The sequence below is a fragment of the Roseicyclus amphidinii genome (genome assembly GCF_030163755.1).
Classification (GTDB): Bacteria; Pseudomonadota; Alphaproteobacteria; order Rhodobacterales; family Rhodobacteraceae; genus Roseicyclus; species Roseicyclus amphidinii.
Map to the genome: position 1 here is coordinate 1 of NZ_JASJOE010000021.1, position 55,199 is coordinate 55,199.

General features: G+C 68.4%; 41 protein-coding genes and 2 pseudogenes. 23 read left to right on the forward strand and 20 right to left on the reverse strand.

Annotated features, from left to right (window positions below; translation table 11 throughout):
- Window positions 1-1,943, reverse strand: a pseudogene (locus tag QQK83_RS09050) (hypothetical protein); the annotation flags it as partial.
- A gap of 293 nt (window positions 1,944-2,236) precedes the next feature.
- Here QQK83_RS09050 and QQK83_RS09055 point away from each other — a divergent pair.
- Entirely contained in the window at window positions 2,237-3,241 is a 1,005-nt protein-coding gene (locus tag QQK83_RS09055) for a hypothetical protein (RefSeq protein WP_284263603.1), read from the forward strand.
- 136 nt (window positions 3,242-3,377) lie between these two features.
- Here the strand turns inward: QQK83_RS09055 and clpX are convergent, their stop codons facing one another.
- Together clpX and QQK83_RS09065 are read right to left on the reverse strand one after the other, a co-directional pair.
- The gene (gene clpX / locus QQK83_RS09060; protein ID WP_284263549.1) at window positions 3,378-4,643 is read right to left on the reverse strand and encodes an ATP-dependent Clp protease ATP-binding subunit ClpX; all 1,266 of its coding nucleotides are present in this window, start codon (window positions 4,641-4,643) and stop codon (window positions 3,378-3,380) included.
- A 151-nt stretch (window positions 4,644-4,794) separates the two neighbouring features.
- Window positions 4,795-5,427 (reverse strand): ATP-dependent Clp protease proteolytic subunit, encoded by a 633-nt coding sequence (locus tag QQK83_RS09065; protein WP_284263551.1) that lies wholly within the window; start codon window positions 5,425-5,427, stop codon window positions 4,795-4,797.
- A gap of 121 nt (window positions 5,428-5,548) precedes the next feature.
- Here QQK83_RS09065 and QQK83_RS09070 point away from each other — a divergent pair, with 121 nt between their 5' ends.
- Window positions 5,549-6,775 carry an FAD-binding domain-containing protein gene (locus tag QQK83_RS09070; protein ID WP_284263552.1) on the forward strand — a complete coding sequence of 409 codons (1,227 nt, stop codon included), beginning with the start codon at window positions 5,549-5,551 and terminating at the stop codon, window positions 6,773-6,775.
- Between the two features lie 87 nt (window positions 6,776-6,862).
- Here QQK83_RS09070 and QQK83_RS09075 read toward each other — a convergent pair whose 3' ends face one another.
- Window positions 6,863-7,651 carry a creatininase family protein gene (locus QQK83_RS09075; RefSeq protein WP_284263555.1) on the reverse strand — a complete coding sequence of 263 codons (789 nt, stop codon included), beginning with the start codon at window positions 7,649-7,651 and terminating at the stop codon, window positions 6,863-6,865.
- A 166-nt stretch (window positions 7,652-7,817) separates the two neighbouring features.
- Between QQK83_RS09075 and QQK83_RS09080 the strand changes: the two genes are divergently transcribed.
- Window positions 7,818-9,032: an acyl-CoA dehydrogenase gene (locus QQK83_RS09080; RefSeq protein WP_284263557.1), complete on the forward strand. Its 1,215-nt coding sequence runs from the start codon at window positions 7,818-7,820 to the stop codon at window positions 9,030-9,032.
- Between the two features lie 4 nt (window positions 9,033-9,036).
- Here QQK83_RS09080 and pcaF read toward each other — a convergent pair whose 3' ends face one another.
- The gene (gene pcaF / locus QQK83_RS09085; RefSeq protein ID WP_284263559.1) at window positions 9,037-10,239 is read right to left on the reverse strand and encodes a 3-oxoadipyl-CoA thiolase; all 1,203 of its coding nucleotides are present in this window, start codon (window positions 10,237-10,239) and stop codon (window positions 9,037-9,039) included.
- A gap of 117 nt (window positions 10,240-10,356) precedes the next feature.
- On the opposite strand from pcaF, the gene QQK83_RS09090 reads away from it, so the two are divergent.
- Entirely contained in the window at window positions 10,357-12,432 is a 2,076-nt protein-coding gene (locus QQK83_RS09090) for a 3-hydroxyacyl-CoA dehydrogenase NAD-binding domain-containing protein (RefSeq protein WP_284263560.1), read from the forward strand.
- Window positions 12,433-12,439: 7 nt separating this feature from the next.
- Here the strand turns inward: QQK83_RS09090 and choV are convergent, their stop codons facing one another.
- The 3 genes from choV to choX all read right to left on the reverse strand — a co-directional run bounded on the left by choV (window position 12,440) and on the right by choX (window position 15,428).
- On the reverse strand, window positions 12,440-13,453 hold the full coding sequence (gene choV, locus QQK83_RS09095) for a choline ABC transporter ATP-binding protein (protein WP_284263562.1): 1,014 nt from the start codon (window positions 13,451-13,453) through the stop codon (window positions 12,440-12,442).
- The gene (gene choW, locus QQK83_RS09100; protein WP_284263564.1) at window positions 13,450-14,403 is read right to left on the reverse strand and encodes a choline ABC transporter permease subunit; all 954 of its coding nucleotides are present in this window, start codon (window positions 14,401-14,403) and stop codon (window positions 13,450-13,452) included. Before choW ends, choV begins: the two co-directional genes overlap by 4 nt.
- 74 nt (window positions 14,404-14,477) lie before the next feature.
- Window positions 14,478-15,428, reverse strand: coding sequence for a choline ABC transporter substrate-binding protein (gene choX, locus QQK83_RS09105; protein ID WP_284263565.1), 951 nt, complete (start codon window positions 15,426-15,428; stop codon window positions 14,478-14,480).
- Window positions 15,429-15,519: 91 nt separating this feature from the next.
- Here choX and betI point away from each other — a divergent pair, with 91 nt between their 5' ends.
- From betI to betA, 4 genes are read left to right on the forward strand one after another with little or no spacing between them, the layout of a single operon-like run.
- Window positions 15,520-16,101 (forward strand): choline-binding transcriptional repressor BetI, encoded by a 582-nt coding sequence (gene betI, locus QQK83_RS09110; protein ID WP_284263567.1) that lies wholly within the window; start codon window positions 15,520-15,522, stop codon window positions 16,099-16,101.
- Window positions 16,098-17,606: a choline-sulfatase gene (betC, locus tag QQK83_RS09115; protein WP_284263568.1), complete on the forward strand. Its 1,509-nt coding sequence runs from the start codon at window positions 16,098-16,100 to the stop codon at window positions 17,604-17,606. Before betI ends, betC begins: the two co-directional genes overlap by 4 nt.
- Entirely contained in the window at window positions 17,603-19,057 is a 1,455-nt protein-coding gene (gene betB / locus QQK83_RS09120) for a betaine-aldehyde dehydrogenase (protein WP_284263569.1), read from the forward strand. Before betC ends, betB begins: the two co-directional genes overlap by 4 nt.
- The gene (gene betA, locus QQK83_RS09125) at window positions 19,057-20,736 is read left to right on the forward strand and encodes a choline dehydrogenase (protein WP_284263570.1); all 1,680 of its coding nucleotides are present in this window, start codon (window positions 19,057-19,059) and stop codon (window positions 20,734-20,736) included. The genes betB and betA overlap by 1 nt, the downstream gene beginning before the upstream one ends.
- A gap of 65 nt (window positions 20,737-20,801) precedes the next feature.
- On the opposite strand, the gene QQK83_RS09130 is transcribed toward betA, so the two are convergent.
- Genes QQK83_RS09130 through QQK83_RS09140 form a run of 3 tightly spaced genes read right to left on the reverse strand, consistent with a single transcriptional unit; the run spans window position 20,802 to window position 23,808 of the window.
- Window positions 20,802-22,022, reverse strand: coding sequence for a vWA domain-containing protein (locus tag QQK83_RS09130; RefSeq protein WP_284263571.1), 1,221 nt, complete (start codon window positions 22,020-22,022; stop codon window positions 20,802-20,804).
- Complete coding sequence (locus QQK83_RS09135) at window positions 22,019-23,122, reverse strand: AAA family ATPase (RefSeq protein ID WP_284263572.1); 1,104 nt, start codon at window positions 23,120-23,122, stop codon at window positions 22,019-22,021. The genes QQK83_RS09130 and QQK83_RS09135 overlap by 4 nt, the downstream gene beginning before the upstream one ends.
- Window positions 23,119-23,808 (reverse strand): hypothetical protein, encoded by a 690-nt coding sequence (locus QQK83_RS09140; RefSeq protein ID WP_284263573.1) that lies wholly within the window; start codon window positions 23,806-23,808, stop codon window positions 23,119-23,121. Before QQK83_RS09140 ends, QQK83_RS09135 begins: the two co-directional genes overlap by 4 nt.
- Before the next feature lie 120 nt (window positions 23,809-23,928).
- On the opposite strand from QQK83_RS09140, the gene QQK83_RS09145 reads away from it, so the two are divergent.
- The 5 genes from QQK83_RS09145 (at window position 23,929) to QQK83_RS09165 (ending at window position 28,781) form a co-directional block, all read left to right on the forward strand.
- Window positions 23,929-25,305 carry a phosphohexomutase domain-containing protein gene (locus QQK83_RS09145; protein ID WP_284263574.1) on the forward strand — a complete coding sequence of 459 codons (1,377 nt, stop codon included), beginning with the start codon at window positions 23,929-23,931 and terminating at the stop codon, window positions 25,303-25,305.
- A gap of 72 nt (window positions 25,306-25,377) precedes the next feature.
- Window positions 25,378-26,793 (forward strand): dihydropyrimidinase, encoded by a 1,416-nt coding sequence (gene hydA / locus QQK83_RS09150; RefSeq protein WP_284263575.1) that lies wholly within the window; start codon window positions 25,378-25,380, stop codon window positions 26,791-26,793.
- On the forward strand, window positions 26,790-27,176 hold the full coding sequence (locus QQK83_RS09155; RefSeq protein WP_284263577.1) for a VOC family protein: 387 nt from the start codon (window positions 26,790-26,792) through the stop codon (window positions 27,174-27,176). Before hydA ends, QQK83_RS09155 begins: the two co-directional genes overlap by 4 nt.
- Window positions 27,173-27,850 carry an aspartate/glutamate racemase family protein gene (locus QQK83_RS09160; RefSeq protein ID WP_284263578.1) on the forward strand — a complete coding sequence of 226 codons (678 nt, stop codon included), beginning with the start codon at window positions 27,173-27,175 and terminating at the stop codon, window positions 27,848-27,850. Before QQK83_RS09155 ends, QQK83_RS09160 begins: the two co-directional genes overlap by 4 nt.
- Before the next feature lies 1 nt (window position 27,851).
- Window positions 27,852-28,781, forward strand: a complete 930-nt coding sequence (locus QQK83_RS09165; RefSeq protein WP_284263579.1) for a dihydrodipicolinate synthase family protein — start codon at window positions 27,852-27,854, stop codon at window positions 28,779-28,781.
- A gap of 312 nt (window positions 28,782-29,093) precedes the next feature.
- On the opposite strand, the gene QQK83_RS09170 is transcribed toward QQK83_RS09165, so the two are convergent.
- From QQK83_RS09170 to QQK83_RS09185, 4 genes are all read right to left on the reverse strand, one after another.
- On the reverse strand, window positions 29,094-30,167 hold the full coding sequence (locus QQK83_RS09170) for a cellulase family glycosylhydrolase (RefSeq protein WP_284263580.1): 1,074 nt from the start codon (window positions 30,165-30,167) through the stop codon (window positions 29,094-29,096).
- Between the two features lie 75 nt (window positions 30,168-30,242).
- The gene (locus tag QQK83_RS09175) at window positions 30,243-31,529 is read right to left on the reverse strand and encodes an extracellular solute-binding protein (protein ID WP_284263581.1); all 1,287 of its coding nucleotides are present in this window, start codon (window positions 31,527-31,529) and stop codon (window positions 30,243-30,245) included.
- A gap of 39 nt (window positions 31,530-31,568) precedes the next feature.
- Window positions 31,569-32,402, reverse strand: a complete 834-nt coding sequence (locus QQK83_RS09180; RefSeq protein WP_284263582.1) for a carbohydrate ABC transporter permease — start codon at window positions 32,400-32,402, stop codon at window positions 31,569-31,571.
- Window positions 32,399-33,469 carry a carbohydrate ABC transporter permease gene (locus QQK83_RS09185; RefSeq protein WP_284263583.1) on the reverse strand — a complete coding sequence of 357 codons (1,071 nt, stop codon included), beginning with the start codon at window positions 33,467-33,469 and terminating at the stop codon, window positions 32,399-32,401. Before QQK83_RS09185 ends, QQK83_RS09180 begins: the two co-directional genes overlap by 4 nt.
- A 147-nt stretch (window positions 33,470-33,616) precedes the next feature.
- On the opposite strand from QQK83_RS09185, the gene QQK83_RS09190 reads away from it, so the two are divergent.
- On the forward strand, window positions 33,617-34,648 hold the full coding sequence (locus QQK83_RS09190) for a LacI family DNA-binding transcriptional regulator (protein WP_284263584.1): 1,032 nt from the start codon (window positions 33,617-33,619) through the stop codon (window positions 34,646-34,648).
- A gap of 95 nt (window positions 34,649-34,743) precedes the next feature.
- Here the strand turns inward: QQK83_RS09190 and katG are convergent, their stop codons facing one another.
- Entirely contained in the window at window positions 34,744-36,906 is a 2,163-nt protein-coding gene (gene katG / locus QQK83_RS09195) for a catalase/peroxidase HPI (protein ID WP_284263604.1), read from the reverse strand.
- 166 nt (window positions 36,907-37,072) lie between these two features.
- On the opposite strand from katG, the gene QQK83_RS09200 reads away from it, so the two are divergent.
- Window positions 37,073-37,993: a hydrogen peroxide-inducible genes activator gene (locus QQK83_RS09200; protein ID WP_284263585.1), complete on the forward strand. Its 921-nt coding sequence runs from the start codon at window positions 37,073-37,075 to the stop codon at window positions 37,991-37,993.
- 4 nt (window positions 37,994-37,997) lie between these two features.
- Here the strand turns inward: QQK83_RS09200 and cuyB are convergent, their stop codons facing one another.
- Together cuyB and cuyA are read right to left on the reverse strand one after the other, a co-directional pair.
- Complete coding sequence (cuyB, locus tag QQK83_RS09205; protein ID WP_284263586.1) at window positions 37,998-38,690, reverse strand: cysteate racemase; 693 nt, start codon at window positions 38,688-38,690, stop codon at window positions 37,998-38,000.
- Entirely contained in the window at window positions 38,687-39,688 is a 1,002-nt protein-coding gene (cuyA, locus tag QQK83_RS09210; protein ID WP_284263587.1) for a D-cysteate sulfo-lyase, read from the reverse strand. The genes cuyB and cuyA overlap by 4 nt, the downstream gene beginning before the upstream one ends.
- A gap of 172 nt (window positions 39,689-39,860) precedes the next feature.
- On the opposite strand from cuyA, the gene QQK83_RS09215 reads away from it, so the two are divergent.
- On the forward strand, window positions 39,861-41,396 hold the full coding sequence (locus QQK83_RS09215) for an acyl--CoA ligase (protein ID WP_284263588.1): 1,536 nt from the start codon (window positions 39,861-39,863) through the stop codon (window positions 41,394-41,396).
- A gap of 136 nt (window positions 41,397-41,532) precedes the next feature.
- On the forward strand, window positions 41,533-42,510 hold the full coding sequence (locus QQK83_RS09220) for a 2-dehydropantoate 2-reductase (RefSeq protein WP_284263590.1): 978 nt from the start codon (window positions 41,533-41,535) through the stop codon (window positions 42,508-42,510).
- A gap of 66 nt (window positions 42,511-42,576) precedes the next feature.
- Here the strand turns inward: QQK83_RS09220 and QQK83_RS09225 are convergent, their stop codons facing one another.
- Both QQK83_RS09225 and QQK83_RS09230 read right to left on the reverse strand, forming a co-directional pair.
- Window positions 42,577-43,383: a phytanoyl-CoA dioxygenase family protein gene (locus tag QQK83_RS09225; protein WP_284263592.1), complete on the reverse strand. Its 807-nt coding sequence runs from the start codon at window positions 43,381-43,383 to the stop codon at window positions 42,577-42,579.
- Between the two features lie 43 nt (window positions 43,384-43,426).
- Entirely contained in the window at window positions 43,427-45,352 is a 1,926-nt protein-coding gene (locus QQK83_RS09230) for an amylosucrase (RefSeq protein ID WP_284263593.1), read from the reverse strand.
- A gap of 188 nt (window positions 45,353-45,540) precedes the next feature.
- Between QQK83_RS09230 and QQK83_RS09235 the strand changes: the two genes are divergently transcribed.
- The 6 genes and pseudogenes from QQK83_RS09235 to QQK83_RS09260 all read left to right on the forward strand — a co-directional run.
- Window positions 45,541-47,943, forward strand: a complete 2,403-nt coding sequence (locus QQK83_RS09235; protein ID WP_284263594.1) for a glycogen/starch/alpha-glucan phosphorylase — start codon at window positions 45,541-45,543, stop codon at window positions 47,941-47,943.
- A 31-nt stretch (window positions 47,944-47,974) separates the two neighbouring features.
- Entirely contained in the window at window positions 47,975-50,179 is a 2,205-nt protein-coding gene (gene glgB / locus QQK83_RS09240; protein ID WP_284263595.1) for a 1,4-alpha-glucan branching protein GlgB, read from the forward strand.
- A gap of 49 nt (window positions 50,180-50,228) precedes the next feature.
- Window positions 50,229-51,494 carry a glucose-1-phosphate adenylyltransferase gene (gene glgC / locus QQK83_RS09245; protein ID WP_284263596.1) on the forward strand — a complete coding sequence of 422 codons (1,266 nt, stop codon included), beginning with the start codon at window positions 50,229-50,231 and terminating at the stop codon, window positions 51,492-51,494.
- Entirely contained in the window at window positions 51,491-52,894 is a 1,404-nt protein-coding gene (gene glgA / locus QQK83_RS09250; protein WP_284263598.1) for a glycogen synthase GlgA, read from the forward strand. Before glgC ends, glgA begins: the two co-directional genes overlap by 4 nt.
- On the forward strand, window positions 52,894-54,978 hold the full coding sequence (gene glgX, locus QQK83_RS09255; RefSeq protein ID WP_284263601.1) for a glycogen debranching protein GlgX: 2,085 nt from the start codon (window positions 52,894-52,896) through the stop codon (window positions 54,976-54,978). Before glgA ends, glgX begins: the two co-directional genes overlap by 1 nt.
- A pseudogene (locus QQK83_RS09260) lies at window positions 54,975-55,199 on the forward strand (hypothetical protein); the annotation flags it as partial. The gene glgX and the pseudogene QQK83_RS09260, both read left to right, overlap by 4 nt.

Genomic DNA, 55,199 nt, shown 5'->3' on the forward strand with positions numbered 1-55,199 from the left:
TCATTGGCGAGGCCCGTGCTGACCGCATCGACAAGGGTCGAGGCCGCCGCGGCATTGTCGGCGAGCGCGGTCGCCACTTCCTGGGCCACCGCATCGGCATCCAGCGCATCCGCGCCCACGGCGCCCGTGGCGATCTTGTCGGCGGTCACGGCATCATCTGCCAGGTCCTCGGTCACGACCGAACCATCCTGGATCTGAAGGGTCATGGTAGACCCGGCAACATTGGCGTCACCGACACCACCGGACACGCTGAAGGCCGTCAGAGCGACGTCATCGCCGGTGATGGTGCCGTCCGCGATGTCGGCAGAGGTCACCGTACCGTCATCAATCTGGGCCGAGGTCACCGCGTCGTTCTGGATCGCAGCCGTGTCAACCGAGCCATCCGCAAGCTCGGAGTCCGTGATCGCATTCTCGTCAATCTGCGTCGCCGTGATCGTGTCGGTCGCGATATCGGCGGCCACAATCGTACCGTCATCAATCTGGGCCGAGGTCACCGCGTCGTTCTGGATCGCAGCCGTATCGACCGAGCCATCCGCAAGCTCGGAGTCCGTGATCGCATTCTCGTCAATCTGCGTCGCCGTGATCGTGTCGGTCGCGATATCGGCCGCGACAATCGTGTTGTCCGCGATGTCGGCAGAGGTCACCGTACCGTCCTCGATCAATGCCGAGTTGATCGCATCCGCCTGAATAGCCGCCCGGTCAACCGCGTTGTCCGCAAGTTCGTCCGCGCCAACCGCGTTCGTGCCGATGTCAGCGGCGGTGATCGTGTTGTCCTGAATATCCAGCACCAACGCCCCATCCGCGTCGGTTGTGCCATCACCCGAGACGGTCAGGGTCGTGGACTGCAGGAGCCCGTCCCCGTTGACCGTCACGAAACGCGTGTCAATCGCACCCGCCGACACGTTGTTGTTGTTCACACCATTCGTCACGATCGACGTGTTCGTGGAGCCACCCAGCATGATCTGGTTGTCTGCCGTGGTGTTCGCGCCTGTGCCAATGGCGACCGAGTTGGTCTGGTCCGCGACCGCGCCTGCACCGATGGCGATGGCGTTGTCAGCCGACGCGTTCGCGCCGCCGTCGGCTGCAGTCGCACCACCCAGCGCAACCGAGTTCAAGCCCGACGCATTGGTTTCGGAGCCGAGAGCCGTCGAAGCCTCGCCGGAGGCGTTGGAATCCGAGCCGATGGCGGTCGAGTTTTGACCGGTGGCGCTGGATTCCTCGCCGAATGCAGAAGCAGCGGTCACCGACGGGTCTCCCGGGATACCGGCATCGGCCGAGTCACCTACAGCAAGGGAACCCGCCCCGCTTGCCACTGCCTCGAAACCCACTGCAGTCGAACGTTCGCCGGTGGCCTGCGCCGTCGGACCGATCGCCGTGGCGTTCGTGTTGGTCGCGTCGGTACCGAAACCAAGGGCAACGGATTGCGTTCCGGATGCCGTGGCAGCGGTCCATGCCGGATCGGTCAAACCGCCGCCAGACGGGTCGCCGCCCCCGATGGCGGTGGAATAGTTGCCCGTCGCGGCACTGTTGGTGCCAACAGCGGTCCCCACGATACTTGTGCCGTCGACACCAGCGACAGAGCCTTGACCGATCGAGATACCGAAGTCTGCAGCATCCGCCTGATCGCCGATTGCAATACCAGCCTCTTGCGCTTCCGCGTTCTGCCCGACGGCAATGGCTTGATTTTCGTTTGCCGCCGCAGTGTCGCCAATTGCGATGGAGGAGACGCCGGTAGACGTTGCACCGGGACCAATCGCAAGAGAGTTGTTTCCAGTCGCGGTTCCGCCCGCTAGAGAGTCTTGCGCCAGAGCCGGGCTGCCCATGCCCATGACGATGAAGACGCCCACCCAGGGGGCCATGCTGGCCACGCGGCCCTTGAATTTCACCAGGCGACCACCGCGCAGCACGCGGGACTCGGTAACATGACCGGGGATCTTCGACATGACGCTTCCTACTCGTTACTCAATATGCAACCGCCTCATGTTTTTCCGGGCGGTTTGAAAACGCAGATATACGGACTTGGATAAACTGTCAAAAACTTTAGTTAACCAATTGCGCAACTTTTGAGCATACTGCACCCACCCATGGATGCCGTTGCACATCTGCATCACGGATGGGCAGGCTCGGCCCGCCACTCCGCCACCCGCCACAGGGGGGTGGTCGGCCCGCGGCGGTGCCGCTAGGCTGCGCCCAGTGCGCGCGATCCGATGACGGTGGACCAGTGACATCACAGCCGATGCAGGCCCCGGCGGCCAACGCCCCTTTCGACGTCATGATCGTGGCGCAGCAGGGGCGGCTTGAATACGAGGCCCTCGTCTTTGCCGCCTCGTTTCGCCATTTCAACCGCGATTTCCCCGGCCGCCTGCTCATCGCCGAGCCGCAGCCCGGCCCGCGCTGGTCGCGCGATCCGCGGATCGGGAACGACGCGCTCCGCGCGCTTCTGACCGAGGCGTTCGGGGCCGAGATCCTGCCCTTCGAAAGCCGCCATTTCGGCGAGAGCTATCCCTATGGCAACAAGATCGAGGCCCTTGCCGCCCTGCCGCCGGACCGGCCCTTCGTCTTCTTCGACACCGACACGCTGATCACCGGCGACCTGTCGCAGGTGCCCTTCGACTTCGACCGCCCCTCGGCCAGCCGCCGGGTGGAGGGGACATGGCCGCAGATCGAGCTCTACGGGCCCGGCTACACCGCGACCTGGAAGGCGCTGTATGACCGGTTCGGGCTGGATTTCGACAGCTCGCTGGACCTGTCGTGGCCGGATGAATACTGGCGGCGCTACCTCTATTTCAACGCGGGCTTCTTCTACTACCGCGACGCGGCCGAGTTCGGACGGCGCTTCACCGACTACGCCCTGTCGATCCGCGACGACCGGCCCGCCGAACTGGTGTGCCAGTCGCTCGACCCATGGCTCGACCAGGTGGCCCTGCCGCTGGTGATCCACGGGCTTGGCGGCGGGCGCGACGCGCTGCCCGAGGGCTGGCTGGACGGAACGCACAGCTGCCATTACCGGGTGCTGCCGCTGGCCTATGCGCGCGAAGGCCAGCGCGCCATCGACGTGCTGGAAGAGGTGACGGCGCCCAACCGGATCAAGAAGGTGCTGAAGGCCTACGAGCCGATCAAGCGGATGATCTACCAGGGCAAGGGCCAGAAGGCGCGCGCGCTGTTCGACCGCGAGAACCTGCCGCGCCGGGAACAGGCGATCCGCAACACGCTCAAGCGCGAAAAGCTCTGGCTTCGGTAGGGGTGACGCTCCTTGCAAGGATCGTGTCAGCCTTTTGCAAAAGGCTGATCACGCCCTTGCAAGGGCGTGAGTCAGAGCCTTGCAAGGCTCTGGCCAGTCTCTTGCAAGAGACTGGCGCGCACCGCGACCGGGCGGATCAGCCGGCGCTGGCCGGCTCTTCCTTCTTGCGCTCGGCGTAGATCATCAGGGGCTGCGCGTCCGAGGACACGGCCTCTTCGTTGACGACCACCTCTTCGACGCCTTCGGCGCTCGGCAGGTCGAACATCGTGTCGAGCAGGATGTCCTCCATGATCGAGCGCAGGCCGCGCGCGCCGGTCTTGCGCGCGATGGCGCGCTTGGCGATGGCCTTGAGCGCGTCATCGGTGAACTTGAGCTTGACGTCCTCCAGCTCGAACAGGCGCTGATACTGCTTGACCAGCGCGTTCTTCGGCTCGGTCAGGATGGTGACAAGCGCCTCCTCGTCCAGATCCTCGAGCGTGGCCAGCACCGGAAGGCGGCCGACGAATTCGGGGATCAGGCCGAATTTCAACAGGTCCTCGGGCTCGAGATCCTTGAAGTATTCCCCGACCGATTTCGACTCGGGGTCGCGGACATCCGCCCCGAAGCCCATCGCGCTGCCCTTGCCGCGCTGCGCGATGATCTTGTCGAGACCCGCGAAGGCCCCGCCGCAGATGAACAGGATGTTCGTCGTGTCGACCTGCAGGAATTCCTGTTGCGGATGCTTGCGCCCGCCCTGGGGCGGCACCGAGGCGACGGTGCCCTCCATGATCTTCAGAAGCGCCTGCTGCACCCCCTCGCCCGACACGTCGCGGGTGATCGAGGGGTTGTCGGACTTGCGCGTGATCTTGTCGACCTCGTCGATGTAGACGATGCCGCGCTGCGCGCGCTCGACGTTGTATTCGCTGGCCTGCAGCAGCTTGAGAATGATGTTCTCGACGTCCTCGCCGACATAACCGGCTTCGGTCAGCGTGGTCGCGTCGGCCATGGTGAAGGGCACGTCGAGGATGCGCGCCAGCGTCTGCGCCAGAAGCGTCTTGCCGCAGCCCGTCGGGCCGATCAGCAGGATGTTCGACTTCGCAAGTTCGATGTCCGACTTGCCCGCGTGGTTCAGGCGTTTGTAGTGGTTGTGGACCGCGACCGAGAGCACGCGCTTGGCGTGCATCTGGCCGATCACGTAATCATCCAGCACCTGGCAGATTTCCAGCGGGCTGGGCACGCCATCGGTGGATTTGAGACCGGCGGTCTTGGTCTCTTCGCGGATGATGTCCATGCACAGTTCGACGCATTCGTCACAGATGAACACGGTCGGTCCGGCGATGAGTTTGCGCACCTCGTGCTGGCTCTTGCCGCAGAACGAGCAGTAGAGCGTGTTCTTCGAGTCGCTGCCGGATGCGTTCGCCATATCGTCTACCTCAACGGGTCTTTCGGGCCGGGGGCCCCGGCCCGGAGCGCCTCCGGGCCGTGAATTTCGGCAAGCCTAGAACAGGCCACCGGTCACCACAATGTCAAATTCCTCACGGTTCCGGCACTGGTCCGGCACCGTGAGGCGCGGCTCACTTGTCGTCGCCGCCGGCCGCTGCGCGGCTTTCGACGATCTCGTCGATCAGGCCCCAGTCCTTGGCCTGTTCGGGGTCCATGAAATTGTCGCGCTCCAGCGCGTCCACAACCGTCTCGAAATCCTGGCCGGTGTGTTTCACGTAGATCTGGTTCAGCCGATCCTTGAGCTTCTGGGTCTCCTTGGCGTGGATCATGATATCCGTCGCCTGGCCCTGGTAGCCGCCGGAGGGCTGGTGGACCATGATCCGGCTGTTGGGAAGGCTGAAGCGCATCCCCTTCTCCCCCGCCGTCAGCAGCAGCGAGCCCATCGAGGCCGCCTGACCGATCACCAGCGTCGAGACCTTGGGCTTGATGTATTGCATCGTGTCGTAGATCGACAGGCCGCTGGTCACCACCCCGCCGGGGCTGTTGATGTACATGCTGATCTCCTTCGACGGGTTCTCCGCCTCCAGATGCAACAGCTGTGCCACGATCAGGCTCGACATGCCGTCATGCACCGGGCCCGAAACGAAGATGATCCGCTCCTTCAGCAGGCGCGAGAAGATGTCATAGGCCCGTTCGCCCCGGCTGGTCTGTTCGACCACCATCGGCACGAGGGTGTTCATGTAGTGATCGATCGGGTCTTGCATATCACCTGCCTCAACTGGGTCCGCCGTGTTGTCGGGTGAGTCTTAGTGGTGGGCATGGGGGGCTGCAAGGGCAGGCGGCAATTCCGTGGACGTCGAAGGCCGGCCCGCTATCTGGCGCGGCATGACCGACCAGAGCCCGATTTCCCCGCCTCCCGCCTCGCCTCCCGCCACCCGCACCGAGGCGCTTGCCCGCCTTGCGCGCTTCCTGCCCCATGCCGGGCGCGACTATGCATCGCGGCGCAACCATGACCTGCCCGCGGCCGGGCACCCGCATGTCTCGCGGCTGTCGCCCTACCTGCGGCATCGCCTGATCACCGAGGAGGAGGTGCTGGCCGCCGTGCTGGGCCGCTTCTCGCTCGGCTCGGCCGAGAAATTCGTGCAGGAGGTCTGCTGGCGGAGCTACTGGAAAGGGTGGCTCGAGATGCGGCCCGCCGTCTGGGCCGCCTACCGGCGCGAGCTGGCCGAGGTCCTCGACGGGGCCGACGCGGACCTGCGCGACCGGCTCGAGGCGGCCGAAGCGGGGAAGACCGGCATCGACTGTTTCGACGCCTGGGCGGCCGAGCTGGTGGCGACGGGCTACATGCACAACCACGCTCGGATGTGGTTCGCGTCGATCTGGATCTTCACGCTGCGCTTGCCATGGCAGGCGGGGGCGGATTTCTTCCTGCGCCACCTGCTCGACGGCGACCCGGCCTCGAACACGCTGGGATGGCGCTGGGTCGCGGGGCTGCAGACGCAGGGCAAGCATTACCTCGCCCGGCCCGACAACATCGCCCGCTACACCGAGGGGCGGTTCGCGCCCAAGGGCCTTGTGACCGATGCCGAACCGCTCAAGGGCCCGGCACCGCCGCAGCGCAGGCCGGCCCCTGTCGGCGACCGGCCACAAGCCGGTTTGCGCACCGGGCTTCTGCTGACCGAGGAGGACCTGTCGCCCGCCTTCGTGCTCGAGGCGCTGGAGACACCGCCCGTGGCCCATGCGGCGCTGATCTCGGTCGCGGGCCGGTCGCCGCGGGCGGTCTCCGGTTTGGTGGCGGGCTTCACCCGCGACGCGGTGACGGATGCCATGGGTCGCTGGTCGGGGCGCATTGGGTCGCCCGGCCCCGTGACCGACGAGGTCGAGACCATCGCGGCATGGGCCGAGGCCGAGGGGCTGGAGCAGCTTGTCACGGCTTTCGCACCGGTCGGCCCCGCCGCCGCGGCGCTCGAGGCGCTGGAGGCGCGGCTGGCGCGCTCGGACATCGCGCTGTCGCGGGTGATGCGCGATTGGGACGCGGCGGCATGGCCCCATGCGACGCATGGGTTCTTCCGCTTCAAGGAGCATATTCCCGAACTGGTCGCAGGCCTGTGAGCAAACCTGTGGATAAGTCAGATAAGTGAAACTTATCCACAGGTGACGCCGCCCTTTCGGACGCGCCGGATCACTTTCGTGAAAGCCTCACGCTGGCTGATACCGCGCCATGTCGCGCAAGAGCGCGATGAAACCCTCGGTCTGGGCGTCGAGATCGACCCGGCCCAGCTCGGCCGTGGCCGAGGCGGCGTCGCCGACCGTGCCCTTGGGGTTCAGGTCGTTCGACAGCCAGCCCAGGTTGGCCTCTGCCATGTGGTAGCCCAGCTTGGCCGATCCCTGCCGGAGTGCTGTCTGGGTGCTGGCGAAATCCTCGACCAACTCCTTGCGGACCAGCTCGGGCCAGGCCGCCAGCATCATCGAGGTCTCAGACAATCCGCCGTGGATGTCCACCATCGGCCCCTCGGGATAGCTGTAGACCCGCGCGCCGCCCAGCCGGGTCCAGGCGGTCGTCGCCACGGCCATGCCCCGCGTCTGCCGCAGCTCGCGCGCGACGATCTCCATCGGCGCGACATTGCCGCCGTGGCTGGTGACGATCACCATCTTGCGCAGCCCGGCGCGCGCGACGCTTTCGCCGATCTCGATCCAGGTGCGGATCGCCGTTTCCCAGGTCAGGGTCAGCGTGCCGGGAAACTCGACATGCTCGTTCGACTTGCAGACCTGCTGCACCGGCAGGAAGGTCGCGGGCAGATCCACGGGCAGGGCCGCGACCGCACGCGCGACCATCGCCTCGGCCAGAAGCGCATCGACCCCCACGGGCAGGTGCGGGCCGTGCTGCTCGATGGCGGCGATGGGCAAAACGGCAATCCAGTCCGAGGTGTCGCTGTCGGAAAATTCGCGCGTCGTCATCTCGCGCCAATGCGGCCGGGGAAGGGTCATGAAACACTCCGTTTTCCGGCATCAAACCCCCGCCACCGCGGCTTGTCGATTGCCAAGCGCGGCGGTGCCGAAAATTGAGGCACCCTGCAAACAGTTGCTTCCCCGCCGCGCGGGGTTGCACAACCGGTGCAAATGATATGAATCGACGCCAACGACGGAGGATCCCATGCCAGACGGACAGACGCGACACACCGGCCCCTCGCTTGCGCCCTTCGATTGGGCCGATCCCTTTCACCTGACCGACCAGCTGAGCGAAGAGGAACGCATGGTCGCCGACAGCGCCCGCGCCTATGCGCAGGACAAGCTGGCCGCGCGCGTGACGGACGCCTACCTGAACGAGACGGTCGCCCCCGAGATCTTTGCCGAAATGGGCGAGATGGGCCTTCTGGGCGTCACCATCCCCGAGGAATACGGCGGGCTTGGCGCGGGCTACGTGACCTATGGCCTCGTGGCGCGCGAGGTGGAGCGGATCGACAGCGGCTATCGCTCGATGATGTCGGTTCAATCCAGCCTCGTGATGTATCCGATCAACGCCTATGGCACCGAGGAGCAGAAGCGGAAATACCTCCCCGGCCTCGCCGCGGGCACGCTGATCGGCTGTTTCGGCCTGACCGAACCCGATGCGGGCTCGGACCCGGCGGGGATGAAGACCACGGCGAAGAAGACCGAGGGCGGTTACGTCCTGAACGGCGCGAAGATGTGGATCTCGAACGCGCCCATCGCCGATGTCTTCGTGGTTTGGGCCAAGTCCGAGGCGCATGGCGGCAAGATCCGCGGCTTCATCCTCGAGAAGGGGATGCGCGGGCTTTCGGCCCCCAAGATCGGCGGCAAGCTCTCGCTTCGCGCCAGCGTGACGGGCGAGATCGTGATGGATGGTGTCGAGGTCGGCGAAGACGCGCTTCTGCCCCATGTCGAGGGGCTGAAGGGCCCCTTCGGTTGCCTGAACCGCGCGCGCTACGGCATCGCCTGGGGCGTGATGGGCGCAGCGGAGGATTGCTGGCACCGCGCGCGGGCCTACGGGCTGGACCGGGTGCAGTTCGGCCGCCCGCTGGCGCAGACGCAGCTTTTCCAGAAAAAGCTCGCCGACATGCAGACCGAGATCGCGCTCGGCCTTCAGGCCGCCTTGCGCGCGGGCCGGATGATGGACGAGGGCAGCTGCGCGCCCGAGGTGATTTCCCTCATCAAGCGCAACAATTGCGGCAAGGCGCTGGATATCGCGCGCACGGCGCGGGACATGCATGGCGGCAACGGGATCATGGCGGAATACCATGTCATGCGCCATGCCCAGAACCTCGAGACGGTGAACACCTACGAGGGCACGCATGATGTTCACGCGCTGATCCTGGGCCGCGCTCAGACCGGGCTGCAGGCGTTCTTCTGACGTCTCAGACCGCCTCGAGGGACAGGGCGATGCCCTGCCCCACGCCGACGCACATGGTGGCAAGCGCGCGGGTTGCGCCGCGCGCCTGCAGCTCCAACGCGGCGGTGCCCGCGATCCGCGCCCCCGACATGCCCAGCGGATGCCCCAGCGCGATGGCACCGCCGTTGGGGTTCACATGGGGCGCGTCATCGGACAGACCCAGCTGACGCAGGACGGCCAGCGCCTGCGCGGCAAAGGCTTCGTTCAGCTCGATCACGTCGAACCCGGCCGGCGTCAGCCCAAGCCGGTCGCAAAGCCTGCGCACCGCGGGCACCGGGCCGATACCCATGATCCGCGGCGCGACACCGGCGCTTGCGCCCCCGGTCACGCGGGCGATGGGCGTCAGGCCATGGGCCCGCACCCCGGCCTCGGAGGCGAGGATCAACGCCGCCGCCCCGTCGTTCACGCCCGAGGCATTGCCCGCCGTCACGCTGCCCCCCGCCCGGAAGGGCGTGGGCAATTTCCCCAGCTTTTCCAGCGTCGTGGCGCGCGGATGCTCGTCCGCATCGACCACCAAAGCCTCGCCCCGTCGTTGCGGGATCGTGACCGGCGCGATCTCTCGCGCGAAGCGGCCCGAGGCCTGCGCCGCCGCCGCGCGGTCCTGGCTGCGCAGCGCGAAAGCGTCCTGGTCGGCGCGGGTGATGCCGAAGGCCTCGGCCACGTTTTCGGCCGTCTCGGGCATCGCATCGATGCCGTATTGCGCCTTGAGCGCCGGGTTCACGAAGCGCCAGCCGATGGTGGTGTCGTGGATCTCGGCGTTGCGGGAAAAGGCGGCATCGGCCTTGGGCATGACAAAGGGCGCGCGGCTCATGCTCTCGACGCCGCCCGCGATGACAAGGTCGGCCTCGCCGCAGCGGATGGCGCGGGCCGCGCCGATCACCGCATCCATCCCCGAGCCACAAAGCCGGTTCACGGTCACGCCCGGCACCGTCTCGGGCAGGCCCGCCAGCAGCGCGCACATGCGCGCGACATTGCGGTTGTCCTCACCGGCCTGGTTGGCGCAGCCGTAGATCACCTCGTCCACCGCGGCCCAGTCGACGCCGGGGTTCCGCGCCTGAAGCGCACGCAGCGGCACCGCGCCAAGGTCGTCGGCGCGCACCGCACTCAGCGCGCCGCCGAAGCGCCCGATGGGCGTGCGGATATAGTCGCAGATGAACGCCTCACGCATGGTCCCCTCCCCCGTTTCTCAAAGGGATAGGGGCCGCCGCCCCGCCTGTCCACCGGTTGCGCTGGCCTTGGGTCGCGCGCGTGATACTGTGGACCGGAGGGCGCGAGGGAGGACAGGATGGAACAGGTCGTCAGGACCAGCCTCGAGGGCGATATCGGCCTGATCGTGCTGGACAATCCGCCCGTGAACGCGGCGGGCCACGGGCTGCGCGCGGGGCTGGTGGCGGCGCTGGACCGGCTCGTCGCGGAGCCGGCCGTCAAGGTCATCGCGCTTTACGGCGCGGGGCGCAGCTTCATCGCCGGAGCGGATATCCGCGAGTTCGGCAAACCGCCCCGCGACCCCTGGCTTCCCGAGGTCTGCAACCGGATCGAGGACTGTGCGAAGCCCGTCGTCGCCGTCCTGCATGGCGCGGCGCTTGGCGGCGGGCTCGAGGTCGCCATCGCGGCCCATGCGCGGGTGGCAATCCGGGGCGTGGCCCTCGGCTTTCCCGAGGTGACGCTGGGGGTTCTGCCCGGCGCAGGCGGCACGCAACGCGGCCCCCGGCTGGCCGGGGTCGCTGCGGCGCTCGACCTGATCACCACGGGCCGACGCATCGGCGCGGAGGAGGCGCTGGCGCTTGGCCTCGTCGACAGGGTGGCCGAAGGCGACCCGCGCACGGTGGCGCTTGCCGCCGCCCGCGACGTGCTGGACGGGCGGCTGACGGCCCGGCGGACGCGAGATATCCACATCGACCCCGACCGCGAGGCCCTTGAGACTACGAAGCAAACCCTGCTCCATACACAGGCTCACCTGTTCAGCCCCCATGCCTGCGTCGAGGCCGTCGCGGCCGCCACCCTCCCCCTGCCCGAAGGGCTGGCCAAGGAACGGCAGCTGTTCCAGGCCTGCATCGACAGCCCGCAGCGCGCCGGGCTGATCCACGCCTTTTTCGCCGAGCGGGCGGTCGCCAAGATCCCCGAGGCCGCGGCGACACCGCGCCCGGTGACGCGCATCGGCGTGGTGGGCGCGGGCACGATGGGCGCGGGCATCACCACCGCCTGCCTGCTGGCGAGCGAGCCCGTGGTGCTGATCGACAGCGCGCCCGAGGCGCTGGAGCGCGGCGCAGCCGCGGTTGCGCGCAATCTCGACGGGGCGGTGAGCCGCGGAAAGATGACACCGGCCGCCCGCGGTGCGATCAGACTGACCACCGCGACCACGCTGGATGCGCTTGCGGGCTGCGACCTGGTGATCGAGGCGGTCTTCGAAGAGATGGACGTCAAGACCGCCACGCTGCGCGGGATCGAAACGATCTGCCCCGGCGCGGTCATCGCCACGAACACCTCCTATCTCGACCTGAACGTCATGGCCGAAACCCTTGCGGACCCCCGGAATTTCCTTGGCCTGCATTTCTTCTCGCCCGCGCATGTGATGCGGCTGGTCGAGGTGGTCGTGGCCGACGCGACCGCGCCCGAGGTCGTGGCGACGGGCTTTGCGCTGGCCAAGCGGCTGAAGAAGATCGCGGTGCGCTCGGGCGTTTGCGACGGGTTCATCGGCAACCGGATCATGTCGGCCTACCGCCGGGCCGCCGACCTCATGGCGCTGGACGGCACGCCAATCGACGCGATCGACGCCGCGGTGCGCGGCTATGGCTTCGCCATGGGCCCGTTCGAGATGGGCGACCTTGCCGGGCTCGACATCGGCTGGGCCGCGCGCAAGCGGCAGGCGGCCACCCGCGACCCCGCCACGCGCGACCATGGCGCGCTGGCCGACCGGCTCTGCGAGGCAGGATGGCTCGGCCGAAAGACCGGGTGCGGCTGGTATGACCATTCGGGCGACACGCCCGTGCCCAACCCGGCGCTTCCCGGCCTTCTGCGCGAGATACAGCAGGCCGAGAGGATCACGCCGCACATTCTGGACGCCGACGAGATCATCACGCGTTACGAGACCGCCATGATCGCCGAGGCCGCCCGCGTCGTCGAGGAGGGCATCGCGCGTTACCCCATCGACATCGACGCGGTGTTCCTGTTCGGCTACGGCTTCCCGCGCTGGAAGGGCGGTCCGATGCACAGGGCCGACGAGATCGGCGCGGCCGCGCTGGTGGCGCGGATCGCGCGCCTTGCGCAGGACGACCCGAAGGGAGGGTGGCAGGTGCCCGCGATCCTGCACTGCATGGCGCGCGAGGGGGGCAGTTTCGCCGGTCTGAACATCGGTCGATAGCCGCGCCTCAGGCCCCCAGCCGGGCGGTCACGCTGTCGGGCGTGACCATGCCGATCACCTCGCCGCCCTCTTCCACCGCCAGCGGCGCGGGGCTTTCGGCAAAGCGTTTCAGGATGTCGCGCACCGAGGTTTCCACCGCGATCCGCGCGCCGTCGCCCGCCACCGGCTGCATCACGTCCCGCGCGGTCAGCACGCCCAGCGGGTTCATGTTGGCGACGAACTCGGCCACGTAATCATTCGCAGGGCTCGAGAAGATCTCGCGCGGGGTGCCGCATTGCACGATGCGCCCGCCCTCCATGATGGCGATGCGGTTGCCGATCTTGAACGCCTCGTCGAGGTCATGGCTGACGAAGATGATGGTCCGCTTCAACCGGCTTTGCAGGTCGAGCAACTCGTCCTGCAGATGCGTCCGGATCAGCGGATCGAGCGCCGAAAAGGGCTCGTCCATCAACAGGATGGCCGCATCGGTCGCAAAGGCCCGCGCGAGCCCCACGCGCTGCTGCATGCCGCCCGACAACTCGCCCACCTTGCGCTCGGCCCAGTCCTTCAGCCCCACCAGCTCCAGCTGCCGGTCGACGGCAGCGGCGCGCGCATCCGCCCCCTGCCCGGCCAGTTCGAGGCCGAGGCCCACGTTCTCGCGCACCGTCCGCCAGGGCAGCAGGCCGAATTGCTGGAACACCATCGCCACGCTGGTCTGCCTGAGCCTACGCAACGCGGCCCCGCGGGCGGCGGTGACATTCACCATCTCGCCATCGGTGCGCAGCTCGACATGGCCGCGCACCACGGGGTTCAGAGCGTTCACCGCGCGCAAAAGCGTCGACTTGCCCGAACCCGACAGGCCCATGAGGACGAGGATCTCGCCCTCCTCCACGTCGAGGGTGCAGTCATGCACGCCCAACACCTGCCCTGTGGCAGCCTGTATCTCGGCGCGGCTCTGGCCCTCGTCGGCGCGGGCCAGCGCGGGGGTGGGCGCGTCGCCGAACATGATGCAGACCTCGTGGAAACGGACGGCGGTTGTCATCGGCGTTGCACCCTCAGAACACGGTCGAGCAGGATCGCCACGACCACGATGATCAGACCCGCCTCGAAGCCGAGACCGGTGTTGACCTGGTTCAGCGCACGCACGACCGGCACGCCAAGCCCATCGGCGCCGACCAGTGCCGCGATCACGACCATCGACAGCGACAGCATGATGGTCTGGTTCAACCCCGCCATGATCTGCGGCGTGGCATAGGGCAGCTCCACCTTCCACAGCTTCTGGCTGGGCGTCGCGCCGAAGGCATCGGCGGCTTCCAGAAGCGCTGTGGGCGTCGAGGATATCCCCAGGTGCGTCAGCCGGATCGGCGCGGGCAGGACGAAGATCACCGTGGCGATCAGGCCCGGCACCATGCCGATGCCGAAGAACACGATGGCCGGGATCAGGTAGACGAAGGTCGGCAGCGTCTGCATCAGGTCCAGCACCGGGCGCATGGCCGCGTAGAGCCGGGGACGGTGCGCGGCGGCGATGCCGATGGGCACGCCGACCCCCATGCAGACCACGCAGGCCGACAGGACCAGCGTCAGGCTTTCGGTCGTCTCGTCCCAGTAGCCCTGGTTGATGATGAACAGAAGCCCCGCGGCGATCATCGTGGGCATCTTCCAGCCGCGGTGCAGCCACCAGGCAAGCCCCGCGAAGATCGCGGTGATCAGGATCGGGTGCATCGCCTCGGGGTAGAGATAGGTGATCTCGGAGCGGCGCAGGTCCTGGAACCAGCCGGTGTTGGGAGGCTCCTGCAACAGCGCGAGGATCGCCTCGATCAGCACCTCGAGCGCCGCGGCCATGGCGTCGAAGACGCCCGACAGGTTGTCCTGCAACCAGTCGAACCCGCCCTCGGCGGCATCGTCGATGCGCAGTTTGCATTCGGAGAGAGCGCCCAGCGGGCCAAGCCCCTCGGGCCAGCCCTCGTCACACTCGGTCAGCCATCTGAGCATCGGCGGCGTCCTCGTCATACAAAGGGGCGGCGCGCGCAGCTGCACGCGCCGCCGGTCGGTTGGCGATCAGCCGATCACATCTCGAGCGCGGAGGAAACCGCCGCCGCGGCGTCGCCGCCGTCGATGGTGGTCACCCCGTCGAGCCAGCCCATCACGACATCGGTGTTTGCCGCCATCCACGCCGTCGCCGCGTCGCGCGGGTCTTCGCCGTCGTTCAGGATCGCGCCCATGATCTCGTTTTCCATGGCCAGCGTGAACTCGAGATTGTTGAGGAACGCGCCGACATTCGGGCAGGCCTCGACATAGCCCGCGCGGGTGTTGGTGTAGACCGTCGCGCCGCCAAGGTCGGGGCCGAACCAGTCGTCACCGCCAGTCAGGTAGGTCAGGTCGAAATTCGCGTTCATCGGGTGCGGCTCCCACGCAAGGAAGACGATGGGCTCGTCCCGGTCGGAGGCGCGGGCGACCTGTGCCAGCATCCCCTGTTCCGAGCTTTCGACCACCTCGAACTCGGCCCCGCCGAGGCCGAAGGCATCCGCCGCGATCATGTCCATGATCAGGCGGTTGCCGTCATTGCCCGGCTCGATGCCGTAGATGCTTTCCTCCAGCGCATCGGACGCGCCCGCGATATCCGCAAAATCGGCGATGCCCATCGCCGCGCCCGCCGCGTTGGTGGCCAGCGTGTATTTCGCCCCGGTCAGGTTAGCGCGCACGGTGTCGACGGTGCCTGCGTCGCGGTAGGGGGCGATGTCGCCCTCCATCGTCGGCATCCAGTTGCCGAGGAACACGTCCAGATCCCCGCTTGCCAGCGAGGTATAGGTGACGGGCACGGACAGCACGCGCACCTCGGTCTCGTAGCCCAGCGCCTCGAGCACCACGGTCGTGGCCGCGGTCGTCGCGGTGATGTCGGTCCAGCCGACGTCCGAGAAGGTGACGGTCGCGCAATCGGCATGGGCATCGGCCATGGCCGTGCCCGCCATGAGGCCCAACGCAAGCGCGCTGGTTGCAGTGCGGGTGATGAAGGTCATGTCGGTCTCTCCCTGTTTCGGTCGTTTTGTTGATTGACCAGTCAATTAAAATCATGTGTCTTGCGACTCTGCAACCGGGTTAGGGGAAACAATGCCGCGCACGGGCATGATGGCACTGCGCAAGGACGCGCTTGTCAACGCCACGATCGGAGAGATCGGGCGCAGGGGCTCTCTGGACGTGACCGTGGGCCAGATCGCCAAGGCCGCGGGCGTCTCCAGCGCGCTGGCGCATCACTATTTCGGCTCCAAGGACGAGCTGTTCCTTGCCGCGATGCGGGCGATTCTGTCGGATTTCGGGGCAGAGGCGCGGCGCGAGCTTGCCGCGGCCAAGGGCCCGCGCGACCGGCTTTCCGCCATCGTGCGCGCCAGTTTCGGCGGCCAGAACTTCCGCGCCGAGGTGGTGGCGGCCTGGCTGAACTTCTACGTCCTGGCCCAGACCAACCTGCAGGCCGCGCGCCTTCTGCGCGTCTACCAGCACCGCCTCGCCTCGAACCTGATCCACGCGCTGCGCCCGCTCTGCGCCGATCCCGCGGTCGTCGCGCGGACCGCCGCCGCGCTGATCGACGGGCTCTACATCCGTCACGCACTGGCCGAGGCCGGGCCGCCCGACGCCGCCGCCGCCATCGCCACGGTCGAGCGGTATCTCGACCTCGCCCTCGGAGATACGCAATGACCCGGCCCAACATCCTGATCGTGATGGTCGACCAGCTGACCGGCACGCTGTTTCCCGACGGCCCCGTCGACTGGCTGCACGCGCCGAACCTGCGCGCGCTGGCAGACCGCTCCACCCGTTTCGGCAATGCCTACACCGCCTCGCCCCTCTGCGCGCCCGGCCGCGCCAGCTTCATGTCGGGGCAGTTGCCCTCGCGCACCGGCGTCTACGACAACGCGGCCGAGTTCGCCTCCTCCATCCCGACCTACGCCCACCACCTGCGCCGGGCGGGCTATTACACGGGCCTCTCGGGCAAGATGCATTTCGTCGGCCCCGACCAGCTGCACGGCTTCGAAGAACGCCTGACCACCGACATCTACCCTGCCTATTTCGGCTGGACGCCGGACTACCGCAAACCCGGCGAGCGGATCGACTGGTGGTATCACAACATGGGCTCGGTCACCGGCGCGGGCGTGGCCGAGATCACCAACCAGATGGAATACGACGACGAGGTCGCCTTTGTGGCCGAGCAGAAGCTCTATGACCTCGCCCGCGGCAAGGACGACCGCCCGTGGTGCCTGACGGTCAGCTTCACGCATCCCCACGACCCTTACGTCGCGCGGCGGCGGTTCTGGGATCTCTATGAGGACTGCGCGCACCTGCAACCCGAGGTGCCCGCCCTGCCCTACGAGGGTCACGACCCCCACGCGCAGCGCATCTTCGATGCGAACGACTGGCGGAATTTCGACATAACCGAGGACGACATCGCCCGCTCGCGCCGGGCCTATTTCGCCAATATCTCCTATCTCGACGAGAAGATCGGGGCGCTGCTCGACGTGCTCGACCGCACAAGGCAGGAGGCGATCATCGTCTTCGTCTCGGACCACGGCGACATGCTTGGCGAGCGCGGGCTGTGGTTCAAGATGAACTTCTACGAGGGCTCGGCCCGCGTGCCGCTGATGATCGCCGCGCCGGGCATGGCTCCGGGCCTCGTCGCCGATCCGGTCTCGACCATCGACCTCTGCCCCACGCTCTGCGACCTCGCGGGCGTGTCGATGGAGGCGGTGATGCCCTGGACCGACGGCGAAACCCTGGTGCCCTTGGCCCGCGGGCGGCGGCGCGACAGCCCCGTGGCGATGGAATACGCTGCAGAGGCCAGCATCACGCCGCTTGTCGCGCTCAGGCAGGGGCGCTGGAAATACACCAACTGCGCCGCCGACCCCGAGCAGCTCTTCGACCTGTCGGCCGACCCGCAGGAGCGCGTGAACCTCGCCATAGACCCGGCCCATGCCGCCACGCTGGAACGCTTCCGCGTCATGGCCGCGGCGCGCTGGGACCTCGAGGCCTTCGACTCACAGGTCCGCGAAAGCCAGGCGCGGCGCTGGGTGGTCTACGAAAGCTTACGGAACGGCGCCTATTTCCCGTGGGATTTCCAGCCGCTCCGCGCGGCCTCCGAACGCTTCATGCGCAACCACATGGACCTCAATGTTCTTGAGGAAAATCAACGCTACCCGAGGGGGGAATGATGCAAGCCCAACCCAAAGCCAGCCATTTCGTGAACGGCCAGTATCTCGAGGATGCGGGCGGAACGGCCCTGCCCGTGATCTTCCCCGGCACGGGCGAGACCATCGCCCAGCTGCACGAGGCGACACCCGACGTGGTCGAGGCGGCCCTTGCCGCCGCCAAGGCTGCGCAAGGCCCCTGGGCCGCGCTGATGCCGGTGGAACGGGGCCGCATCCTGCGCCGCGCCGCCGACATCATGCGGGCGCGCAACCGCGAGCTGTCGGAACTGGAGACGCTCGACACCGGCAAGCCGATCCAGGAAACGCTCGTGGCCGACGCGACCTCCGCCGCCGATGCGCTGGAGTATTTCGGCGGTCTCGCGGGCACGCTGACGGGCGAACATGTCCCGCTCGGGGCCGACTGGGCCTATACGATGCGGGTGCCGCTTGGCGTCTGCGTGGGCCTTGGTGCGTGGAACTACCCCACGCAGGTCGCCGCCTGGAAGGCCGCCCCCGCGCTGATCTGCGGCAACACGATGGTGTTCAAACCGTCTGAACAAACGCCGCTAAGCGCCCTGAAACTCGCGGAAATCCTGCTCGAGGCCGGCGCACCGCCCGGCGTCTTCAACGTGGTGCAGGGCGCGGGCACCGTGGGTCGCGCGCTGGTAGAGGACCCGCGCGTCGCCAAAGTCTCGCTCACCGGCTCGGCCGAGACGGGGAAAAAGGTCTACGCCGGTGCCGCGGCGCAGATGAAGCATGTCACGATGGAACTGGGCGGCAAGTCGCCGCTGATCATCTTCGATGATGCCGAGCTTGAGTCCGCCGTCTCCGCCGCGATCAACGCCAATTTCTTCGCCACCGGTCAGGTCTGCTCGAATGGCACGCGCGTCTTCGTCCACCGCGCGATCAAGGAGGCCTTCCTGGCCCGGCTGGTCGAGCGCGTCTCCAAGGCCGTGATCGGCGACCCCCGCGACGAGGCCACGAACCTCGGCCCGATGGTGAGTGAAGAACAGCTCGCAATCGTTTGTTCCTACGTCGAAAAAGGTAAGGCCGAGGGCGCGCGACTGGTGCATGGCGGCACCCGCCTCGACCGGCCCGGCGCTTTCATCGAACCCACGATCTTCGCCGATGTCACCGACGAGATGACCATCGCGCGCGAAGAGATCTTCGGCCCGGTCATGTCCGTCCTCGACTTCGACACCGAGGAAGAGGTCATCGCGCGCGCCAATGCCACCGATCTGGGCCTGTCGGGGGCCGTCTTCACCCGCGACCTCACCCGCGGTCACCGGGTCGTTCACGCGATCGAGGCCGGGTCGGTCTGGATCAACCAGTATAACCTGACCCCCGTCGAGGTGCCCTTCGGCGGCATGAAAGGCTCGGGCGTGGGCCGCGAGAACTCGCGCGCCGCGCTGGAGAACTACAGCCAGCTCAAGACCGTCTATGTCGGCATGACCCCGGTGGAGGCGGCCTATTGATGGCGGAGGTTCAGGCAGATTACGTCATCGTCGGCGCAGGCTCCGCGGGCTGCGCCATGGCCTATCGCCTTGCGATGGCAGGGAAATCCGTGATCGTGGTCGAGCATGGCGGCTCCGACTGGGGGCCCTTCATCAACATGCCCGCAGCCCTCAGCTACCCGATGGGGATGCGCCGCTACGACTGGGGCTACGTGACCGAGCCCGAGCCGCACATGGGCGGCCGCGTCATGGCCTGCCCGCGCGGCAAGGTTCTGGGCGGGTCCTCCTCGATCAACGGGATGATCTACGTGCGCGGGCACGCGCGCGACTTCGACACATGGTCCGACATGGGGGCCGAGGGCTGGGGTTACGCCGATGTCCTGCCCTATTTCAAGCGCGCCGAAACATGGCACGGCGATGCGGGCGACCCGGCCTTCCGTGGCCATGACGGACCGCTTCACATCACGCGGGGACCGCGGAAAAACCCTCTGTTCCAAGCCTTTATCGAAAGCGGCGCGAATGCGGGCTACGGCGCGACCGAGGATTACAACGGCCAGCGGCAAGAGGGCTTCGGCGCCTTCGAGATGACCGTCTGGCAGGGCGAACGCTGGTCCGCGGCCAAGGCCTACCTGCGCCCCGCGTTGAAAACCGGGCGCTGCACCATGGCGCGCGGGCTGGTCGAGCGGATCGAGATCGAAGAGGGCCGCGCCGTGGGCGTGCGGCTGGCGGGCGGTCGCGTGATCCGTGCCAACGCCGAGGTCGTGCTCGCCGCCGGCGCGATCAATTCGCCTAAAATTCTCATGCTTAGTGGAATTGGGCCGGGCAAGCATCTGGCCGAAAACGGGATTCCCGTGGTGGCCGACCGCGCGGGCGTGGGTCAGAACCTGCAGGACCACCTCGAGCTTTACGTGCAATACGCCTCGACCAAACCGGTCAGCCTCGCGCCCTATTGGTCGCTCTGGGGCAAGGCGCTGGTGGGGGCGCAATGGCTTTTCACCCGCAAGGGGCTGGGCGCATCCAATAATTTCGAAGCCTGCGGCTTCATCCGGTCGCGCGCCGGTATCGACTATCCCGACATCCAGTTCCATTTCCTGCCCATCGCCGTGCGCTACGACGGCAAGACGGCGGCCGAGGGCCACGGGTTCCAGGCCCATGTCGGGCCGATGCGCTCGAAAAGCCGGGGCGCGGTCACGCTGCGCTCCGCCGACCCCGCGGATGCGCCGCGGATCTTGTTCAACTACATGTCGCAACCCTCTGATTGGGAAGAGTTTCGCCGCGCCATCCGCCTCACGCGGGAGATCTTCGCCACCGACCCGATCGCGGGTTTCGTGGACCACGAGATCCAGCCCGGTGCGGCCCAGACGGACGCAGAGCTGGACGCCGTCATCCGCGAACACGCCGAAAGCGCCTATCACCCCTGCGGCACCTGCCGGATGGGGCGGGCGGATGACCCGATGGCGGTGGTCGATCCCGAGGCGCGGGTGATCGGGGTCGAGGGGCTGCGGCTGGCCGACAGCTCGGTCTTTCCGTTGATTCCGAACGGAAATCTCAACGCGCCCTCGATCATGGTGGGCGAGAAGGCCGCCGATCATATCCTGGGTCGCGGGATGCTCCCGCGCGAGAACCTCGAGCCCTGGATCGCGCCCGACTGGCAGAGCGCCCAACGCGAAAGCGCCGCCCCGGCGCGGGCGGCGGAGTAGGCGCAAAACTGCAGTTTTGCGTTGGGAAAACTGCAGTTTTCCCAACGTTTTCCTCGAGGAAAACGTCAGCCCTCGCCGATCACGAGCACCCGGCCGAAACCGGGTGCCTCGACCGCGCGCGGCACGGCCCAGAGCACCGGAAAGGACGGCGCGGGCGGCAGGTCCGCGTCGAGGTCGGTCAGGATGACCAGCATCGACGGGTCGCGGCGGCCCGCCTTGTCGAAGAGATCGCCGTAGTCCGTCCCGCCCCCGGTGCGGAACGCCGCGTCGCGCAACCCCTGCCATCCGGCGGGGTCGAGCCGCTCCTCGCGGAAAACCGCCTCGTCGAAGGCCATCAGGTGCACCTCGGCCCCGGTGCGCCGCGCGATCCCCTCGGCTTCCGCGGTGAACAGGCGCAGGGTCTGCGCATCGACCGAGGACGACGTATCAAGCCCCACCACCAGCCGCGGCCGCGTATCCATCCGCGCGCGCCCCGGCTCATAGACCGGCGCGGGGCCGCCCGTGGCCTCGGCCGCGGCCATCTGCGCGACCCAGCGCCCCGAGGGGCGGCGCCAGCTGCGGTGCGGCCGTTCGGTCAGCGCCTTGGCCAGCAGCCCGCGCAGCTGCAGCTCCCACGGCACCTGCGGCGGCGCGAGGTCGGCGAGGATCGCGCCGAGACGGCCGATGCCGGAGCCTGCCTTGCGGCCGGCCTCGAGCGCACGCAGGATCTGGTTGCGCCAGTCGGCGGCGGATTGGCTCTCACCCTCCTCGTCGGGTTCACCAAGCCCGAGATCCGTTGCAAATCCACGGGTTGCGCCCCATTCGCGCAGCTTCTCGGCCAGTCTCGGGTCACGGTGCAGCGCCATGGCCAGCCGGTCGGCATCCCAGCGTTCCAGCGCATCGACGGACGATTTCGCGGGCTTGCCCGCCTCCTCCAGCAACTCGGTCAGCGTCACGGCCGGCCGCGGCAGGGCGTGACCGGCCAGGATCAGCGTCTCGTTGATGATCCCGTCGGCGGCCAGCCCGTAGAGCGAGGCGTCGAAGCTGCCGCCCAGCCGTTCGGCCAGCGCCGCCTGCCGGTCGGAATGGCGCAAGGCCACATGCAACACGTGATGGGCGACCAACCCCACCTGTTCGGGCAGGCCCAGCGTGTCGAAACCGGGGCCGTAGCTGATCGTGTCGCCATCGGTGCGCGTGGCCCCCGGCCCGTCGCGGTGGCGGCACCAGAGCGACAGGACGCCGAGCGCCGGGTCGACCTCGCCCAGATGGACGAGCGCGCGGGCGGCGCGGGCGGAATGCCCGGTCACGGAAGGCCCGCGGCCTGCCGTTCGGCGGCATAGGCGGCGTAATCGGGGCTGTCCGCGAAAACCTCTTCCCAGCCCTGCTCCAACGCGCGGCCGATGAGCAGCTCGAAGCCGAAGCTCGCCAATTCACTCACAGGTAATCCACCGTAGCCTTGCCCGCCAAGCCTTCGCAAATCCGCGAGAATCTCGATCCCTGTGGATAAGTTCGCTCGCATGGACGCCCCGACCAAGCCGTAGATCATCGCGGTCAGCCCGTGCAGCGTCCGGGGATAAAGCGCCGCGCGTTCCCGGCGCGGGGTGGCCAGCATCTCGGTCACCTGCACCGTCGCCGCGATCTCGTCGGCGAGCAGCGCGAACTCGGCCGCGGCGGCCTCGCCCACGGTGCCCGCGATCATCACGGCGCGGGTGGCGCGGTCGGGGACCGTCTCCATGATGCGGCTCACGCGCGTCCAGCTGCGCGGCGTGCAGGCGATCATCTGGCCGCGGCGCAGCGCGTCCTCGGTGGTTTCCAGCAAGTCGGGCCGGGTGCGGATGAAGGCCGCGACCGCCGGGTGGATACCCGCGGGCACGGCGTAGTGCTTCAGCCAATCCTCGGGCGTCGCCTGCACGATCATGTGGATCAGCCGATCCGACAGGGCCGTGCCCATGTCATAGGCAATCGCGCCATCCTCGACCCGGTTGCCCGCGGCCACAACCATCACGCTGTCGGGCAGCCGGTGGCGGCCCACGCGGCGCTCCTGCAACAACCCGTAGACGGTGGGCTGCAGCGCGGGAGCGGCGGCGGTCAGCTCGTCCAGGAACAGCACTGCGGGCGCGTCCGTGTCGGGCAGATCCTCGGGGCGATACCAGACGGTTTTCCCGGCCGAATGGTCGAAATAGGGCAAGCCGCGCAGGTCCTGCGGCTCGATCGTGGTCAGGCGCAGGTCATAAAGCTCCGCCCCGATGCGCCCCGCAAGGGTCTGGACCAGCTCGGTTTTCCCCACGCCGGGCCGCCCGTGCAGCATCCAGCTTGCCGTCAGCCCCCCGGCCTTCTGCGCGGCCCAGCCCGCCTCCAGAACGCGCAGCGCCTCGCCCGCCGAGACCGTCGTCGCGTTCACGCTCATCCTGCGGCCTGCCGTTTCTCCAGCGCCGCGGCCAGCCGCGCATGGGCCGAGACCGCGCGCGCCTCCTGCGCGATGTCGCGGATGTAAAGATCGTCGCGGTGGTTGACGGCAAGCAGGTCGCGCTCGGTCAGCTCGGCGTCGAAGATCCCGTCGCGCAGGATCGCGCGGTCCCCCTCGTCCAGCGACAGAAGGAGCGGGACGGGCTGGTCGGTCTGCACCGACACCAGCGTCAGGGGCGCGATGCGCGCCAGTTCGGACTGTTCGATCACCAACCGCAAAGCGCCCTCGGCGATCTCGTGGCGGGCGGCGATGCGGCGCAGCGTGGCGCGCGCGCGAAAGGCGAGCGCATCGAGGCGGCGCGCGGCCTCGTCCGCGTCGACGGCGCGTGCGCGCCCCGCCTTGGACAGGCGCAGGACCTTCATCTCGACGAAGGCGATGACGATCAGCATCGCCAGCGGCGCCTGCGTCACCGGAAGCGCCAGGTCGCGCGACATCAGCGGGATCACCACGAAGGGCAAAAGCGCCGAGAGATAGCGCAGGATCTGGATCTCCACGATCAGCCGCGCCCAAAGGCGCAGCCCCCCGCGGTGCGGCACCAGCTGCACCCGGCCGAGAAACTTCTTCGGCAAGCTGCGGGTTTCCAGCACCCCGCGGTTGGCGATGGTCGCATCGGTCACGATCAACATGACGGTAATCCTAGCGCGGTCGCGGCCCGCGCCAATGCCGTCCGGCCACCCCGCTTTGCGAATGGCGCGCGATGGGGTAGGTCTTGGCGCAAAGCCGGAACCCACAGGGACATATTCCAGATGACACCGCTTCCCCCGCTCACCTGTTTCAAGGCCTATGACATCCGCGGCCGCCTCGGCGACGAGCTGAACGAAGAGATCGCCTATCGCATCGGCCGCGCCTTCGCCGAGGTGATGGGCGCGAGCCGCGTCGTGCTGGGCCGTGACGTTCGCCCGACCTCCGAGGCGCTGGCGAGCGCGGTTGCGCGCGGGCTGATGGCGGCGGGCGTCGAGGTGCTGGACCTTGGCCTGTCGGGGACGGAAGAGACCTATTTCGCCACCACCCATCTCGGCGCGGATGGCGGCATCTGCGTCACAGCCAGCCATAATCCCATGGATTACAACGGGATGAAGATGGTGCAGGCGGGCTCGGCCCCTATCGGCGCAGCCGACGGCATGGACGCGATCAAGGCGCTGGCCGAACGCGGCGACTTCGCCGCCGAGGTGCCGGGCGGCCATGTGACCGACGCCAGCGGAACGCGCGCGGCCTATGTCGCCAAGCTGATGGAATTCGTCGATATCTCGGCCCTGACGCCGCTCAAGGTGCTGGTCAACGCAGGCCACGGCGCCGCCGGCCCCAGCTTCGACGCGCTGGCGGACGCCATGGCGCAAGCGGGCGCGCCGATCGAGTTCATCCGCGTCTACCACGACCCCGACGGCAGCTTTCCCGCGGGCATTCCCAACCCGCTTCTGGACGAGAACCAGCACCTGACCGCGGCCCCGGTGAAAGACCACGGCGCGGACATGGGCGTCGCCTGGGACGGCGATTTCGACCGTTGCTTCTTCTTCGATCACGAAGGCGGCTTCGTGCCCGGCGAATATGTCGTGGGCCTGCTGGCCGAGGCGTTTCTTGCCAAGGAACCGGGGCAGAAGATCATCCACGACCCCCGCGTCGTCTGGGCCACGCAGGAGGTGGTGGCGCAGATGGGCGGCGAGGCGATCCAGTCGAAATGCGGCCATTCCTTCATCAAGCAGGCGATGCGCGAGACCGGTGCCGTCTATGGCGGCGAGATGTCGGCGCATCACTATTTCCGCGATTTCATGGCCTGCGACAGCGGCATGATCCCGATGCTGCTGATGATCGAGCTGGTCTGCCGCCGGGGCGAAAGCCTCAAGGCGCTGCTTGCCGAACGGCGCGCCGCCTACCCTTCCTCGGGCGAGGTGAATTTCCGCGTGGGCGACCAGAAGGCGGTGATCGCGGCCATTGAGGCCGAATACGGCCCCAAGGCCGAGACGCGGGACGAGACCGACGGGCTGTCGCTGTCCTTCGGGGACTGGCGCTTCAACCTGCGCGCCTCGAACACCGAGCCGCTTCTGCGGCTGAACATCGAGGCGCGCGGCAAGCCCGATCTGGTCGCCGCGAAACTAGCCGAGATGCGGGCACTGATCGAAGCCTGACCGGGGGCCTGAGCGGCGCTCTGGACAGGCCTTTGGCTCTGCCCCATGCTCAGTCCCCGACAGGGGGTGCGCATGGCATATGATCTGGTGATCCGTGGCGGGCGCGTCGTGACCGGCGGCGCGGTGGTCGAGGCCGATATCGCCGTCACCGCGGGCCGCATCGCGGCGCTTGGCGCGGGCCTCACAGGGGCAGAGGTGGTCGGGGCCGCGGGCCTTCTGATCACCCCCGGAGGCGTCGATCCGCATTGCCATATCGAGCAGATGTCGGGCATGGGCCTGATGAACGCCGACACGTTCGAAACCGCCACGCGCTCCGCCGCGATGGGCGGCACCACGAGCGTGATCTCCTTCGCCGCGCAGGCCAAGGGGCAGCGGCTTAGCGATACGGTCGCCGATTACGCCACCCGCGCGCAACGCGGCGCGGCGGTGGACCACGCCTTTCACATCTCGGTCAGCGACCCCTCCGTCCCCGCGTTCGAGGACGACCTGCGCGCGCTGATCGCCGCAGGCCACCGCTCGATCAAGGTCTTCACGACCTACAACATCAAGCTGGAAGACGCCGATATCCTCGAAATCCTGCGCATCGCGGGCGAGGCCGGGGCGCTGACCTGCATCCACGCCGAGAACGACGCGATCATCGCGGCGGCGCGCGCGCGACTTCTGGCCGAGGGGCGCACGCGGCCCATCGACCACGCCGCCTCTCGCCCGCGCGAGGCCGAGATCGAGGCGGTCGCCCGCATGTGCCGCCTCGCCGAAGTGGCGCGCGCGCCGGTGATGATCTTCCACGTCTCGACAGCGGAAGCCGTGGCCGAGATCGCCACCGCCCGCGCCCGTGGCGCGCCCATCTGGGCCGAGACCTGCCCGCATTACCTGTTCCAGACCGACGCGGTTCTGGACCGTCCGGGCATGGAAGGCGCGAAATGGATGTGCTCGCCCCCGCAACGCACGCGCGCCGATCAAGCCGCGCTCTGGGCCGGGCTGGCGGCGGGTCATCTTCAGATCGTGTCCTCGGACCACGCGCCCTACCGCTTCGACGAGACGGGCAAGTTCTCGAACGGGCGCGACGCGCCCTTCCCCGCCATCGCCAACGGCATGCCGGGGCTCGAGCCGCGCCTGCCGCTGATGTTCGACGCGATGGTGAGCGGCGGACGACTGGGCGCGACCGGTTTCGCCCGGCTGACCGCCGAGGCGCCCGCGGCGCTCTACGGGCTGCCCGGCAAGGGGCGCATCGCGCCGGGATACGACGCCGATCTCGTGCTCTGGGACATGGGCCGCGCCGTGACCTACGGGGCGGACGACCTGCATGACAACGTGGGCTACAACCCGTGGGAGGGCACATCCGTCACCGGCTGGCCCGTCGCCACCTACCAGCGGGGGCAAGCCGTGATGCGCGAAGGCGACTATCTCGGCCAACCCGGCGCAGGGCGCTGGCTGGCGCGCGCGGCCATCGGCACGCGCCCCGCAGACATCATGGGAACGCGCAATTGACCGACCGACCCACAGCGCCCAACGTTCTGGCGATCACCTTTCTCTATTACCGCGACCTGCCCCGCGCCTTTGCCTTCTACCGCGACGTGATGGGCTTTCCGCTGGCCATCGACCAGGGCGACCTCGCCAAGATCATGCAGATCGCGCCGAACGCGCATCTGGGGCTGGTGGACGAGGCGAAGGGCATGAACGACTGGCAGCCCGAGAAATGCGTGCAGGTCTGCATTCGCATTGAGGATGTGGAGGCATGGCATGCCTATCTGGCCGATCAGGGGGTCGACGGCCTGTCGCGGATGTTCGAAAACGACAAGATCGGCATCCGCGCCTTCGTCTTCCGTGACCCCGAGGGCTACCAGGTCGAGATCCAGCAGGCGACCCGATGACCGGCACGCTTTTCGTCATCAACCCCAATTCTTCCGACACCGTCACCGCGGGCATCGCCGAGGCCATCGCCCCCCTGCGCAACCTGCCTGCGCCCGTCACCTGCCTGACGCTGGCCGAGGGGCCGCCCGGCATCGAAAGCCAAGCGCAGGCCGACGAGACCATCGCGCCGATGCTGGCGCTGGCCGCCCGGCTGGAGCCCGACGCCGCGGGCTATGTCGTCGCCTGTTTCGGCGATCCCGGCGTCCACGCGCTGCGCGACCGGACGGCCAAGCCCGTGCTCGGCATCCAGGAAGCCGCCGTTGCGACCGCGCTGACGCTGGGCCAGCGCTTCGGCATCATCGCGATCCTGCCCGCCTCGATCCCGCGCCACCTGCGCAGCCTCGGCGCAATGGGGGTGCTGGACCGGCTGGCAGGCGACCGGGCGCTGAACCTCGGTGTCGCCGCGCTCGCCGACCCGGACGCCACGCAAACCCGCCTGGTCGAGACCGGCCGCGCCCTGCGCGACCTTGACGGGGCCGAGGTGCTGATCCTCGGCTGCGCGGGCATGGCGCGCTACCGCGCGACGCTGGAACAGGCACTGACCATCCCCGTGATCGACCCCTGCCAGGCCGCCGTCGCCATGCTGCAGGGGCGCATCGCGCTGGCCCAGACCCACAGACCCGGAGGAGGCTGACATGCCCAAACCCGTTCTGCTCGACGAAACCGCCCGCGGCGTCTTTACCATCGCCGCCACGCCCTTTCTGCCGGATGGGTCGCTCGACCCCGAAAGCCTCGACCGGATGGTCGCGTTCTACGAGGAGAAGGGCGCGACCGGCCTCACGATCCTCGGCATGATGGGCGAGGCGGGCAAGCTGTCGGACAAGGAAAGCCGGATCGTCATCGACCGCGTGACCGCGCGGGCGACGGTTCCCGTCGTCGTCGGCGTCTCGGCCCCCGGCCTTGCCGCGGTGACCACGATGGCCAAGGCCGCGATGGACCGCGGGGCCGCGGGCGTCATGGTTGCGCCCACCGCGGGGCTCAGGACCGACGAGCAGATCATCGGCTATTTCGAGATGGTCGCCGACGCGCTGGGGGAGATCCCCTGGGTGCTGCAGGATTTCCCGCTGGTGACCGGTGTGCAGATCACGCCGAAGGTTCTGCGCCGCATCTTCGACGCCTGCCCGACCTGCGTCATGCTCAAGCACGAGGATTGGCCGGGGCTGGAGAAGATCGGCGCGCTCAGGCGGATGGAGGCCGAGGGCGCGCGGCGGCTCTCGATCCTGTGCGGCAACGGGGGGCTTTTCCTGCTGGAAGAGATGCTGAGGGGGGCTGACGGCGCGATGACCGGCTTCGCCTATCCCGAGATGATGGCCGAGGTGGTGCGCCTGATGCAGGCGGGCGACGAGGGGCGTGCGCGCGACCTGTTCGACGCCTACCTGCCGCTGATCCGCTACGAGAGCCAGCCGGGGCTGGGGTTGGCGATCCGGAAACACACGCTCGCCCGGCGCGGTGCGATTGCCCATGCGACCGTGCGGCGGCCCGGCCCGGCACTCTCGGCGGCGACCATCGCCGAGACCGAGGCGCTGATCGCCCGGCAGGAGGCGCGGCTGGCGGAGCTTGGCTAGAGCCGGTCGCGCAGAAGAGGCCCGGCGCCCGTTTCGCCGCGCGTCGCGCGCCGACCCGGCGCGAAACGCGCGTTTCGCGGCACCCGGTGTCGAGGGCGGTCCTCATCCTGCACAGGCCTGCGCATCCGGCAGGCTGCGGGAGCCTCCGGCGGCCATATTTGGGGGATGAAGATGCGACGGGCGTTCACCTTTTCTCAAGACTTCGGTGCAAGGCTCATCCCGCGGGACAGGCAGCCATGCCGATGACCGTGGATGGAGATGCACATCCTCCCCGGTGAAGCCCTTCGGGATAGCCGGGGGGATGTCGCGCCACTATCCCGCGGTGCAGAGCCGGAGTGTCTCGACCTCTGACGGATCATAGGGTTGCCCCGCGGCGTCGAGGATGTCGTGGAACCAGACCGAGCGGTCGGCGTCGCCGCCATGGGCGGCCACCAACTCCTCGGGCCAGGGCAGCCAGGTCTGGGTGCGCCCCTGCACCAGCCCCCATTGCACGCAGCCCACGTCACGGTCGCGGAAGAGCGTGAGCTGGTCGGCGATGCGGCTGCCCACCGGCCGCGCCATCCATTCAGTGCAGAGCATCGGGCGGCCCCTCTGGGCCAGCGCCGTGATGATCGCGTCCACCTTGTCGGTTGCAAGATAGGCGTGGAAGGTCACGATATCCGAGCGCGCCAGCGCCGTGCTGTCGATGGGCGTCTCGTAGGCGGCCTCGGTCACGCCTGCGACGGGCGTGCTCCAGGCCCCCACGGTCAACGGCTGCTCGGGCGCGCAGGCGCGGGCCAGCTCGAAGCTCGCCTCCATCAGGGCCAGGCTTTGCGCCGAGAAATCCGGCTCGTAGAGCGCGGCCCCGCCGGGGGCAAAGACCATGCGGTTGCCGGGCTCGTTGTAGAGGTCCCAGAAGAGCACCCGGCGGTCATCGCGGAAGCGGCCGACGATGTCGGCGACATAGCGATGAAAGCCGTCCGTTTCCGCGCCCGCCAGCAGGAGCGCGCGGCCGGGGCTGGCCACCGCGCGGCTGTTGTGGACGGCGGGGATCGGGTCGGGCTGCGGCCCGTAGACCGGTTCGACCCCGCCGAAGCCGCAATCGTCGAACAGGACGGGAATGGTGTCGATGCCGCGGGCCGCGGCCATGCCCATCACCCGGTCGAGCCGGTCGATCAGCCCGTCGCGGTCGTGCTTCCACACGAGGTAGTGGAGGTTGATGCGAAAGGCGTTGAAGCCCAGCTCCGCCGCCCAGCCCAGCTCGCGCTCGATGGTGGCGGCGTCGAAACTGTCGCGGTGCCACATCTCGAGGAAATTCACCGCCGTCGAGGGCAGGAAGTTGAAGCCGCACACCCAGTCACGGGCGCGCCACCAGGCCATGGCCTCCGCTTCGGTCCAACGGGTCATTCTGCGCCTTCCGTGATTGTATGAAGTCATGGGGACACCGGCCGGGCGAAACACCCGGCCGATGGGTAAACGGCCTCAGCCGTCCAGAAGGTCCTGCACCTCCAGCTCGGCATCCGAGAGCGCGTCGCCCACGGGCTTGCCGGTCAGCCAGATCGCCTGCAGCTCGCGGTTCAGCACGTCCTGGATCGCGCCGTAATTCTCGGCGGCGGGCGTGTCGCGGGCGATGGATGCGGTGCCGGTATACTCGTCGCGGTGCGGAAGCGCGGCATAGGCCTCGGAGGCCAGCACCGAGTTGCGCACGGCCATGTGCCCGGTCCGCGCCCAATCGATGTTATGGGCGTTGATGAAGGCCAGGACCTGCAACGCCGCCGCATAGGTCTCGGGGTCGTCACGTTTGAGCGAGGCGGGGATCGCCCACATGTGGCTGTCGGCCCAGGTCGCGCCCTCGGCGAACAGCGTCGGGAAATCGGCGACGTAGTAATCCGACAGTGCGACATCGGGGTTCGCGGCCTCGGCGCTGTAGAAATCGACCACCCATGTGCCGTTGACCAGAACCGCCGCCTCGCCGTTCAGGAAGGCCTGCTGGCTGTCGGCGTAGTTCAGCTGCGGGTCCGCGTGGCCCGCGTCGAAGAGCTGCGTGATCGTGGTGACGGCGTTGCGCGCGGCCTCGGTGTCGATGGTGGCGGTGCCGTCCTCGGTGAAGATGTTCTCGCCCTGCTGCCACATCAGCGACAGCACGAGGCGCACGCCGATGGGAAACTGCGCGAAATCGGCGGCGAGGTAGTCGTGGCCGGTGGCCGCTTCGACCATGGCGGCATGTTCCAGAAGCTCCTCGGGAGAGGAGGGCAGGATCGGGCTGCCATCCTCGGCGACAAGGCCCGCGGCCTCCATGATCTCCATGTTCACGTGCCAAAGGTTCGCGTGGAAATCCATCGGCACGCCGTAGATGCCGCCCTCGAAGCTGACCGCGTCCAGCGCGGCGGGCGCCCAGTCGGACACGTCGATGCCCGCCGCCTCGAGGTCGCCCGACAGCTCGGCCAGCGCGCCAAGGCCCGCGAATTGCGGCACCCGGTGGCGGTGCATGACATGCACGTCCGGCGGCTCGCCGCCCGCGTAGGCCGCGATGACCTGGTCATAGTAGTTGCCCCAGTCGGTCGGCAGGGTGGTGACCGTGATGCCGTCCAGCTCGGCGTCGGCGGCGTTGATGATGGACTGGATGATGCAGGCCTCGCCCACGCTGGCGGTCGTGTCGGTGCCTGCATCCTCGCAAGCGCCGAAGAAGCGGCCCAGCGTCACCTCCTGCGCGGTGGCCCCCGTGACCGCCGTGGCGGCCAGCGCGGTGCCGATCAGAACATGTTTCATGTCTTTCCTCCCTTGGATTGGGGCCGTTGCGGCCCCGGTTCAGCCCTTTGTGCCTCCGGCCGTCATGGCGCGGACCACGTGGCGTTGGAACATCAGGAACAGGATCACGACGGGCAGGGACGCGATGACGCCCGAGGCCATGACGCGGCCCAGCCCCTCGGATTGCGCGAAATTCGACTGGATCGAGGCAAGCCCCAGCGTGATCGTGAAGCGCTCGGGTTCGCGCGCCGAGACCAGCGGCCAGAGGTAATCGTTCCAGGCGTAGAGAAAGGTCAGGATCGCCAGCGTCATCATCGCGGGCCGCGCGAGCGGCAGCATGATGTGCCAGAAGATCTGCAGCCAGCCGACCCCGTCGATGCGGGCGGCTTCCTCGATGTCCTTCGGGATCGACTTGAAGAACTGCATCATCAGGAAGACGCCGATGGGCACCGCCATGCGCGGCAGGATCAGCGCGTGATAGCTGTTGTGCCAGCCGAGATCGGCGAACATCGTGTAAAGCGGGATGAACACCGCCTGCTCCGGCACCATCAGCCCGACAAGGCAGAGAACCAGGATCGCGCGCTTGAACGGAAATTCCAGCCGCGCCAGCGCATAGCCCGCCGTGGTCGAGACGGCGAGAACGCCCAGCGTCATCCCCAGCGCCACGATGGCCGAGTTGAGAAACCACATCGGCGTCTGCCCGAAGCTGAAGAGCGCCGCGTAATTCTCGGCGGTGAAGGGAATGGGGACGAGCCCGAAGGCGGTGGTCGAGGTCGTGCGCGCCAGCACCTCGTTGGGCTGGAACGAGAGCGAGATCATCCAGAGCGTCGGGATCAGCCACAGGAAGGCCGGGATCGAAAGCGCCGTGATCAGCCAGTAATAGCCGCGGTTCATCGCTCGTCCCCCTCGCGGCCAAGGATGAACTGCACCAGCGAAAACGCCCCCATGATCAGGAACAGGACCACCGCCATGGCGCTGGCCTTCCCCAGCTCGCTGTCGCGGAAGGCGGTCTGGTAGATGTAGCGCACCAGCACCTGCGTGCTGTCGTTGGGCCCGCCCTGCGTCATCAGGTGCGCCTGCCCGAAGACCTGGAAATGCAGGATGATCTGGAGGACCACGACCAGCGTGATCGTGCGCTTCAGGTTCGGCAGGGTGATGTACCAGAAGGCGCGGATGCCGCGGGCGTTGTCGATGGCGGCGGCCTCGTAGATGTCCTTGGAAATATCCTGGATGCCCGCGAGAAACAGGATCATGGCGATGCCCAGCGACCACCAGATCGTCGTGATGACGATGGCCGCCATGGCAAGCTGCTGGTCGGTCAGCCAGACGATGGGCGAGCCGCCCAGCGCCTGCGCGACATTGGCGATCAGCCCCTGCCGGGGCGAGAACATGATCTGCCAGATCAGCGTGACCACCGTCACCGACAGAACCTGGCTCAGGAAAAAGACCGTGCGCAGCACGGCCTTGGCCCGCGTCTCGCCATCCAGCGCGGCGGCAAGGATCAGCGCGGTGAGCGTGACGCCCGGCACCGCCAGCGCGACGAAGGTGATCGTGTTGCCCACCGTCGGCCAGAACCGGCGGTCATACCAGCGCCCGCCCTCGCCCGGATGGAAACCGGGCATCAGGAAGAACAGCGCCCCCGCGATCCCCAGCGCCAAAGCCGTCGCCCGTGTCAGCCGCCCGCTGCGATAACCGAAAAAGGCCAGCCCGATCCCGAGGACACCACCGGTTTGCATGACCGGGCTGGCAAAGAGGCCCCATTCGATGTTCCGCCCCCAGAGCGTGCGGATGTAATTCTCGGCCCCGATGAACTCGCGCGCATCGGGGTTGAAGGCGACGGCGAGCAGGTTCCAGTCGTGCAGGCTGATCCAGACCCCGTTCAGGAACGGGTAGACAAGGAACGCGGCATAGACCGCGAGGAACGGCAGAAGCAGCACCGCCGCCGCCTGCCCCTCGGTCAATCCCCGCGCCCTGTGCCTGCCCTTCGCCACGCGGTCCGCCCTCCCCGACGCCCCGATTCCATGCTGCATTCTGGCTTGTGATAAAAATATTAGCAATATTTATTAGCAGCACCCCCGCAACCCGCGGGCAAGGCTTTGCGAGGCGGCATGGACGACGCGGACGACAAGACCCAGGGCCGGGTCACGATGAAGGAGGTCGCGCTTCAGGCGGGCGTGTCGCAATCCACCGTCTCTTTCGTGCTGAACGGCAACGAGGACATGCGCATCAGCGCCGAGACCCGCCGCCGCGTGCTCAAGGCCGTGACCGATCTCGGCTACCGCCCGCGCGGCGCGGGGCGACCGGCCAAGGGCTCGGGCAGCCGCGTGATCGGCGTCATGGTCGACGAGATCGCCACCAGCCCCTTCGCCGCGATCTCGATCGAGGGGCTGCAGGAAGAGGCGTGGAAGGCCGGTGTGCTCGCCGAGGTGGTGATGACCGGCGGCGACCGCGGGTACGAGGCCGCGGTGCTGCGCAAATGGGCCGCCGACCGGGTCGAGGGGGTGATCTACGCCTCGATCCTGACGCGGCGGGTGACGCCGCCGGACGCGCTGTCGCGCCACCGCGCGGTTCTGCTCAACTGCTACGACGGCGAGGGGCGGTTCGCCTCGGTCGTGCCCGCCGAGCGCCGCGGCGGCGAGGCCGCCACCCGCGCCCTGCTGGACGCCGGGCACCGGCGCATCGCCTTCATCGCGGGCGAGCCGTGGATGGACGCCTCGGATCAGCGGATGGAGGGCTACGAGCGCGCGCTGCGCGCCGCAGGCCTGACCATCGACCCGTCGCTGATCGAGGCGGGCAACTTCCTGCCCTCGGGCGGCCATGCCGCCACCCACCGACTGCTCGACCGCACCCGGCCCGACGCGATCTTCTGCGCCAACGACCTGATGGCGGTCGGCTGTTACGAGGCGCTCAAGGAACGCGGCGAAGCCGTGGGCGAGACCATCGCCGTGATGGGCTACGACGACCAGGAAATCGCCCAGCACCTGAACCCGCCGCTCTCGACCGTGCTGCTGCCGCACCGCGAGATGGGCCAATGGTGCGCCGCGCGCATCCTGTCGGGCGACGAGACGCCGGTGGCGGCCCGGCTGGAATGCCCGGCCGTCCTGCGCCGCTCGCACCTGCGCCGCGCGCAAGACGTCTGAAACAGGAAACGGCCCGAGGGTGTCCCCCCGGGCCGCCTGTCCGCGTTTCCTGGGCAGGGCACGCCTGCGCGCCCCGCCCTCTGGTCCTCAAGCGATCAGAACAGGTCGTTCTCCATGACCTTGGTCCAGGCCGCCGCGAAGTCGCGCACGAATTTCTCGGGCGCGTCATCCTGGGCATAGACCTCGGCATAGGCGCGCAGGATCGAGTTCGAGCCGAACACCAGGTCCACGCGGGTGGCCGTCCACTTCACCTCGCCCGACTTGCGGTCGGTGATCTCGTAGAGGTTCGACCCCTTTGGCACCCACTTGTAGGCCATGTCGGTCAGGTTGACGAAGAAGTCGGTGGTCAGCGCGCCCGCCCGGTCGGTGAAGACGCCATGCGCCGCCCCGCCGTGGTTCGCGCCCATCGCCCGCATCCCGCCAAGCAGAACCGTCATCTCAGGCCCGGTCAGGCCCAGAAGCTGCGCCCGGTCGAGCATCAGCTCTTCGGCCGCGACGGCGTAGTCCTGCTTCATCCAGTTGCGGAACCCGTCGGCCAGCGGCTCGAGCACCGAGAAGCTCTCGGCGTCGGTCTGCTCGGCCGTCGCATCGCCGCGACCCGGCGTGAAGGGCACCTCGATCTCGAAGCCCGCGGCCTTGGCCGCCTGCTCGACACCGACGTTGCCGGCCAGCACGATGGTGTCGGCCACCGATGCGCCATGCTTGGCCGCCAGCGGCTCCAGCACCGACAGCACCGAGGCGAGGCGCGCGGGCTCGTTGCCTTCCCAGTCCTTCTGGGGGGCAAGCCGGATGCGGGCCCCGTTGGCCCCGCCGCGCAGGTCCGACTGGCGGAAGGTGCGGGCGCTGTCCCATGCCGTCGCCACCATGTCGGCGACCGACAGACCCGAGGCCGCGATATCGGCCTTGAGGGCCGCCACGTCGTAGCCGGTCGATCCCGCCGGGATCGGGTCCTGCCAGATCAGGTCTTCGGCAGGGGCATCCGGGCCGATGTAGCGGGTCCGGGGTCCGAGGTCGCGGTGGGTCAGCTTGAACCAGGCGCGCGCGAAGCAATCGTCGAAATAGGCGGGGTCCGCCATGAACTTCTGACAGATCGCGTTATAGGCCGGGTCCATCTTCATCGCCATGTCGGCATCCGTCATCATCGGCATGACGCGCTTGGTCGGATCGGTGGGATCGACCGGCATGTCCTCTTCCTTGATGTCGATAGGCCGCCACTGCCATGCGCCCGCGGGCGACTTGGTCAGTTCCCACTCGTAGCCGAACAGGAGCTTGAAGTAGCCCATGTCCCACTTGGTCGGGTGGGTGGTCCACGCGCCCTCGATGCCGGAGGTCACGGCGTTGGTCGCCTTGCCGTCCAAATGCGGGTTGAGCCAGCCGAAGCCCTGGTTCTCGATCTCGCCCGCCTCGGGCTCGGCGCCCAATGCACCGGCGTCGCCGTTGCCATGCGCCTTGCCGACAGTGTGGCCGCCGCAGGTCAGCGCCGCGGTTTCCTCGTCATCCATCGCCATCCGGGCGAAGGTCTCGCGCACCTGGCCCGCGGTCGCCAGCGGATCGGGCTGGCCGTTCACCCCCTCGGGGTTCACGTAAATCAGGCCCATCTGCACGGCGGCCAGCGGGTTCTCCATCGTGCCGGGCTTCATCACGTCTTCGTAGCGCGTGTCGGAGGGCGCAAGCCATTCCATCTCGGCGCCCCAATAGGTGTCTTTCTCGGGGTGCCAGATGTCTTCGCGCCCGAAGGAGAAGCCATAGGTCTTCAGACCCATGTCCTCATAGGCGATGTTGCCCGCCAGCAGGATCAGGTCCGCCCAGCTCAGCGCGTTGCCATACTTCTTCTTGACCGGCCACAGCAGGCGGCGGGCCTTGTCGAGGTTGCCGTTGTCCGGCCAGCTGTTGAGCGGCGCGAAGCGGATGTTGCCATGCCCGCCGCCGCCGCGGCCATCGGCCAGGCGGTAGGAACCGGCCGAGTGCCACGCCAGGCGGATCATCAGACCGCCGTAATGGCCCCAGTCGGCCGGCCACCAGTCCTGGCTGTCGGTCAGCAGCGCCTTGACGTCGGCCTTCACCGCCTCGAAGTCGAGGCCCTTGACCGCCTCGCGGTAGTCGAAATCCGCGCCCAGCGGCGACACCTTGGTGTCATGCTGGTGCAGGATGTCCAGCTTCAGCGTCTTGGGCCACCAGGAGGCCACATCCTGCTCCGCCTTCGTGATCGCGCCATGCATCACCGGGCATTTGCCCATGGCCTTGTCATCTCCGTCCATCATCGTGTCTCTCTCCCGTGCAAACGGCTGTCAGGTGGATATCTCGTGCAAGGCGTTTCCAACGGGGCGGCCGCAGCGGCCGATTCCCCGCACCTTGGAACCGTTCTAGCAAAGTGGACGCATCAGGATAAGTTGAATATTCTGATTGTCATGATAAGTTCACCTTATGAACCACGTCACCCTCAAACAGCTGCGCTATGTCGAGGCGCTCGCCCGCCACGGCCATTTCGGCCGCGCCGCCGAGGCAAGCTCGGTCACCCAGCCCGCGCTGTCGATGCAGATCAGGGAGTTGGAAGAGAGCCTTGGCCAACGGCTGTTCGAACGCGGCGCGCGGCAGGTGCGGCTGACCGCCTTCGGCGAGGAGATCGCGGCGCGCGCCCGCGACATCCTGCGCGCCGTGGACGAGCTGGAGGACCTCGCGCGCGCCCGGCGCGACGGTCCGGGCGGGCGGCTGCGCCTCGGCGTGATCCCGACCATCGCGCCCTATCTCCTGCCGAGGATGATCCGCGACCTGGCCGCGCGCTATCCGGGCGTCGACCTGCAGGTCCGCGAGACCCAGACCGAGCGGCTGATCGCCGAGCTGATGGAGGGGCGGCTCGACACCGCGGTCGTGGCGCTGCCGGTCTCGGAACCCGCGCTCGAGGAGGTTGCCCTGTTTTCCGAGGGCTTCGTCCTCGTCCGCCCCGATGCCGAGGCGCAGGCCCCCGTCCCCGCGCCCGAGGCGCTGCCGGACATGCAGCTTCTGCTGCTGGAAGAAGGGCATTGTTTCCGCGACCAGGCGCTCGAGGTCTGCGGGCTGCGCGCCTCCAGCCCGCGGGCGGGGCTGGACGGCTCGTCGCTGTCCACGCTCGTGCAGATGGTGGGGGCAGGCATCGGCGTGACGCTGATCCCCGAGATGGCGGTGGGCGTCGAGACCCGCGGCGCGCCGGTCGCCGTGCAACGGTTCGACACCGGGCGGCCGGTGCGCACGGTGGGGATGATCTGGCGGCGCACGAACCCGCTGGCCCGCGACCTGCGCGAGCTGGCCGAGGTGGTGCGCCAATCCGCCGAAGCGATGTATGCGACGGGCCCGGCGCCGGTCGGCTGAGGGCTCAGGCCGGGCTTTTCGAGACCGCCACGATCTCGCGCACCAGCACGTCCAGCGTGTCGATGCCCCGCACCCCCGGCGCCACCGCATCGGCGATGAGCGAGAACTCGGTGCAGGCGATCAGCTGCACCTCGGCCCCGGTCTTCACCAGCCCTTCGGACGCCCGCACCAGCGCGGCGCGCGCCGCGGGGACCGGCCCCTCGGCCTTGATCGCCCGGATCGCCGCAAGCAGCGCCGCGCCGTCGGCGGGGTGGATAACCTCCAGCCCCTCGCCGGCCAGCGCCCGGTCGAACAGCCCCACCTGCGCCACCGCAGGCGAGGCCAGAAGGCCCACCCGCGCCCCCTGCCCTGCCGCCTCGCGCGCCGCCCGCGCCGAGGCCGCGACCATGTCGAGCACAGGGACCGAGACCGCGCCGCGGATCGCGGCAAGGTAGTGGTGCGCGGTGTTGCAGGGCATCGCCAGCGCCGCGGCCCCCGCCCCCTCCAGCCGCCGCGCCATGGCGGCCAGCACCGGGGCGGGGTCAGGCCCCGTGCCCTCGATCAGATGGGCGATGCGGCTTGGCACCTGGCTGTTCTGGTCGACGATCAGCGGCACATGGTCCGCGTCATCCCGCGCGGGCACCGCGGCGATGATGCGGCGCATCAACAGGACCGTCGCCTCCGGCCCCATGCCGCCGAGGATGCCGACCGTCCTCATCCCCGCGCCAGCGCGCCCTTGTAGGCGAACAGCCCCACCGCGCCCCCGGTGTGCAGGAAGACCACCCGCTCACCCGCCTTGAAGCGCCCGCTCAGACACCAGTCGATCAGCCCCGCCGCCCCCTTGCCGGAATAGACCGGGTCGAGAAGAATGCCCTCCAGCTCGGCGAACATCCGGATCGCCTCGAGCGTGTCCTCGCGCGGCAGGCCATAGCCTGCGCCCACGTAAGAAGTGTCGGCCACCACGTCCTCGCGCCGCACCACGCCGGGGCAGCCCAGCTTGTCCGCCGTCCGACAGGCAAGGTCGTAGACCATCTGCTCCTGCCGCTCCCGCGGCGCGCGGGTGCCGATCCCCAGCACCGGGATGCCCGCGTTCAGCGCGCACATCCCCGCCACCAGCCCCGCCTGCGTCCCCGACGATCCCGTCGCATGGACCAACCGGTCGATCACAAGCCCCCGCTCGTTGGCCTGCGCCAGCAGCTCCAGCGCACAGTTCACGTAGCCCAGCGCACCGGTCGGGTTCGACCCGCCGCCGGGAATGACATAGACCTTGCGGCCCTTCGCCCGCTCGGCCTCGGCCGCGGCCTCCATCGCGGCGGGCATGTCGGTGCCGCCCGGATGCAGCTCGGTCGTGGCCCCGTGCAGGTGGTCGAGCAGCACGTTGCCGTTTTCCGTGTAATCGGGGTCCTGGTAGCCCGTGCGGTCCTCGAGCAGGATGTGGCACCCCATCCCCAGCTTCGCCGCGAAAGCCGCCGTCTGGCGGGCGTGGTTCGACTGGGTGGCACCCTGCGTCATCACCATGTCGGCCCCGTGGGCCATCGCCTCGGCCATCAGGAATTCCAGCTTGCGGGTCTTGTTGCCGCCCGTCGACATGCCGGTGCAATCGTCGCGCTTGATCCAGATCTCGGGCCCGCCCAGCGCCGCGCTCAGCCGGTCGAGCCGCTCCAGCGGGGTGGGCAGATGGGCAAGATGGACACGGGGAAATCGGGCAAGATGCATCGGGGTCTCCGGGGTGGGGATCGTCGCGGGCAGTGATGCACGCTTTGCAACAATTGACAATCCTTGCGGCGTGTTGTGCAACAATGCTTCGCGCGCGGCTGGCCTTGGCCGTCCGGGGGACTAGATAGGCGGTATCGTTCGGGCAGAGCGGACGACCGAGGGAGGGACAACCATGACCGAGACTTTGGCCGCGCTGATCGCGGCGCAGGATGACAGCGCGCGCGCAATCGGCGCTCCGGGCCGCGACTGGCTCGATTATGCCGGGCTCAAGGCACAGGCCGCCCGCGTGGCCGCGGCGCTGCATGGCGCGGGCGTGGGCCGGGGCGACCGTGTCGCCATCGTGCTGCCGAACGGGCCGGAAATGGCCGCAGCCTTCGTCACCGTGGCCGGGGTGGCGACCACCTGCCCGCTGAACCCCGCCTACAAGGAAGACGAGTTCGCCTTCTACCTCGAAGACCTGAAGGCCAAGGCGATCATCCTCGCCGAGGGCGAGGCGGGGCCTGCCCATGCGGCCGCCGCGCGTCTCGGGCTGTCGGTGATCCGGCTCTCCTTCGACGCCGCGGACCCCGCGGGGGTCTTTACCCTGACGCCCGAGGGCCTTGCGGGCGAGGCCGACACCGCAGCCCCCGCGCCCGATGACGTGGCGCTGATCCTGCACACCTCGGGCACCACCTCGCGGCCCAAGATCGTGCCGCTGCTGCAGTCTAACGTGGCCGCATCCGCGAAGAACATCGGCGCCTCGCTGGCGCTGACCCCTGCCGACCGCTGCCTGAACGTCATGCCGCTCTTCCACATCCACGGGCTGATCGCCGCCGTCTCCTCCAGCCTCGCCGCCGGTGGCTCGGTCTGGTGCGCGCCGGGCTTCGACGCGATGAAGTTCTTCGGCTGGATGGAGGAGGCGCGCCCCTCCTGGTACACCGCCGTTCCGACCATGCACCAGACGATCCTGGCGCGCGCCGCGCGCAATGCCGAGACCATCAGGAACGTGCCCCTGCGCTTCCTGCGCTCCTCCTCGGCCTCGCTGCCCGGCCCGGTGATGGAGGCGTTGGCCGAAACCTTCGGCGCGCCGGTGATCGAGGGCTACGGGATGACCGAGGCCACGCACCAGATGGCCTCGAACCCGCTGCCGCCCCGCGCGCAGAAGCCCGGATCGGTGGGCGTGGAGGCCGGTCCGCTGGTGCGGATCGCCCATGAGGTCGAGGACCGCCTGATGGCGGGTGGCGTGGGCGAGGTGGTGATCTCGGGCCCGAACGTGACCCCCGGTTACGAGGGCAACCCCGAGGCCAATGCCAAGAGCTTCTTCATGGCCGACGGCCTCCGCTGGTTCCGCACCGGCGACCAGGGCACTTTCGACGAGGAGGGCTACCTGACGCTGACGGGCCGCCTGAAGGAGATCATCAACCGCGGCGGCGAGAAGGTCTCGCCGCTCGAGGTGGACGGGGTGCTGTCGGCGCATCCGGCGGTGGCGCAGGTCGTGACCTTCGCCATCCCCCACCCGAAGCTGGGCGAGGAAGTGGGGGCCGCCGTCGTGCTGAAGGAGGGGACCGAGGCGACCGAGGCCGATATCCGCGGTTTCGCGGGCGAGCGGCTGGCGGGGTTCAAGGTGCCGCGCAAGGTGGTGATCCTCGACGAGATCCCGAAAGGGGCGACCGGCAAGCTGCAGCGCATCGGTCTGGCCGAGAAACTGGGGTTGGTCGAGAGCGTGTGAGGGGCGGGATCGTCGCCTTCGGCGCCGACCCGTGCGAGGGGGCTGTCTGCCCCCTCGCGCTCCCCCGACCGTATTTTCGGGAAGATGAAGCGACGGGCCGGGTCTGCTGCTGCGGACGGCCCCTGAGGGACGCAACATGAAGATCTGCATTTTCGGTGCCGGCGCGATCGGCGGCTACATGGGCGCGAAACTGGCCGAGGCGGGGGCCGAGGTGAGCCTCGTCGCCCGCGGCCCGCATCTCGCCGCGATGAAGGCCAACGGCCTGACCCTGATCGAGGAGGGCGAGACCAAGACCTTCGCGGTCAACGCCTCGGACGATCCGGCGGCGCTGGGGGTTCAGGATTACGTGATCGTCACGCTCAAGGCGCATTCGGTGCCGCCCGTCGTGGACAGGATGCAGCCCCTGATCGGGCCGGAGACGACCATCGTCTCGGGCGTGAACGGCGTGCCCTGGTGGTATTTCCACAAGATCGGCGGCCCGCTCGAAGGGACGCGGCTGGCCTCGGTCGATCCCGGTGACGCGCAGTGGGACGGCTTCGGCCCCGACCGCGTGCTGGGCTGCGTGGTCTACCCCGCCGCCGAAGTCATCGAGCCGGGCGTCGTCAAGCATATCGAGGGCAACCGCTTTTCGCTGGGTGAGCCCGACGGCTCCAAATCCGAGCGCGCGCAGCGCCTGTCCGAGGCGCTCGGCAAAGCCGGGCTGAAGGCCCCCGTCCGGCCCAAGCTGCGCGACGAGATCTGGGTGAAGCTCTGGGGGAACCTGTCGTTCAACCCGATCTCGGCGCTGACCCATGCCACGCTCGACGTGCTCTGCACCGATCCCGGCACACGGGCCGTGGCGCGGAACATGATGCTCGAGGCGCAGGAGATCGCCGAGAGCCTCGGCGTGAAGTTCCCCATCGACGTGGACCGCCGGATCGAGGGGGGGGCCGCCGTGGGCGCGCATCGCACCTCGATGTTGCAGGACCTCGACGCAGGGCGGCCGATGGAGATCGACGCGCTTCTGGGCTCGGTGCAGGAGCTGGGCCGCGTGACGGGAACCGCCACGCCCACCATCGACACCGTGCTGGCGCTGGTGCAGCTGCGCGGGCGGGTGGCCGGGCTTTACGGCTGACGCCGGGCGCGACAAGCCCGTTGCAACGGGCTTGCCAAGGCGCTTGCAAGCGCCTTGCCCCCGCCCTCAGGCGGCGGGGCGCGGCCAGAGGACCGGGAACCAATCCTCGCGCAGCACATGCCCCGGCGCCATGTCGTGCCCCGGAAAGGGCGGCGAGGTGCGGCCGGGCCGCTCGACATAGCGCGCGTCATCGCCCACCAGCCGCAGCGAGAACGCCCGTCTGCGCGCCGTCGTCTCGTTGCCCCGCGCGCCGTGCAGCGTCATGTAATGGAAGGCCACGGCGTCGCCCGGCTCCATCTCCCATTCCAGCACCTCCATCCCCTCGGCATCCGGGTCGGGGACCGGCATGTAGTCCTCCTCGTTGGGGTAGAAGCTCGTCTCGGCCAGCCAGCGTGTCGGCAGGACCGGCCGCGGCCAGAGATGCGAGCCCGCCACGCAGCGCAGGCTGGCCGTGGTCACCGGGTCGAGCGGCGACCAGAAGCTGACGGTCTGCCGCCCCTCGACGAAGTAATAGGGCCCGTCCTGGTGCCATGGCGTCGGCTTGGAGGTGCCCGCCTCCTTCACCAGCACATGATCGTGAAACAGCTGCACGCGGGACGCGCCCATCAGGTCGGCGGCGACCTCGGCGGCGGCAGAGGCGTGGATCACCTCGTCGAACTCGGGGATGCGCTGCCAGTTGCAATAGTCGTCGAAGAAGCGCCCGCCCTCGCCCGGCTTCAGGTTCTCGGCGGCATAGGGGCCGGGCTCGTCCATGTTGCGGGCGACGCCCGCGCGCAGGCGCTCGACATGATCGGCGAAAAGCCCCTTGATCAGCACCGCCCCGTCGCGGGCATAGGCGGCGATGTCGGCCTCGGTCACAAGCGGGTGGGGCATGGTCGATGGTCTCCTGTCCGTGTCGGTCCGGGTGAGGGGGGCCTCAGCGCAGCCAGAGACGCGCATAGGGCGGCAGGGGAATACGCCCGTTGCCGTCGCCGACCGGCGCACGCGACAGGGCATCCTCGAACAGGCTCGCACCATGCAGCGACGCCCAGTCCAGCGGCAGGCTCTGCCACTGTTCGGAGAAGTTGAAGACGCCGATCAGCGGCCCCGTCGGTGCCCGCCTTGCAAAGGCGAAGAGCGCGCGGTGGCCGGTCTCGAGGATCTCGGTGGGCACCGCCCCGTGGATCTCGGGCGTCGCCGCGCGGCGCGCCATGATCGTCCGCAGCCCGGTCAGCAGCCGTGCGGGCACCGAGGCCGGGTCGCTCTTCGCGGTCTCGACCAGCGCCCAGTCCATCAGCGGGCGGTGCAGCCAGCGGCTGTCATGGGCGTGGGGGGCGTAATCGGTGTAGCCGTAATCGTTCAGCATCCCCAGCTCGTCGCCCATGTAGATCAAGGGGATACCGCCAAAGGCGGCGATCAGCGCGTGGCCCATCAGCACCCGGTCGATGGCCCGGTCCAGCGCCACGGGGTCGCCCGCCTCCAGCGCCTTTTCCACCCCGGCAAGCGAGGCGCAGGTGCCGCTGATGCGCTTGTCGCCGGTCTCGGGGTCGTGCTGGAACAGTTCGCCCTTGGCGAAACTGCCGGGAAAGATGCCCTCGTAGAAATCCGACAGGAACGCGCGGTGCAGCGCCCCGTTCAGGCCCACCGCCGCGGCGTCCTCGTCGGTGACGGCCCAGCCGATATCGTCGTGACAGCGCAGGTAATTGGCATAGGTCGCGTTGTTCAGCGCGGGCGGGAAATGGGTGGCGAGCACATGGCTCATCATCCGCGTGTCACGCGCGGCGAGCGCCGACCAGATCTGCACCATGAGAGAGTTGTGATAGGCGAGGTTGCCCTCCTTGCCGTCATGGATGCCGCGCCCGAGATAGGGCAGCATCTCGGCCGGGCCGACGATGGCCTCCTCGAGGTGGATCACCGCGGGCGTCACGATCCGGCTGATCGCGCGCAGCGCCTGCAGGATCATGTGGCATTCCGGCTCCGACTGGCAGCGCGTGCCCAGCCGCTTCCACAGGAAGGCCACCGCGTCGAAGCGCAACACCTCGACGCCGCGGTTGGCGAGGAAGAGCATCACCTCGGCCATCTCGAGGAAGACGCGCGGATTGGCCCAGTTCAGGTCCCACTGGTGTTCGTTGAACGAGGTCCAGACCCAGCGGCCCATGTCCTCGTAGAAGGTGAAATTCCCCGGCGCATGGGCTGGAAAGACCTCGTGCGCGGTCTTCTCGTAGGCCTGCGGCAGGCTGTCGTCGGGGAAGGTCAGGTAGTAATCGAGATAGGCCGCCTCACCGCTGCGCGCGCGCAGCGCCCAGTCGTGTTCCTTGGCGGTGTGGTTCAGCACCATGTCGATGCAGACGCTCATGCCGCGGGCGCGGGCGGCGGCGACCGTCTCCTCGAACTCCGCCATCGTGCCCAGGTGCGGCGCGATCTCGCGGTAATCCTGCACCGAGTAGCCGCCGTCGTTGTCACCCTCGCGCGGCTTCAGGCAGGGCATGAAATGGATGTAGGTCACGCCCAGGTCGGCAAGGTAATCAAGCCGCTCGCGCACCCCCTTCAGGTCGCCCGCGAAACGGTCGATGTAGAACACGTAGCCGACCATGCCGGGGCGCTGGAACCAGTCGGGCTCGAGGTCGCGGGCCAGGTCGAGGCGTTTCAGCTCTGCCGGCCGCGCCTCCCAGGCCGCGCGCATCGCTTGCTCGAGCTCGGCACGGAAGGCGGCATAGCCGGGATGCGCCCCGTACAGCGCCTCCAGCATCGGCCACAGGTCATCTGCGCTGCGGGCAGCGCGCAACTCGTAAAGCTCGGCGTCGGTCACTGATGCGGTGATCGGGGCCCTGACGGCGGCGGTGGGGGGCGATGTGTCTCTCATGGCGCGCGACAGAAGCGCGCCCGCGCGTCCAATGCAAGAGGGCTTGACGCGACCGCCCGGCGTGACAGCTTGGCCACGATCCCCGGCAGGGTGGCGGCACCCCCGCGCAAGCGCCTTCCAAAGCGCTTTCAATTTTGCCGGAGGGGGAGTAGTTAGCGCTAACACGCGCCAGTCACGAGGCAGGGACAATGACCTTTCAAGATGCCCGCGGGGCCGAACGGATGCAGGACGCGATCCTGCGTCACCTGGGCTACACTATCGGCAAGGATGCCAGCCACGCAACGCTGCACGACTGGCGGCTGGCGCTCAGCTATGCCGTGCGCGACCGCATCGTGGACAGCTGGTTCGCCTCGACCCGCGCCGCCTACGAGGCGGGCGCGAAACGGGTTTATTACCTGTCGATGGAATTCCTGATCGGCCGCCTTCTGGGCGATGCGCTGGTCAACCTGCGCGCCGATGCCGAGGCGAAGGCGGCGATCGAGGGGCTTGGCCTGTCGTTCGACGCGGTGCTGCATGACGAGCCCGACGCGGCGCTCGGCAATGGCGGGCTTGGCCGGCTCGCGGCCTGTTTCCTCGAATCGCTCTCCACCCTCGCCTGCCCCGCGATGGGCTACGGCATCCGCTACGAACACGGCCTCTTCCGCCAAAGCTTCGAGCAAGGGCGGCAGGTCGAAGACCCCGAGACCTGGTTGCAACAGCGCCACGCCTGGGAATTCGAGCGCCCCGAGACCCTCTATCGCATCGGCTTCGGCGGCCATGTGACGGAAGGCGATGACGGCCGCATGGTCTGGACCCCCTCCGAGGCCGTGCTGGCCGAGGCCTATGACACCCCCGTCGTCGGCTGGCAGGCGGGCTGGACAAACACCCTGCGCCTCTGGGGCGCGCGGGCGGTCGACCCGCTCGACCTGCACCGCTTCAACCACGGCGACTATGTCGGCGCGGCCGCGCCCGAGATGCTGGCCCGCTCGATCAGCCGCGTCCTTTACCCCGACGACACGACCGAGGCGGGCAAGGAGCTGCGCCTGAAGCAGGAATATTTCTTCACCGCCGCCAGCCTGCACGACATCCTGCGCCGCTTCGACAGCGAGCATTCCGACATCACCGCCCTGCCCGACAAGGTGGCGATCCAGCTCAACGACACGCACCCAGCCATCGCCGGGCCGGAGCTGCTGCGGCTGCTGCATGACGAGCGCGGGCTGCCCTTCGAGCAGGCGCTCGACATCGCGCGGCGGGTGCTCAACTACACCAACCACACGCTCCTGCCCGAGGCGCTGGAGAAATGGCCGGTCGACCTCATGTCGCGGCTTCTGCCGCGCCACATGATGCTGATCGAGCGGATCGACGCCGATCACGCCGCCGCCTACCCCGCGCGTGAAACCCATGCCGTCTCGGACGGGCATGTGAACATGGGCGCGCTCAGCTTCATCATGGCCAACCGCGTCAACGGCGTCTCGGCGCTGCACACCGGGCTGATGAAACAGACCGTGTTCGAGGACCTGCACGCGCTGCACCCGAACCGGATCGTGAACCAGACCAACGGCGTCACCCCGCGGCGCTGGCTACACGCCTGCAACCCGCGGCTTTCATCGATCATCACGGGCGCCATCGGCGAGGGCTGGGTGGGCGATCTCGACCAGCTTGCCGGGTTCGAGGCGCATCTTGGCGATGCGGGCCTGCTCGACGCCGTGGCCGCGGCCAAGCGCGCCAACAAGGTGGCGCTGTCGAACTGGGTGAGCGAGACGCATGGCGTGAGCCTCGACCCCGACGCGATGTTCGACGTGCAGATCAAGCGCATCCACGAATACAAGCGCCAGCACCTCAACATCCTCGAGGCGGTGGCGCTGTGGCAGGCGATCCGCGCCAACCCCGAGGCGGGCTGGACCCCGCGGGTCAAGATCTTCGGCGGCAAGGCCGCCCCGGGCTATGTCTTCGCCAAGAAGATCATCCACCTGATCAACGATGTCGCCGCCGTGCTGAACGCCGACCCGGTGACAAGCCCCTTCCTCAAGGTCGTGTTCCTGCCGAACTACAACGTGACGCTGGCCGAGCGGCTGATCCCGGCCTCGGACCTGTCGGAGCAGATTTCCACCGCGGGCAAGGAGGCGTCGGGCACCGGCAACATGAAATTCGCGCTGAACGGCGCGCTGACCGTCGGCACGCTGGACGGGGCGAACGTGGAAATCCGCGATCATGTGGGGCCGGAAAACTTCTTTCTCTTCGGCATGACCGCCGAAGAGGTCATGGCCCGCCGCGCGATCCCCGATCACGCCGCGCAGGCCATCGCCGCCGACCCGCGGCTGGCCGCGGCGCTCGACGCGATCCATGACGGCGCGTTTTCCACCGGCGAGCCGGATCGCTTCCACGACATCACCGGCAACCTGCGCGGGCCCGATTACTTCCTCGTCTGCTCGGATTTCACCGATTACTGGCGCGCCCAGCGCGAGGTCGACGCGGCCTACCGCGACACCGCCGACTGGACCCGGCGGGCCGCGCTGAACACCGCGCGCTCGGGCTGGTTCTCGTCCGACCGGACGATCCGGGGCTACATGGCCGACATCTGGGGCGCGTCCCCGGTCGCGCGGCCGGGTTGACCTGTTCGGCCCCTGCTGTAGCGTCTTGCCCATGACCACAGGCCCCGACACCGCCGCTGCCGCCCACCCCCCGCCGGGGGCGGCGGCGCGCATTCTCGCGGGCACCCATGACGATCCTTTCGCGGTTCTGGGGCCGCATGGCACGGGCGCGGCCCGGCATGTGACCGTCTTCGATCCGGGTGCCGCCGCCATGGCCGCCGTGATCGGCGCGGCGGTCCATCCCCTCGCCCCCCTGCCCGATGCGACGGGCCTGTTCCACGGCCCCGTGCCCGGCGACGCGCCCTACGGGCTGCGCGCGACCGGCCCCGATGGCGCGCAATGGGACATGGAAGACCCCTATCGCTTCGGCCCCGTTCTGGGCGAGATCGACGAATACCTGATCGGAGAGGGCACCCATCACGCGCTCTGGCACGCGCTCGGCGCGCATGTGATGATGCATGAGCATGTCCACGGCACGCATTTCGCGGTCTGGGCCCCCAACGCCCGGCGCGTCTCGGTCGTGGGCGGGTTCAACGCCTGGGACGGGCGGCGGCATGTCATGCGCAAGCGCGGTGCCACCGGCGTGTGGGAGATCTTCCTGCCCGGCATCGGCGAAGGCGCGGCCTATAAATACGAGATCCTCGGGCCTGACGGCCGCGCGCAACCGCTCAAGGCCGACCCGGTCGGCTTCGGCTCGGAACATCCGCCCGAAAACGCCTCGGTCGTGCGCGACATCACCGGCTACGGATGGCGCGATGCGGGATGGATGGAAACGCGCGCGCAGGCGCAATCGCGCAGCGCGCCGATTTCCATCTACGAGGTCCACCTCGGCAGCTGGCGGCGCAAGGCCCATGGCCGCCGCATCAGCTACCGCGAAGCCGCCGAGGAGCTGGTCGCCTACGCCACCGGGATGGGCTTCACCCACCTGGAGCTTCTGCCGGTCAGCGAATACCCGTTCGACGGCTCATGGGGCTATCAGCCCGTGGGCCTTTACGCCCCCACCGTCCGCCACGGCCCCCCGCATGAATTCCGCGACCTGATCGACGCGGCGCATCTGGCGGGGCTGGGCGTGATCCTCGACTGGGTGCCGGGGCATTTCCCGACCGATCCGCATGGCCTCGGCCGTTTCGACGGCACGGCGCTTTACGAACATGCCGACCCCAAGGAAGGGTTCCACCGCGACTGGAACACGCTCATCTACAATTACGGGCGGCGCGAGGTGAAGAATTACCTCACCGCCAACGCCTTGTATTGGCTCGAGGAATACCACGTCGACGGGCTGCGCGTGGATGCCGTGGCCTCGATGCTCTACCGCGACTACTCCCGCGACGAGGGCGAATGGGTCCCCAACATCCACGGCGGCAACGAGAACCTCGAAGCGATCGATTTTCTCAAGGACATGAACATCGCCGCCTATGGCGCGCATCCCGGCATCATGACCGTGGCCGAGGAAAGCACCTCGTTTCCCAAGGTCTCCGGCCCGGTCCACGAGGGGGGGCTGGGCTTCGGGTTCAAGTGGAACATGGGCTGGATGAACGACACGCTCCGCTACATGGCCGAGGACCCGGTCAACCGGAAATACCACCACGACAAGCTGACCTTCGGCCTGCATTACGCGTTTTCCGAGAATTTCGTCCTGCCGATCAGCCATGACGAGGTCGTCCACGGCAAGGGCAGCATGTACACCCGCATGCCCGGCGACCACGCCACCAAGCTTGCCAACCTGCGCGCCTATTACGGCTTCATGTGGGGGCATCCGGGCAAGAAGCTTCTCTTCATGGGGCAGGAGTTCGGCCAACAGGCCGAGTGGAACCACGACGCGGAAATCGGCTGGCATCACCTAGACGATCCGGCGCACCGCGGCCTGCAACGGCTGGTGCGCGACCTCAACACCCTCTACCGCGGCACGCCCGCGCTGCACGTCAAGGACGCCGATCCCGACGGCTTCCAGTGGCTCGAGGGCGGTGACGCCGACCAATCGGTCATCGCGTGGATCAGACGCGGCGGGCCGGATGACACACCGGTCGTGATGCTGACGAACTTCACCCCCGTCGAACGCCCCGCCTACCGGATCGGCCTGCCGCAGGCAGGACCGTGGCGCGAGGCGCTGAACACCGACGCGGCGCTCTACGGCGGCGGGAACCGCGGCAACATGGGCCGGATCGAGGCGACGGAGGGCGAAAGCCACGGCCAGCCCGCCCATGCGCAACTCACCCTGCCGCCGCTCTCGACCCTGTTCCTGACACCTGAGGACTAGACCCAGCGCCGCGGGGAGGCGGCGCACCGAAACGGGAGGAAGAACGACAATGGCCGGACCATCCCAAAGGCTCGTCTCACGCTCCATGGCCTTCGTGCTGGCGGGCGGGCGCGGCAGCCGCCTGATGCAACTGACCGACCGCCGCGCCAAGCCGGCCGTCTATTTCGGCGGCAAGGCCCGCATCATCGACTTCGCGCTGTCGAACGCGCTGAACTCGGGCATCCGCAAGATGGCCATCGCCACGCAATACAAGGCGCATTCGCTCATCCGCCACTGCCAGCGCGGCTGGAGCTTCTTTCGCGCCGAGCGCAACGAATACCTCGACATCCTGCCCGCCTCGCAGCGCGTGGACGAGGTTCACTGGTACCAGGGCACGGCGGATGCCGTGTTCCAGAACATCGACATCGTCGACAGCTATGACGTGGATTACGTCGTGATCCTTGCGGGCGATCACATCTACAAGATGGATTACGAGGTGATGCTGCGTCAGCACCGCGACACCGACGCGGATGTCACCATCGGCTGCCTCACCGTCCCGCGGGCCGAGGCCAGCGCCTTCGGCGTCATGGCGATCGACGCGCAGGACCGGATCACCAGCTTCCTCGAAAAGCCGAAAGACCCCCCCGGCACGCCCGAGGACCCGAATGTCACCCTCGCCTCGATGGGGATCTATGTCTTCAAATGGGCCTTCCTGCGCGACCTGCTGATCCGCGACGCGGAAGACCCCAACTCCAGCCGCGATTTCGGCGGCGACCTGATCCCGCAGATCGTGGCGGGCGGCAAGGCGATGGCCCACCGGTTCGAGGCGTCTTGCGTCCGCCATTCGCCCGAGGCCCCCGCCTATTGGCGCGACGTGGGCACGGTCGATGCCTACTGGAAAGCCAACATCGACCTGACCAGCTTCACGCCCGAGCTGGACCTGTGGGATACCAACTGGCCGATCTGGACCTATTCCGAAAGCGTGCCGCCCGCGAAATTCATCCATGACGAGGCCGACCGGCGCGGCAGCGCGATCTCCTCCATGGTGTCGGGCGGCTGCATCATCTCGGGCACCGAGGTGCGCGAGTCGCTGCTCTTCACCAATGTCCACACCAATTCCTACTCGCAACTGGTGCGCGCGGTCGTGCTGCCCAACGTGGTCGTGGAACGCCACGCGCGGCTCAAGAACGTGGTCATCGACCGCGGCGTCGTCATCCCCCGCGGCCTTGTCGTGGGCGAAGACCCGGAGGAGGACGCCAAGTGGTTCCACGTGACGCCAAGCGGCGTGACCCTCATCACCGAGGAGATGATCGCCAAGTGGCACGCCGCAAGATGAAGGTCCTCTCCGTCACCTCGGAATGCGCGCCGCTGGTCAAGACCGGCGGGCTGGCCGACGTGGCGGGCGCGCTGCCCGGCGCACTGGCGCCGCTTGGGGTGGAGATGCGGACGCTTCTGCCGGGCTATCCCAAGGTCATGGCGGCGGCGGGCAAGGCGAAAGCGGTCTGGCAGGACGCCGACCTTTTCGGCGGCCCGGCCCGACTGCTGGCGGCCAGGGCCCATGGCCTCGATCTGCTGATCCTCGACGCGCCGCATCTCTATGACCGGGCGGGCGGCCCCTATACCGACGCGGGCGGGGCCGACTGGCCCGACAACCCCGAACGCTTCGCAGCCCTCAGCTGGGTCGCCGCCGAGATCGCGGGCGGCGCGCTGACGGGCTGGCAGCCCGACATCCTGCACGCCCATGACTGGCAGGCAGGGCTCGCGCCCTGGTATCTGCGCGACCGGCATCCGGGCAGCAGCGCGCGCTCGATCCTCACGATCCACAACATCGCCTTCCAGGGGAAGGCAGGGGTGGGCAGATTGCCCGCCCTGCGCCTGAAGCCCGAGGGGATGACGCAGGAGGGGTTCGAGTTCTGGGGCGACATCAGCGCGCTAAAAGCAGGGCTCGTCGCCGCCGACAGGATCACCACGGTCAGCCCCACCTACGCGGACGAGCTGCTGACGCCCGAGTTCGGCATGGGCATGGACGGCCTGTTGCGCGCGCGCCAGCACGACCTGTCGGGCATCCTGAACGGTGTCGATCTCGACGCATGGACGCCCCCCTACAAGACCCCCGCGGGCAAGCGCCGCTACAAGGCGCAGCTTCGCCGCGCGATGGACCTGCCGCAGGCGGACGGCCCGCTTTGCGTCGTCGTCTCGCGGCTGACGCATCAAAAGGGGCTCGACCTTCTGCTCGCGGCCCTGCCCCGCCTGATCGACGAGGGCGGCCAGCTGGCGCTTCTCGGCTCGGGCGACCCGGCGCTCGAACGCGCCTTTCTCGATGCGGCGGCCCACCCCGATGTCGCCACGCGCATCGGCTATGACGAAGACCTCGCCCATCTCCTGATCCGGGGCGGCGACGCGATCCTTGTCCCCTCCCGCTTCGAGCCCTGCGGGCTGACGCAGCTTTACGGGCTGCTCAACGGCACCGTTCCACTGGTCGCCCATACCGGGGGCCTCGCCGACACGGTGATCGACGCCTCGCCCGCCGCGCTGCGCATGGGCGTGGCAACCGGCCTGCAGCTGCATCCGATTTCGGCAGACGCGCTTTCGCGCGCCTTCGACCGGCTGACCGCGCTTTACAGGCAACCCGATCTGTGGCTCAGGATGCAGAAGAACGCGATGCGCGCGCCTGTCGGCTGGGACCAATCCGCCGCAGACTACAAGGCGCTTTATGACGGCCTGATCCTGAGCTGATGACAACAGATGTAACGATTTCCGCCGGCCGGGCCGCGCCGCTCGGTGCCATTTTCGACGGCGAAGGGGTGAACTTCGCCGTCTTCTCGGCCCATGCCACGCGCATGGTGCTGTGCCTGTTTGCCGAGGACGGGCGAGAGACGCATCGCATCCCCCTGCCCGAGCGCGACGGCGACGTCTGGCACGGCCATATCGCGGGGCTGCGCCCCGGCCAGCGTTACGGCTACCGCGCCCACGGCCCCTACGCGCCCCATCAGGGGCACCGCTTCAACCCCAACAAGCTGCTGATCGACCCCTACGCCCGCCGCCTCACGGGCCAGCCGCACTGGCACGATGCGCTCTATGGCTATGACATCGCCCGCGATGACCTGAGCTTTTCCACGCTCGACAGCGCGCCCTTTATGCCGCGTTCGGTGGTGGTGGACCCCAGTTTCAGCTGGGGCAATGACCGCCCGCCCGAGACACCGGTCGAGGAGAGCGTGATCTACGAGGCCCATGTGAAGGGCCTCACGCGGCTGCACCCCACAGCCTCGCCCAAGGGCCGCTTCCTCGGCCTCGCCTCCGACCCGATGCTGGAGCATTACACGAAGCTCGGCATCACGGCGGTGGAGCTTCTGCCGGTCCACGCCTTCGTCGACGACAAGTTCCTGCACGACAAGGGGCTGACGAATTACTGGGGCTACCAGACGCTCGGCTTCTTCGCCCCCGACCCGCGCTACCTGTCGGGCGATGACATCTCCGAGTTTCAGCAGATGGTCGCGCGGCTGCATTCCGCGGGGATCGAGGTGATCCTAGACGTGGTCTACAACCACACCTGCGAGGGAACCGAGCTTGGCCCGACGCTGGCCTTCCGCGGCCTCGACAACGCCAGCTACTACCGGCTGGCCGAGGACCGGCGCTTCTACATCAACGACACCGGCACCGGGAACACGGTGAACGTGGATCACCCGATGGTCCTGCGCATGATCATGGATTCGCTGCGCTACTGGGTCGAGGTGATGCATGTCGACGGCTTCCGCTTCGACCTCTGCGCCACGCTGGGCCGCAGGGGCAACGAGGGTTTCGACCCCGGCGCGGCCTTCTTCGACGCGGTGCGGCAGGACCCGACGCTGGCCCGCGTGAAGCTGATCGCCGAGCCCTGGGACATCGGGCCGGGCGGCTACCAGCTGGGCGCGTTCCCGCCGCCCTTCCTCGAATGGAACGACCGCTTCCGCGACGCGGTGCGCCAATACTGGCGCGGCGACGCAGGCCAGGTTCCGCGGCTCGCGGACCGGATCACCGGCTCGGCGCAGCAGTTCGACCACTCGGGGCGGCCCGCGACCTCATCGGTCAACCTCATCACCGCCCATGACGGTTTCACCCTGACCGACGTGGTCAGCTATGACACGCGCCACAACCACGCCAATGGCGAGGGCAACCGCGACGGGCACGGGGCGAATTATTCCGACAACATGGGCGTCGAAGGCCCCACCGCCGACCCCGCCATCCGCGCCGCCCGCGCGCGTCGCAAGCGCAACATGCTGGCCACGCTGCTGCTGTCGCAGGGCGTGCCGATGCTGCTGGCGGGCGACGAGATCGGCAACACGCAATCGGGCAACAACAACGCCTATGCGCAGGACAACGAGATCGGCTGGATCGGCTGGGAGGGCGCGGACGAGACGCTGACCGAGGCGGTCGCGGCCCTGATCGCCTTCCGCCGCGCGCATCCGATCCTGCGGCAGAAACGCTTCCTGCACGCCCGCGAACGCGCCGTCGACGGGCTGCCGGACCTGTTCTGGTGGCGCGAGGACGGGGCCGAGATGACCGATGCCGATTGGCATGACGACACCCGCCGCCTCCTCTGCGTCGAGAAACGCACCGCCGCCGGAACCCCGCCCTATGCCGCGCTGGAAACCGCGGTCTTCCTTGTCTTCAACGCGGGTTCAGCCACGTCGGTCACCCTTCCCCCCGCCCCCCGCGGGATGGGCTGGGTCGCCCGCATCGACACGTCCGAGGACGCCGTCGCCGTCGAACGCCCCGCCGCGGGCCGCATCGCCTGCCCCGCCGACTGCGTTCTGGCGCTGGTGCTGGAGGCGCAGGCGTGAACGACCCCGTGATGCAGCTGGCCGAGGCCATGGGCCTCCTGCCCCGCTACACCGACCAGACCGGGCTGGTGCGCGAAACGGGCCGCGAGACCGCGCAGGCGCTGCTCGCCGCCATGGGCATGGAGGCCGCGACCGAGGCGCAGGCCACGGCGCTCGATTCGTTCTACGTCGACGGCATTCGTCGCAACATCCCGTTCCTGTCGGCGCTGATGAACCATCCG

Coding starts and splice junctions, on each gene's coding strand:
- QQK83_RS09055 (WP_284263603.1), top strand. CDS start 2,237: ATGCAGGCCCCGGCGGCCAACGCCCCTTTCGACGTCATGATCGTGGCG.
- clpX (WP_284263549.1), bottom strand. CDS start 4,643: ATGGCGAACGCATCCGGCAGCGACTCGAAGAACACGCTCTACTGCTCG.
- QQK83_RS09065 (WP_284263551.1), bottom strand. CDS start 5,427: ATGCAAGACCCGATCGATCACTACATGAACACCCTCGTGCCGATGGTG.
- QQK83_RS09070 (WP_284263552.1), top strand. CDS start 5,549: ATGACCGACCAGAGCCCGATTTCCCCGCCTCCCGCCTCGCCTCCCGCC.
- QQK83_RS09075 (WP_284263555.1), bottom strand. CDS start 7,651: ATGACCCTTCCCCGGCCGCATTGGCGCGAGATGACGACGCGCGAATTT.
- QQK83_RS09080 (WP_284263557.1), top strand. CDS start 7,818: ATGCCAGACGGACAGACGCGACACACCGGCCCCTCGCTTGCGCCCTTC.
- pcaF (WP_284263559.1), bottom strand. CDS start 10,239: ATGCGTGAGGCGTTCATCTGCGACTATATCCGCACGCCCATCGGGCGC.
- QQK83_RS09090 (WP_284263560.1), top strand. CDS start 10,357: ATGGAACAGGTCGTCAGGACCAGCCTCGAGGGCGATATCGGCCTGATC.
- choV (WP_284263562.1), bottom strand. CDS start 13,453: ATGACAACCGCCGTCCGTTTCCACGAGGTCTGCATCATGTTCGGCGAC.
- choW (WP_284263564.1), bottom strand. CDS start 14,403: ATGCTCAGATGGCTGACCGAGTGTGACGAGGGCTGGCCCGAGGGGCTT.
- choX (WP_284263565.1), bottom strand. CDS start 15,428: ATGACCTTCATCACCCGCACTGCAACCAGCGCGCTTGCGTTGGGCCTC.
- betI (WP_284263567.1), top strand. CDS start 15,520: ATGCCGCGCACGGGCATGATGGCACTGCGCAAGGACGCGCTTGTCAAC.
- betC (WP_284263568.1), top strand. CDS start 16,098: ATGACCCGGCCCAACATCCTGATCGTGATGGTCGACCAGCTGACCGGC.
- betB (WP_284263569.1), top strand. CDS start 17,603: ATGATGCAAGCCCAACCCAAAGCCAGCCATTTCGTGAACGGCCAGTAT.
- betA (WP_284263570.1), top strand. CDS start 19,057: ATGGCGGAGGTTCAGGCAGATTACGTCATCGTCGGCGCAGGCTCCGCG.
- QQK83_RS09135 (WP_284263572.1), bottom strand. CDS start 23,122: ATGAGCGTGAACGCGACGACGGTCTCGGCGGGCGAGGCGCTGCGCGTT.
- QQK83_RS09140 (WP_284263573.1), bottom strand. CDS start 23,808: ATGTTGATCGTGACCGATGCGACCATCGCCAACCGCGGGGTGCTGGAA.
- QQK83_RS09145 (WP_284263574.1), top strand. CDS start 23,929: ATGACACCGCTTCCCCCGCTCACCTGTTTCAAGGCCTATGACATCCGC.
- hydA (WP_284263575.1), top strand. CDS start 25,378: ATGGCATATGATCTGGTGATCCGTGGCGGGCGCGTCGTGACCGGCGGC.
- QQK83_RS09160 (WP_284263578.1), top strand. CDS start 27,173: ATGACCGGCACGCTTTTCGTCATCAACCCCAATTCTTCCGACACCGTC.
- QQK83_RS09165 (WP_284263579.1), top strand. CDS start 27,852: ATGCCCAAACCCGTTCTGCTCGACGAAACCGCCCGCGGCGTCTTTACC.
- QQK83_RS09170 (WP_284263580.1), bottom strand. CDS start 30,167: ATGACCCGTTGGACCGAAGCGGAGGCCATGGCCTGGTGGCGCGCCCGT.
- QQK83_RS09175 (WP_284263581.1), bottom strand. CDS start 31,529: ATGAAACATGTTCTGATCGGCACCGCGCTGGCCGCCACGGCGGTCACG.
- QQK83_RS09180 (WP_284263582.1), bottom strand. CDS start 32,402: ATGAACCGCGGCTATTACTGGCTGATCACGGCGCTTTCGATCCCGGCC.
- QQK83_RS09190 (WP_284263584.1), top strand. CDS start 33,617: ATGGACGACGCGGACGACAAGACCCAGGGCCGGGTCACGATGAAGGAG.
- katG (WP_284263604.1), bottom strand. CDS start 36,906: ATGGACGGAGATGACAAGGCCATGGGCAAATGCCCGGTGATGCATGGC.
- QQK83_RS09200 (WP_284263585.1), top strand. CDS start 37,073: ATGAACCACGTCACCCTCAAACAGCTGCGCTATGTCGAGGCGCTCGCC.
- cuyB (WP_284263586.1), bottom strand. CDS start 38,690: ATGAGGACGGTCGGCATCCTCGGCGGCATGGGGCCGGAGGCGACGGTC.
- cuyA (WP_284263587.1), bottom strand. CDS start 39,688: ATGCATCTTGCCCGATTTCCCCGTGTCCATCTTGCCCATCTGCCCACC.
- QQK83_RS09215 (WP_284263588.1), top strand. CDS start 39,861: ATGACCGAGACTTTGGCCGCGCTGATCGCGGCGCAGGATGACAGCGCG.
- QQK83_RS09220 (WP_284263590.1), top strand. CDS start 41,533: ATGAAGATCTGCATTTTCGGTGCCGGCGCGATCGGCGGCTACATGGGC.
- QQK83_RS09225 (WP_284263592.1), bottom strand. CDS start 43,383: ATGCCCCACCCGCTTGTGACCGAGGCCGACATCGCCGCCTATGCCCGC.
- QQK83_RS09230 (WP_284263593.1), bottom strand. CDS start 45,352: ATGAGAGACACATCGCCCCCCACCGCCGCCGTCAGGGCCCCGATCACC.
- QQK83_RS09235 (WP_284263594.1), top strand. CDS start 45,541: ATGACCTTTCAAGATGCCCGCGGGGCCGAACGGATGCAGGACGCGATC.
- glgB (WP_284263595.1), top strand. CDS start 47,975: ATGACCACAGGCCCCGACACCGCCGCTGCCGCCCACCCCCCGCCGGGG.
- glgC (WP_284263596.1), top strand. CDS start 50,229: ATGGCCGGACCATCCCAAAGGCTCGTCTCACGCTCCATGGCCTTCGTG.
- glgA (WP_284263598.1), top strand. CDS start 51,491: ATGAAGGTCCTCTCCGTCACCTCGGAATGCGCGCCGCTGGTCAAGACC.
- glgX (WP_284263601.1), top strand. CDS start 52,894: ATGACAACAGATGTAACGATTTCCGCCGGCCGGGCCGCGCCGCTCGGT.